This window comes from Pararhodobacter sp. SW119 (assembly GCF_017811755.1).
GTDB lineage: Bacteria > Pseudomonadota > Alphaproteobacteria > Rhodobacterales > Rhodobacteraceae > Pararhodobacter.
This window is the reverse complement of the sequence record NZ_JADDJF010000023.1, coordinates 1-52,652: the sequence shown is the minus strand read 5'-3', so window position 1 is coordinate 52,652 and position 52,652 is coordinate 1. Positions and strand designations below refer to the sequence as shown.

At 68.1% G+C, this 52,652-nt stretch carries 44 protein-coding genes, 1 tRNA gene and 1 pseudogene; 22 read left to right on the top strand and 24 right to left on the bottom strand.

The genetic code is table 11. From position 1 onward, the window contains the following. Nucleotides 1–314, bottom strand: a pseudogene (locus IM708_RS13485) (hypothetical protein); the annotation flags it as partial. A 231-nt stretch (nucleotides 315–545) separates the two neighbouring features. Here IM708_RS13485 and IM708_RS13480 point away from each other — a divergent pair. Then, nucleotides 546–1,463: a DMT family transporter gene (locus IM708_RS13480; protein WP_209427093.1), complete on the top strand. Its 918-nt coding sequence runs from the start codon at nucleotides 546–548 to the stop codon at nucleotides 1,461–1,463. 134 nt (nucleotides 1,464–1,597) lie between these two features. Here IM708_RS13480 and IM708_RS13475 read toward each other — a convergent pair whose 3' ends face one another. The 13 genes from IM708_RS13475 to IM708_RS13415 all read right to left on the bottom strand — a co-directional run bounded on the left by IM708_RS13475 (nucleotide 1,598) and on the right by IM708_RS13415 (nucleotide 18,631). After that, the gene (locus IM708_RS13475; protein ID WP_209427092.1) at nucleotides 1,598–3,022 is read right to left on the bottom strand and encodes a C69 family dipeptidase; all 1,425 of its coding nucleotides are present in this window, start codon (nucleotides 3,020–3,022) and stop codon (nucleotides 1,598–1,600) included. Then, a complete protein-coding gene (locus tag IM708_RS13470) occupies nucleotides 3,019–4,008 on the bottom strand; it encodes an ABC transporter ATP-binding protein (protein ID WP_209427091.1) in 990 nt (329 codons plus the stop codon). The genes IM708_RS13475 and IM708_RS13470 overlap by 4 nt, the downstream gene beginning before the upstream one ends. A gap of 169 nt (nucleotides 4,009–4,177) precedes the next feature. Continuing rightward, the gene (locus tag IM708_RS13465) at nucleotides 4,178–5,149 is read right to left on the bottom strand and encodes an ABC transporter ATP-binding protein (RefSeq protein ID WP_209427090.1); all 972 of its coding nucleotides are present in this window, start codon (nucleotides 5,147–5,149) and stop codon (nucleotides 4,178–4,180) included. Further along, entirely contained in the window at nucleotides 5,146–5,994 is an 849-nt protein-coding gene (locus IM708_RS13460) for an ABC transporter permease (RefSeq protein ID WP_209427089.1), read from the bottom strand. The genes IM708_RS13465 and IM708_RS13460 overlap by 4 nt, the downstream gene beginning before the upstream one ends. After that, nucleotides 5,991–6,935 (bottom strand): ABC transporter permease, encoded by a 945-nt coding sequence (locus IM708_RS13455; RefSeq protein WP_209427088.1) that lies wholly within the window; start codon nucleotides 6,933–6,935, stop codon nucleotides 5,991–5,993. The genes IM708_RS13460 and IM708_RS13455 overlap by 4 nt, the downstream gene beginning before the upstream one ends. A 51-nt stretch (nucleotides 6,936–6,986) precedes the next feature. Beyond that, the gene (locus IM708_RS13450) at nucleotides 6,987–8,564 is read right to left on the bottom strand and encodes an ABC transporter substrate-binding protein (RefSeq protein ID WP_209427087.1); all 1,578 of its coding nucleotides are present in this window, start codon (nucleotides 8,562–8,564) and stop codon (nucleotides 6,987–6,989) included. A gap of 159 nt (nucleotides 8,565–8,723) precedes the next feature. Further along, on the bottom strand, nucleotides 8,724–9,548 hold the full coding sequence (locus tag IM708_RS13445; RefSeq protein WP_209427086.1) for a helix-turn-helix transcriptional regulator: 825 nt from the start codon (nucleotides 9,546–9,548) through the stop codon (nucleotides 8,724–8,726). A gap of 459 nt (nucleotides 9,549–10,007) precedes the next feature. Next, nucleotides 10,008–12,017 carry a CocE/NonD family hydrolase gene (locus IM708_RS13440; RefSeq protein ID WP_209427085.1) on the bottom strand — a complete coding sequence of 670 codons (2,010 nt, stop codon included), beginning with the start codon at nucleotides 12,015–12,017 and terminating at the stop codon, nucleotides 10,008–10,010. A 202-nt stretch (nucleotides 12,018–12,219) separates the two neighbouring features. Then, nucleotides 12,220–13,374 carry a molecular chaperone DnaJ gene (dnaJ, locus tag IM708_RS13435; protein ID WP_209427084.1) on the bottom strand — a complete coding sequence of 385 codons (1,155 nt, stop codon included), beginning with the start codon at nucleotides 13,372–13,374 and terminating at the stop codon, nucleotides 12,220–12,222. Between the two features lie 81 nt (nucleotides 13,375–13,455). Continuing rightward, nucleotides 13,456–15,375 carry a molecular chaperone DnaK gene (gene dnaK / locus IM708_RS13430; RefSeq protein ID WP_209427083.1) on the bottom strand — a complete coding sequence of 640 codons (1,920 nt, stop codon included), beginning with the start codon at nucleotides 15,373–15,375 and terminating at the stop codon, nucleotides 13,456–13,458. A 180-nt stretch (nucleotides 15,376–15,555) separates the two neighbouring features. Further along, the gene (locus tag IM708_RS13425) at nucleotides 15,556–16,482 is read right to left on the bottom strand and encodes an AEC family transporter (protein WP_209427082.1); all 927 of its coding nucleotides are present in this window, start codon (nucleotides 16,480–16,482) and stop codon (nucleotides 15,556–15,558) included. A gap of 56 nt (nucleotides 16,483–16,538) precedes the next feature. After that, complete coding sequence (locus IM708_RS13420) at nucleotides 16,539–17,912, bottom strand: TolC family protein (RefSeq protein ID WP_209427081.1); 1,374 nt, start codon at nucleotides 17,910–17,912, stop codon at nucleotides 16,539–16,541. A gap of 65 nt (nucleotides 17,913–17,977) precedes the next feature. Next, nucleotides 17,978–18,631, bottom strand: coding sequence for an rRNA adenine N-6-methyltransferase family protein (locus IM708_RS13415; RefSeq protein ID WP_209427097.1), 654 nt, complete (start codon nucleotides 18,629–18,631; stop codon nucleotides 17,978–17,980). A gap of 274 nt (nucleotides 18,632–18,905) precedes the next feature. Between IM708_RS13415 and mscL the strand changes: the two genes are divergently transcribed. Continuing rightward, the gene (mscL, locus tag IM708_RS13410) at nucleotides 18,906–19,304 is read left to right on the top strand and encodes a large-conductance mechanosensitive channel protein MscL (RefSeq protein ID WP_209427080.1); all 399 of its coding nucleotides are present in this window, start codon (nucleotides 18,906–18,908) and stop codon (nucleotides 19,302–19,304) included. Nucleotides 19,305–19,514: 210 nt separating this feature from the next. Here mscL and IM708_RS13405 read toward each other — a convergent pair whose 3' ends face one another. Then, nucleotides 19,515–19,721 carry a cold-shock protein gene (locus tag IM708_RS13405; protein ID WP_209427079.1) on the bottom strand — a complete coding sequence of 69 codons (207 nt, stop codon included), beginning with the start codon at nucleotides 19,719–19,721 and terminating at the stop codon, nucleotides 19,515–19,517. 217 nt (nucleotides 19,722–19,938) lie between these two features. On the opposite strand from IM708_RS13405, the gene IM708_RS13400 reads away from it, so the two are divergent. From IM708_RS13400 to IM708_RS13345, 12 genes are all read left to right on the top strand, one after another. Next, on the top strand, nucleotides 19,939–20,559 hold the full coding sequence (locus IM708_RS13400) for a DsbA family protein (protein WP_209427078.1): 621 nt from the start codon (nucleotides 19,939–19,941) through the stop codon (nucleotides 20,557–20,559). A gap of 86 nt (nucleotides 20,560–20,645) precedes the next feature. Further along, a complete protein-coding gene (locus IM708_RS13395) occupies nucleotides 20,646–21,368 on the top strand; it encodes a transglycosylase SLT domain-containing protein (RefSeq protein WP_245243183.1) in 723 nt (240 codons plus the stop codon). Continuing rightward, nucleotides 21,368–23,446, top strand: a complete 2,079-nt coding sequence (gene flhA / locus IM708_RS13390; protein WP_209427077.1) for a flagellar biosynthesis protein FlhA — start codon at nucleotides 21,368–21,370, stop codon at nucleotides 23,444–23,446. Before IM708_RS13395 ends, flhA begins: the two co-directional genes overlap by 1 nt. Beyond that, nucleotides 23,443–24,240, top strand: a complete 798-nt coding sequence (locus IM708_RS13385; RefSeq protein WP_209427076.1) for a flagellar biosynthetic protein FliR — start codon at nucleotides 23,443–23,445, stop codon at nucleotides 24,238–24,240. The genes flhA and IM708_RS13385 overlap by 4 nt, the downstream gene beginning before the upstream one ends. Continuing rightward, nucleotides 24,237–25,343, top strand: coding sequence for a flagellar type III secretion system protein FlhB (locus IM708_RS13380; RefSeq protein ID WP_209427075.1), 1,107 nt, complete (start codon nucleotides 24,237–24,239; stop codon nucleotides 25,341–25,343). Before IM708_RS13385 ends, IM708_RS13380 begins: the two co-directional genes overlap by 4 nt. Beyond that, nucleotides 25,340–25,753 (top strand): hypothetical protein, encoded by a 414-nt coding sequence (locus tag IM708_RS13375; protein WP_209427074.1) that lies wholly within the window; start codon nucleotides 25,340–25,342, stop codon nucleotides 25,751–25,753. Before IM708_RS13380 ends, IM708_RS13375 begins: the two co-directional genes overlap by 4 nt. A gap of 205 nt (nucleotides 25,754–25,958) precedes the next feature. Beyond that, nucleotides 25,959–26,525 carry a 50S ribosomal protein L21 gene (gene rplU, locus IM708_RS13370; protein WP_209427073.1) on the top strand — a complete coding sequence of 189 codons (567 nt, stop codon included), beginning with the start codon at nucleotides 25,959–25,961 and terminating at the stop codon, nucleotides 26,523–26,525. 6 nt (nucleotides 26,526–26,531) lie between these two features. Beyond that, entirely contained in the window at nucleotides 26,532–26,813 is a 282-nt protein-coding gene (rpmA, locus tag IM708_RS13365; protein WP_209427072.1) for a 50S ribosomal protein L27, read from the top strand. A gap of 166 nt (nucleotides 26,814–26,979) precedes the next feature. Next, nucleotides 26,980–27,537 (top strand): GNAT family N-acetyltransferase, encoded by a 558-nt coding sequence (locus tag IM708_RS13360; protein ID WP_209427071.1) that lies wholly within the window; start codon nucleotides 26,980–26,982, stop codon nucleotides 27,535–27,537. 189 nt (nucleotides 27,538–27,726) lie between these two features. Next, nucleotides 27,727–28,758: a GTPase ObgE gene (gene obgE / locus IM708_RS13355; RefSeq protein ID WP_209427070.1), complete on the top strand. Its 1,032-nt coding sequence runs from the start codon at nucleotides 27,727–27,729 to the stop codon at nucleotides 28,756–28,758. A gap of 14 nt (nucleotides 28,759–28,772) precedes the next feature. Beyond that, nucleotides 28,773–29,882, top strand: a complete 1,110-nt coding sequence (gene proB, locus IM708_RS13350) for a glutamate 5-kinase (RefSeq protein WP_209427095.1) — start codon at nucleotides 28,773–28,775, stop codon at nucleotides 29,880–29,882. An 85-nt stretch (nucleotides 29,883–29,967) separates the two neighbouring features. After that, nucleotides 29,968–31,242 carry a glutamate-5-semialdehyde dehydrogenase gene (locus tag IM708_RS13345; RefSeq protein ID WP_209427069.1) on the top strand — a complete coding sequence of 425 codons (1,275 nt, stop codon included), beginning with the start codon at nucleotides 29,968–29,970 and terminating at the stop codon, nucleotides 31,240–31,242. On the opposite strand, the gene IM708_RS13340 is transcribed toward IM708_RS13345, so the two are convergent. Then, on the bottom strand, nucleotides 31,232–31,828 hold the full coding sequence (locus IM708_RS13340) for a histidine phosphotransferase family protein (protein ID WP_209427068.1): 597 nt from the start codon (nucleotides 31,826–31,828) through the stop codon (nucleotides 31,232–31,234). The two genes, IM708_RS13345 and IM708_RS13340, sit on opposite strands and share 11 nt — an antisense overlap. A 29-nt stretch (nucleotides 31,829–31,857) precedes the next feature. Here IM708_RS13340 and IM708_RS13335 point away from each other — a divergent pair, with 29 nt between their 5' ends. From IM708_RS13335 to IM708_RS13320, 4 genes are all read left to right on the top strand, one after another. Next, the gene (locus tag IM708_RS13335) at nucleotides 31,858–32,037 is read left to right on the top strand and encodes a DUF3553 domain-containing protein (RefSeq protein ID WP_209427067.1); all 180 of its coding nucleotides are present in this window, start codon (nucleotides 31,858–31,860) and stop codon (nucleotides 32,035–32,037) included. Nucleotides 32,038–32,213: 176 nt separating this feature from the next. After that, nucleotides 32,214–33,023: a GNAT family N-acyltransferase gene (locus IM708_RS13330; protein WP_209427066.1), complete on the top strand. Its 810-nt coding sequence runs from the start codon at nucleotides 32,214–32,216 to the stop codon at nucleotides 33,021–33,023. A gap of 64 nt (nucleotides 33,024–33,087) precedes the next feature. Continuing rightward, the gene (locus tag IM708_RS13325; RefSeq protein WP_209427094.1) at nucleotides 33,088–33,855 is read left to right on the top strand and encodes a lysophospholipid acyltransferase family protein; all 768 of its coding nucleotides are present in this window, start codon (nucleotides 33,088–33,090) and stop codon (nucleotides 33,853–33,855) included. Between the two features lie 230 nt (nucleotides 33,856–34,085). Beyond that, a complete protein-coding gene (locus tag IM708_RS13320; protein WP_209427065.1) occupies nucleotides 34,086–34,835 on the top strand; it encodes a hypothetical protein in 750 nt (249 codons plus the stop codon). Nucleotides 34,836–35,127: 292 nt separating this feature from the next. On the opposite strand, the gene gltB is transcribed toward IM708_RS13320, so the two are convergent. The 3 genes from gltB to IM708_RS13305 form a co-directional block, all read right to left on the bottom strand. After that, entirely contained in the window at nucleotides 35,128–39,666 is a 4,539-nt protein-coding gene (gene gltB, locus IM708_RS13315; RefSeq protein WP_209427064.1) for a glutamate synthase large subunit, read from the bottom strand. Nucleotides 39,667–39,668: 2 nt separating this feature from the next. Then, nucleotides 39,669–40,094, bottom strand: a complete 426-nt coding sequence (locus tag IM708_RS13310) for a GFA family protein (RefSeq protein WP_209427063.1) — start codon at nucleotides 40,092–40,094, stop codon at nucleotides 39,669–39,671. 216 nt (nucleotides 40,095–40,310) lie between these two features. Then, nucleotides 40,311–41,747: an NAD(P)-dependent oxidoreductase gene (locus IM708_RS13305; protein WP_209427062.1), complete on the bottom strand. Its 1,437-nt coding sequence runs from the start codon at nucleotides 41,745–41,747 to the stop codon at nucleotides 40,311–40,313. 215 nt (nucleotides 41,748–41,962) lie between these two features. On the opposite strand from IM708_RS13305, the gene IM708_RS13300 reads away from it, so the two are divergent. Next, entirely contained in the window at nucleotides 41,963–42,772 is an 810-nt protein-coding gene (locus IM708_RS13300; protein ID WP_209427061.1) for an undecaprenyl-diphosphate phosphatase, read from the top strand. Here IM708_RS13300 and IM708_RS13295 read toward each other — a convergent pair. Further along, entirely contained in the window at nucleotides 42,763–43,752 is a 990-nt protein-coding gene (locus IM708_RS13295; protein ID WP_209427060.1) for a complex I NDUFA9 subunit family protein, read from the bottom strand. The genes IM708_RS13300 and IM708_RS13295 overlap by 10 nt on opposite strands. Nucleotides 43,753–43,944: 192 nt before the next feature. On the opposite strand from IM708_RS13295, the gene IM708_RS13290 reads away from it, so the two are divergent. Further along, nucleotides 43,945–44,031: transfer RNA gene (locus IM708_RS13290), tRNA-Leu, on the top strand. A 320-nt stretch (nucleotides 44,032–44,351) separates the two neighbouring features. Here the strand turns inward: IM708_RS13290 and IM708_RS13285 are convergent. After that, nucleotides 44,352–46,064 (bottom strand): hypothetical protein, encoded by a 1,713-nt coding sequence (locus IM708_RS13285; RefSeq protein WP_209427059.1) that lies wholly within the window; start codon nucleotides 46,062–46,064, stop codon nucleotides 44,352–44,354. A 65-nt stretch (nucleotides 46,065–46,129) separates the two neighbouring features. Continuing rightward, a complete protein-coding gene (locus tag IM708_RS13280; protein ID WP_209427058.1) occupies nucleotides 46,130–46,537 on the bottom strand; it encodes a hypothetical protein in 408 nt (135 codons plus the stop codon). Nucleotides 46,538–46,618: 81 nt separating this feature from the next. Here IM708_RS13280 and IM708_RS13275 point away from each other — a divergent pair, with 81 nt between their 5' ends. Then, nucleotides 46,619–47,671 (top strand): helix-turn-helix domain-containing protein, encoded by a 1,053-nt coding sequence (locus IM708_RS13275; protein WP_209427057.1) that lies wholly within the window; start codon nucleotides 46,619–46,621, stop codon nucleotides 47,669–47,671. A gap of 443 nt (nucleotides 47,672–48,114) precedes the next feature. Here IM708_RS13275 and IM708_RS13270 read toward each other — a convergent pair whose 3' ends face one another. After that, the gene (locus tag IM708_RS13270; protein WP_209427056.1) at nucleotides 48,115–50,139 is read right to left on the bottom strand and encodes a winged helix-turn-helix domain-containing protein; all 2,025 of its coding nucleotides are present in this window, start codon (nucleotides 50,137–50,139) and stop codon (nucleotides 48,115–48,117) included. A 207-nt stretch (nucleotides 50,140–50,346) separates the two neighbouring features. Next, nucleotides 50,347–51,252, bottom strand: coding sequence for a class I SAM-dependent methyltransferase (locus tag IM708_RS13265; RefSeq protein ID WP_209427055.1), 906 nt, complete (start codon nucleotides 51,250–51,252; stop codon nucleotides 50,347–50,349). Between the two features lie 675 nt (nucleotides 51,253–51,927). On the opposite strand from IM708_RS13265, the gene IM708_RS13260 reads away from it, so the two are divergent. Then, nucleotides 51,928–52,377: a hypothetical protein gene (locus IM708_RS13260; protein ID WP_209427054.1), complete on the top strand. Its 450-nt coding sequence runs from the start codon at nucleotides 51,928–51,930 to the stop codon at nucleotides 52,375–52,377. Nucleotides 52,378–52,652 lie beyond the last annotated feature (275 nt).

The window sequence follows — 52,652 nt, the reverse complement described above, 5'->3', positions numbered from 1 at the left end:
ACGACGCCGATGCTCAGCTCGCGTGAGCGGTAGCTCCCGTCCACCGCCTTGGCATAGGCGGGAAGACTGACACAGTCGACACCGTCCGGCATCGCGAACGCGCCCGCCTCGTGCATCCCGGCGATGAGGAGGATGTCGGGGTCCTGACCGCACTCCTTCAGCGCGCTCGCCAGCAGCATGTTGCGCCGCAAGTGCCCGAAACCGAGCGTGTCATGGGAGTAAAGCACGACGCGGGGCCTACGCGCCGCAGTGTCCCGTCCACCGACCGGTCCGCCGATTGCCGGAGACGCGCGCCCGAGTTCGAACTTGCCCATGCAACCCTCTTTCATCGCGTGCGTCCGCCGCACACCGCGCCGGCCCGGATCGGCACCGGTATTCAGAAAACGGGAGAGCACGCGTTATATTCCACCCGAAGTTAACAAGAACTCACTGCAGACTTGGGACCATCCCCTGCGACGCCACAGGACGCTACAGGGCCACCGAAAGCCTTGCTCAATTGGATGTGGGACGATACTTCGCAGATGCAGTATCCCTTGAGGCCTGTCATGCGACCTCTTCACGGCATCATTCTGAAGATTGCGTCGGTGCTTGTGTTCATCACGATGGCGTCGTTGATCAAGGCGACCGATGGGCGTGTACCCCCAGGCGAGGTCGTGTTCTTCCGATCGGTCTTTGCCGTGCCGATCATCGTCGCCTGGCTGGCCTGGCGCCATGAGTTGGCAACGGGGTTTCGCGCCAAGGCACCGATGGCGCATGTCTGGCGCGGTTTCGTCGGGACTTCGGCGATGGGACTGGGATTTGCCGGTCTGCTGTTCCTGCCTTTGCCCGAGGTCACCGCGATCGGTTACGCCGCACCGATACTGACCGTGATCTTCGCCGCGATGTTTCTGGGCGAGGAGGTCCGAATCTTTCGGATCTCGGCGGTGGTTCTGGGCGTGATCGGCGTGCTGATCGTCCTGTCGCCCCGGCTTTCGGTGGGCGCGGACTTGTCCGAAGCAGAGGCGCTGGGAGCGATGCTGGTTCTCGGCGCAGCGGTCTTTGCGGCACTCGCGCAGATTTTCGTTCGCAGGCTGGTTCAGACCGAATCGACCAGCGCCATTGTTTTCTGGTTTTCGATCACCGCCTCCGGGCTCAGCCTGCTGACGCTGCCTTACGGTTGGGTCGTGCCAGGGCCGGGGGATGTAGTGCTTCTGGTCCTTGCCGGGTTGCTGGGGGGTGTGGGCCAGGTTCTGCTGACGTCTTCCTATCGCCACGCCGACGCTTCGGTGATTGCGCCGTTCGAGTATGTTTCGATCCTGTTTGCGCTGGCCATAGGCTACTGGATATTTGACGAGGTTCCGACCCTTACCATGCTGGGTGGCGCAGCCCTAGTCGTTCTGGCGGGTGTCTTGATCATCTGGCGCGAACGGCAACTGGGGCTTGAACGGGGGCGTCAGCGCAAGGCGATGACGCCGCAGGGATGATGGCTTGGGCGTGCGCGATGCTGCGCGACAAGCCGACGCGGGATCAGGTGCCGGATCACTTCGATCGGCGCCGCGCCGGATGAAGTGTCCAGCCTATGACGTGTGCGCCCAACCGCGCTTAACCAGTGGTGCGCTTACCAGATCTGTTGGGGTCGCCGCGGTGTCCGCGCAAGGTTCAGCCCGTCCGCCATTCGGATCCGTGCCTCGGCGGCGGAGGCGAGCGTTTCGGCCTCGGACAGGACTGCCAGAAGCCGGGTGGAAGCGTGGTCGGTGAGAAGCCGTGCCGCCAGGCGCGCCTCGCCGGCGTCGAGCAGGACCTCGGCGCTGCGCAGCAGGTCGGGGAGATCTTGGGCGAGGCGTGCTTCGGTCGCGCGGCAATGGGTCCAGACCTCTGCCAGGATCGGTCCGGCGGATTGAAACGCGAGATGCATGAGCCGCTTTCCCGCTTGAAAGGCCGAGCGCGTGACCTCGGCACCCTGAGAAATGTGGCTAACCGAGTCGGGGTTGCGTCTGGCGCGCCGGTCGTCGAGGAAGCGCGCGCTTTCGCCCGAGGTCAGGTAGCGGTGGGGACCGTATTCGGGCGGCACGTCGGACATGCCGATGAAGACGGGCACCAGCGGCGCCGTCACCGGGCCGACCGGGGCGTGCCACATGACGCGCAGGGCGTCGTGGCGCGGGTGGGTCAGGGGAACGACCTGGCCGTAGCCGGCGGTATCGCCGGTCAGCTTTTCGGTGGCGATGGACCAGACGACATCGGCAAGACCGATCTTCTCGGGCCGGGCCGCGCGCGCCTGCATCTCGGTCTCCACCCATTGCACGCCTTCCCAGCGGCCCTTGGCGTCGCCGTAGACACGGTTGACGTCGAAGGGGTGCGCGGGGTCGTGCCAGCCCTTGTCCTGCGCGAAGCGGATGAAGTGGTCGGGAAAGCGGAACGTGTCGCTCGGCGCGGAGGGGATTTCGCCGATCCATCCGGGGCGCGCGGCGCGGATGGCGTCGGGGCCCAGGCGTTCGGCGACCCAGAGCTTCTGCGCGCCGGCGAATTCGATCACCACCCAGGCTTCGTCCGGGTCGGCGATGATGTGGGAATTGCCGCCATAGCAGGAATAGCCGTGCTCGGCGATCAGGGCGGCGATGATATCGACCCCTTCGCGGGCGGTGCGGGCGCGTTCCAGCACGATGCGGGCGAGGTCGGAATAGTTGGGGCCCGACTGGTCGGGCGGGGTCATCGCGATCAGCTCGGCGCGGGAGGAGGACCAGATGTCGCGCACCGCGACGCCGTGTTCGTTGAGCCCACCGTTGGTGATCGGCGCGGGCACGCCGAGGTAGTGGCTGTAGCTGACGCGCAGGTGGCGGAAGGTCTCAGCGACCTGCGGGATCTCGGACCGGACGCCTGGCAGGTTGGACTTTGGCGAGACGCCGACCTTGATGGTGCTGCCCGGCGCGTGGGTTTGGCGCGGGACCAGTTCCAGCCAGTGACTGGAGGGTTCGTCGCCGTAGCCCGCCAGCCAGGCATGGCCGTCGGCGGTGTGGTCGCGGCCGATGTAGATGCCGTAGCTCATGCGGGGGCGGGCTCCTGGGTCAGGGGGTAGTGGCAGGCGACCTGGCCGCCAGTGGTCGCGGGTTCCAGCCGCGGGATGCGGGTGGCGCAGTCGGGGCGGGCGACGGGGCAGCGGGGGTGGAATTCGCAGCCCGGGGGCCGGGCGTTCAGCGCCGGCGTCTCGCCCTTCAGGACGATGCGTTCGCGCCGGGCGGTGGGGTCGGGTTCGGGGTTCGCGGCCATCAGGGCGCGGGTGTAGGGATGCGCGGGGGCGGTGAGCAGGCGCTCGACAGGGCCGACCTCGACGATGCGGCCGAGGTACATCACGGCGATGCGGTCGGCGATGTGGCGCAGGATGTTGAGGTTGTGGGTGATGATCAGCGTGGTCAGGCCGTGGTCGGCCTTGATGCGGTTCATCAGGTTCAGGATCTCGCCCTGAACCGAGACGTCGAGGCCGGCGGTGGGCTCGTCGGCCAGCACCAGCGTGGGGGTCAGGGCGAGGGCGCGGGCGACGCCGACGCGGCGGGCCTGGCCGCCCGAGAGCTGGTGCGGGTAGCGGTTGAGGAAGTCGGGGCCGAGGCCGGCGTCTTCGAGTAGCTGCACGGCCTTGGCCTGACGGTCCTTCAGGGGCAGGCCATGGATGGCGAAGGGTTCCAGCACCAGGTCGCGCACGGTCTTGCGCGGGGAGAGCGAGCCGACCGGGTCCTGGAACATCATCGCGACGCGGCGGCGGATGGCGTGCCAGTCGGGGCTTTCGTGCAGGGGCGTGCCGTCGAAGGTGACCTGGCCACCGGCGAGCGGAACGAGGCCGTTGATGGCGCGGGCGAGCGTGGTCTTGCCCGAGCCGGATTCGCCGACGATGGCCAGCGTCTCGCCCGCCGTGACCTCGAGCGAGACGCCGTCGAGGGCGCGGACGCGGCGTTTTTCGGGCGGGGTCAGCAGGGCCTTGAGGCCGCCGACGGCGGGGAATTCGACGACGACGTCGCGGAGCGAAAGGAGCGGGGTCATGGCCGGTTTTCCGGCTGGCGGGACGCGGGCGAAAGGCCCGGAATCGACCCGGAAAGCCGGGTTTTCCGGCCCAAGGGCGCGCGGTCCGCTAGCGGACCGGAGGGCAACCTTTTGTTTTGAAATATTAAAAATCGTGATCGCAACCGAATTTTAACCTTTGCTGGACGCATCACGAGCCCTCCGGCCCGGAATGGTGGCAGGCGGCCCAGTGGCCGGGTCGCTGGGGCGCGCGCGGGGGTGGCGTGGCGCAGATTTCGGTGGCGCGCTCGCAGCGGTCCTGGAAGATGCAGCCGGCGGGCGGGTCGGTCAGGTCGGGCAGGCTGCCGGGGATCGAGGGCAGGTCGGCCACGCGCACCTTCAGCCTGCCCGGGTCGCATTCGATCAGCTTGATCGTGTAGGGGTGCCCGGGGCGGAGGAAGACGTCCTCGACCGGCCCCTCCTCGACCGCGACGCCGGCGTACATGACCACGACGCGGTCGCAGAGTTCAGCGATGACGCCGAGGTGGTGCGAGATGAAGAGGATGGCGCAGCCGATCTCGCGCTGGATCTCTTTCAGCAGTTCTATGATCTGCACTTCAAGCGTGGCGTCGAGCGCCGTGGTCGGCTCGTCCGCGATCAGCACGCGGGGGCGCATCAGCGCGGCCATGGCGATGGCGACGCGCTGGCGCATGCCGCCGGACAACTCGTGCGGGTAGGCGGAGAGCTTGCCGACCGGGTCGGGGATGCCGACGCGGCCCAGCATGTTGGCGGAGCGGCGGTCCTTCTCAGTGCGGTTGCCGGGCTGGCGATACTGGATGTCGCGCATCTGCCGGCCGATGCTGAGGACCGGGTTGAGCGACGTCATCGGGTCCTGGAAGATGACCGACATCTCCTGCCCGCGCATCTGGCGCAGGCGGCGGGTGGAGGCGTGGGTGACATCCTCGCCCTCCAGCGTGATGCGGCCGGCGGGGAGGGTGGCGTTTTCGGGCAGGAGTTGCAGGAGCGCGTTGATGAGGGTGGATTTCCCGCAGCCGGATTCGCCCACGACGCCGACGATTTTCCCCTCGGGCACGGTGATCGACACGTCGCGCAGGGCCTGCAGCGCGCCTTCGCGGGTGGCGTAGTGGACCGTCAGGTCGTCGATCTGCAGGGCGGCGGTCATCGGGTCTTCCTCAGCCTGGGGTCGAGCTGGTCGCGCAAAGCCTCGCCCAGGAAGGTGAAGCCGACGGTGGCGAGGATCAGGGGCAGCCCGCCCGAGAGGAGAATCCAGGGGGTGGTGCGGATGTAGTCGAACCCGTCCTTCAGCGTTGCGCCCCAGCTTGGCGTGCCGGGCGGGACGCCGATGCCGAGAAAGCTCATGCCGGCTTCGATGGTGATGACGACGGGCAGGTTCATGGCGGCGAGGATGAAGAAGGGACCCAGCACGTTGGGCAGGATGTGGTGAAAGACGATGCGCGCGAAGGAGGCGCCCATCGCGCGCTCGGCCAGGATGAATTCGGAGTTCTTGAGGGACAGCGTCTGCGTGCGCACGACCCGGCCGTATTCGGCGAACGAGGTGATGACGACGACGATGATGACGGTGCCGAGGCCGCGCGGCATCAGCGCGGCGAGTGCGAGCGCGAGGATGATCGTCGGATAGGCGCGGAGCGTGTCGAAGAAGAAGAGAAGCGCGTTGTCCAGCCAGCGCGGCCCGAAACCCGCCAGCATCCCGAGGATCAGGCCGATCAGGCCGGAGATGGTGACGGCGGTGAGGGCGACGTAAAGCGCGATCCGCCCGCCCTGCAGCAGGCGCGAGAAGGTGTCGCGGCCGAGGTTGTCGGTGCCCATCCAGTAGGTCGTCGATGGGGTCGCAAAGCGGTCCACGAGGTTCATCGCCGTGGGATCATGCGGGGCGATGACATCGGCGAAGATTGCCGAGACGACGAGCAGCGTGACGATCGCCAGTGCGAAGACGGCCAGCGGATCGGCCAGCAGCCGGCCGAGAAGCGTGTGGCGAAAGGCGTTCATGCCTTGGACCTGTGCCGCGGGTCGAGGGCGGCGTTGATCAGGTCGGCGATCAGCGCGCAGGTGACGAAGAAGCCGATGGCGACCAGCATCGAGCCCATGACGACGGGATAGTTGCGCCCCGAGACGCTGTCGTAGATGAGCGAGCCGAGGCCGGGGCGCGAAAACACGATCTCGGCGAAGACGGCGCTGGAGAGCATGCCGCCGATGCCGACGCCGAGGACCTGCACGGCGGGCAGGATCGCCACGCGCAGGGCGTAGTTGTAGATGACCGTCCGGCGCGGCAGGCCGAAGGCGCGGGCGGTGCGGATGTAGTTTTCGCCCAACGCCTCGAGCATCGAGGCGCGGACGATGCGCGCGACGTAGCCGACCCAGGCGAGGCCGATGGCGAAGGAGGGCAGGGCGAGGTGATAAAGGCGGCTCATGATGTCGCCGGGCTCGCCCGCGCCGATGGTCGGGAACCAGCGCAGCCAGACCGAGAAGACCAGCAGCGAATAGAGCGCGACGACAAAGGAGGGGGCGGCGATGAACGCGACCGACAGAACGCCCGAGATGCGGTCGAGCCAGCTGCCCCGGTTGTCGGCCGAAAAGGCGCCGAGCAGGATGCCCAGCGTCGCCGACCAGAAGATCGCGCCGAAGACCAGCGCCATGGTGTGCGGCAGCGCGTTGAGCACGGCCTCGGCCACCGGGCGGTTGCGGTTGAAGTCGGTGCCCATGTCGCCCGTCAGGATGCGGCCCCAGAACTGGGCGATCTGGACGTAGACGGGGTTGTCGAGGCCCATGCGCTCGCGGAAGTCGGCGCGGATCTCGGCCGTGGCGCGGGGGCCGAGCAGCACGGTTGTTGGGTCGCCCGGAAGCGTGATCATCACCGTATAGAGCGCCGAGATCGCGAAGAAGACGATCGCGAGCGCGAGGACGATGCGCTGGAAGGTATAGCGGAGCATGCGGGGTCAGGGCCGGCCCCGGCGCGGAATCAGTCGCGCCGGGGCCCTGTCTCAGGCGCGGCGGAAGAACTGCACCAGCGGCAGCCCGTCAGGCCGTGTCGCCGGGACGATGCTGTCGGCATAGAGGTTCGCGGTCACGCCATGCGTGATAAACCGGTAGGCGCCGGATTCCTCCATCAGGTCCTGCATCCGGCGGTACATCTCGTCGCGGCGGTCGGGGTCGGTCTCGCTCAGTGCCTCCTCGTGCAGGCGATCGAACTCCTCGTTCGAGAACTGTTCCCAGTTCCAGTCGCCAATCTGGTCGGTGACGAACCAGGCGGTCGCGTAATAGGGGTCCGGCGTCATCGAGAATTGCTTGATGGTCAGCTCCAGATCCTGCCAGCGGTCGCCGTCGGCGGCGACACCGAGGCTCCAGAACGAGCCGCCCTCGTGGACGGTGATGTTCAGCTCGATCCCGGCCTGCGCCATCATCGCCTGCATCACCTGCGCCGCGGTGGTGTGGGTGACGTTGTTGAGCACGTCGATGTTGATCTGCAGCGTGTCGACGCCGGCCTCGTCCAGCAGTTCGCGGGCGCGGGCGAAATCGGCCTGCGGCGGGATCATCGTTTCGGGCCGGTGGCCGATCAGGCCGGGCGCGATGATCCCGGTCGCGGGTTCGGCCACGTCGAAATAGGCTGCCTGCAGGATCGAGGGGACGTCGATGGCGTGCATGATCGCCCGGCGCACGCGCTCGTCCTCGAACTTCGGGTGCTCCATGTTGAGCCCGACCCAAGTGTAGAAGAGGGCCGGATGCACCGACAGCTGCATCCCCTCCGGCGGGCTGTCCTGCAGCCGCGCGACCGAGGCCGGGCCGATCGCGGTGAAATCGACATCGCCGGCTTCGCGGGCGATCTCGGCGGCGGCCTCATCGACGATTACGATCAGGTCCACGCGCTCGAAGTCGGCGGGCTCGCCCGAGAAGTCTGGGTTGCGCTCCAGCACCCAGCGCTCGCCCAGGCGGTGCTCGACGACGCGGTAGGGGCCGCAGACGGCGGGCGGGATGGCGGTGGTGATCTTGCCGCCGGCGGCTTCGACCGCCTCCTTGCAGATGATCGTGCCGGCCAGGTAGGGCAGCGCGATGGTCCACATCGGCGCGAACGGACGCTCCATATGGATGATGCCGGTGTGGGTGCCGGTCACCTCGACATGGGTGAAGGTGCCGAGGTCGGGCTTGATGCGGGAGTTGTTCTCCTCGACCATATGGCGGTCGAGCGAGAATTTCACGTCCTCGGCGGTAATCTCGCCAAAACCGTCGGACCACATCTGGCCTTCCTTCAGGCGAAATTCGATCGTCGTCGGGCTGGTCTGCTCGATCGACTCGGCCAGGTCCAGCTGCCAGTCCCATTCGTCGCCGGGGACGTACTGGATCAGCTTGCGGTAGATGCAGCCGTAGAGCAGTTCCTCCAGAAAGCCCGAGGCGTCGAGCGGGTCGTAGTCGTCGGGTTCCAGATAGGCGCGGACGTTCAGCCGGCCATCCTGCGCCCAGGCGACGACAGGCAGCAGGCTGAGGGTGCCCAGCGCGGCGGTCCCGGCCAGGAACTGGCGGCGCGTCGCAGCGGGAAAGAGGTGGCGGGGTATGGCGTGGGTCATCGGTAGCTCCCGGTTGGCGTGAGGGGTCAACAGCCGTGGTGCGGGGTTGGGCCCCGTCGTGGGTCTATCCTGCGGATGGGGGTGGGGATCGGGCAAGGGTGTTCTTGGGATCAGGGGCAGGCTTCTGACGCTGTGGGGGCGTCAGGTCGCGTCAGGGGGTCAGGCGGGCAGTTCGATGGCGGTCATCATGTGCATCCCGGCACCGCCGACCGCCAGCATGCGGGCGACGTGGCGCGGCAGGTCGGGGCTGTCGGGGTCGAAGACGCCGGTGGCGCGCATGGCGCGATGGGTGCTGGTGCGCGCGCCCAAGTATTCCAGGAAGACCTGCGCGGCGAAGGGCGCACGGGCGCTGCGTCCCTGCACGCCCAGCGTCATGCCGGTCAGGAACTGCGGCTCCTCGGTGGCGGCGGGAAAGAGGATCGTCTGCGACAGCGAGCGCAGCGCGCGGGCGTTGTGGTCGACGATGAATATGCGCCCGCCCAGCATCACCGCGACGCCGACATAGCGGACGAAATGCGACCGGCCCAGCGGCGTCTCGGTCGGCTGGATACGCTCGCACAAACAGGTGTAGTAGACGCCCTTGTAGGCGCTGATCCGCAAGAGCGACCGGCGGATCATGCCGGGCCGGCTGGGGGTGTAGTAGTAGTAGTGGTAGTAGCCGCAATAGGGCCGCAGGCTGTCGACCGAGGTGGTGAACATCCGGTCGATATGGCTTGCCGCCGGACCCAGCGCGCGGATCAGGTGACGCGCGCGCGGACGCAGCGAGACGATCTCGGAGAACCGGCCGGGGGGCAGCGCCAGCTCCTCCTCCTCGACGCCGAAATAGTCGCAGATCCGGCGCAGGTTGCGGGCCGAGGGGCGGGCGCTGCCGTTGAGGTATTTGGTGAACTGCTGGCGGTTGATGCCCATCGCCCGGCAGGCCTCGGAAATCGAGGGGGCGTAGCTGCACATCAGCTTGAGGTTGCGCACCAGCGTGTCCGGCATGGGCGCGATGCTGACGCACTAACGGCCGCGTTGCAAGTCAAATCGCGTCAGGTCGCGTCCGCTCCACCGCGCGGATCGGTGCCGGGGCCGGCGCCGGCAGGGTGCTGGAAAGTGTATGGCAAGCGGCTGGCAAGCGTATGGCAAGCGTATGGCAGTTCCGAACGGTGCGGCAGGGATTTGGAAAGGACTGCGCCCGCCGGCGTCGTGCTTTGACGGAGGCGGGCAAGGGGGCGCTGCCCCCCTCTTGGCTAGGCCAATTCACCCCCCGGGATATTTTCGGACAGATGAAGTCGGAGGGGGTGGGAGTGACCCGCACTTGGCGGCGTGGCCTTTTTTCGCCGCGCGCGCAGCGCGCGGCGCCCGGCCCAACGCGAGGAAGGTTGTGCGGAACGCGCACAGCCTGACGAGGGGCGGGAGAACCTCCGTCACCCCCGTGCCGTTGCCCCCGCCCTTTCCCCCTCAGACGCCGTCGCGCGGGATGCTCAGGTCCCAGTCGCGTCGGCAGACCAGCGCCTCGCCCGCGTAGGCCTCGAGGCGGGCGCGGATGTGGAAGCTGTCGGCGTCGCAGGTCATCTCGTGGCGGGTTTCCGTGCGGATGCGCCAGTCGCCGCGGCCGAGGTGGAAGCTCCAATGCGCCGTGTTGCGCGCGCTGAGCGGGTCGTCGGGATGGATCTCCCAGGTCTCGGTGATGGTCTTGGCGGTCTCCATGCCGGTGCTTTCGTGGCGGGTGTGGCCTCCGTCGGTGATCAGGCGCAGGCGGTGGGTGCCGTCGTCCAGCACCTCCTCGATCCGCTCGAAGCTTTCGGGGCGGAGTTGCGCGGCACTGCCGTCGCGGGTCTGTTCGGGGGGGCCGAAGCTGGGGGCGGGCGCGTCGAGGTCCGGGCGCAGCGGCAGGTCGAGGTGGCTGCCGGCAGGGTCGACCTGCAGGCTGAGCGGCGCCGCCGAGGGCCAGAGCATCGGCCAGTAGGCGGTCGAGAGCGCCAGTCGCAGGCGGTGGCCGGCGGGCAGGCGGTAGGCGATGTCGTTGAGCTGGACGTCGACCTCGACCGGCGCGCCGGGGATCAGGGGGTCCACGCGGTCGTGGCCGGCGCGGTGGGTCAGGTTCAGCGCGCCGAGCGTGATCAGCGCCACGGTCCCGTCGGGGCGCAGGTCGCAGAGGCGCGCCACGACGAAGCCGGTGGCCTGGTCGGGGGTCAGCCGCAGGCGCAGGCGGGCGGCGCCGACGATGTCCCAGGCCGCGTCGAGCGGGGCGGTGTCGAGCGTCAGGCACTGCGCGTCGTCAGGGGCCTGGTCGCCGGCGAGTTCGTCGAGGCTGCGCATGCCGGGGCAGAAGCGCTGGCCGGTCAGCCCCACGGTCTGCGGGTTGGCGACAGTCAGGGGCGTGTCGCCCGCCGCGTCGCCGAGGCCGGTTTCCGACAGGTGCAACCGGTGGGTGCCGATCCGGCGCGAGGGCCAGGCGGGCTCGGCGATCCATTGCCCCTTGCGCGCCAGCATCCGGCGGGCGGGGGGCTCGGAGTCCAGCATGTACATGCGGTAGCCCTGCGCGGCCGGAACATCCGCGCCCTTCAGGTAGCGGTCGAACCAGGCCTTCACCTCGGCCAGGAAACCGATGGCGGGGTCGGGCCAGGCGACGTTGGGGTATTTGTGCGCCCAGGGGCCGACCAGCCCCGCGACCGGCGACGAAAGCCCCGCCAGCACGCGCGGCACGGCGTTGGAATAGGCGTCGGCCCAGCCGCCGACGGCGAGGATCGCGGCCTTGACTGCACTGAGATCCTCGCAGACCGAGGCGCGGCGCCAGTAGGCGTCGCGGCGCTGGTGGGTGAGCCAGGTCTCGATCAGCAGCGGCTGCGCCTCGAGCCGTTCGCGCCAGATCTGCTGCCAGTCGTCGCCCACGATCGCGGGGTCGGGCGGGCGCGAGGAATAGGCCAGCATCTGCTGCGACCAGAGCATGTTTTCCGTCAGCAGGCACCCGCCCATGTAGTGGATGTCGTCGGCGTAGCGGTCGTCGGTGAAGCAGATCGTCACCGCCGCCTTCAGCGCCGGGGGGGCCAGTTGCGCGATCTGCAGCCCGTTGAACCCGCCCCAGGAGATGCCGATCATGCCGACCGCGCCGGTGCACCAGGGCTGCGCGGCGAGCCATTCGATCACCTGCACGCCGTCGTCGAGCTCCAGATCGGAATATTCGTCCGCCATGAACCCGTCCGAATCGCCGTTGCCGCGGATGTCGACGCGCACGCCGGCGTAGCCGTTGCGCGCGAGCCAGGCATGGGTCAGTTCATCGCGCGCGAGCGTGCCGTCGCGGCGGCGATAGGGCAGGTATTCGAGGATGGCTGGGACCGGGCGCGTGGCGGCGTCAGGCGGCAGCCAGATGCGGGCGGCAAGGCGCGTGCCGTCGCGCATCTCGATCCAGACCGGGTCGTGGATCTGCGGTGCGTCCTGGGTTGTCTGCGGACTGGCGGTGTCGGTCATCGCGCGCTCCCTCGTGCTGCGGGCGCAGTGAGCGCGGATCGGGGGGCGCGTGCAAGTGCGCGATGCGCGGGACCGCGACGCGAGCCGGCGCGGCGCGGGCGTCAGGACGCTCCAGCAAGCTGGTAGGCGGGCGTCGGCGCGGAAGGATCGGCGCCGGGGCGGGTTGGTTTGGCGGATTGCGGGGATCGACGACGGTGGGCGTTCAGCCGGTCATGCCGTCCCAGAAACTCTTCACCTTGGAGAAAAAGCTCGACCCCTCGGGGTTGTTATTCTCCGAGAGCGATTCGAACTCGCGCATGAGTTCCTTCTGCTTCGCGGTCAGGTTCACCGGCGTCTCGACCACCAGTTCCAGCCGCATGTCGCCCTGCCCGCCACCGCGCAGCGCCGGCATCCCCTTGCCGCGCAGGCGCATCTGCTTGCCGGTCTGGCTGCCGGCGGGCACCTTCACGCGACTGCGGCCACCGTCGATCGTGGGAACCTCCACCTCGCCCCCCAGGGCGGCGGCGGCGAAACTGATCGGCACGCGGCAGTGCAGGTCCTGCCCGTCGCGCTGGAAGAGCGCATGCTCGCGCACTTCGATGAAGATATAGAGGTCGCCCGGCGGTCCGCCGCGCAGCCCGGCCTCGCCTTCGCCCGAGAGGCGGATGCGGGTGCCGGTCTCGACCCCCGCGGGGATGTTGACGGAGAGCGTGCGTTCCTTTTCAACCCGGCCGGCGCCGCGGCAGGACTTGCAGGGATTCTTGACGATCTGACCCAGCCCGCCGCAGGTCGGGCAGGTGCGTTCGATGGTGAAGAAGCCCTGTTGCGCGCGCACCTTGCCCATGCCGCCGCAGGTCGGGCAGCTGACCGGTTCGGCGCCGCCCTCGGCGCCGGTGCCGTTGCATTCGTCGCAGGCGGCCAGGGTCGGGACCCGGACGGATTTCTGGATGCCGGTGAATGCTTCTTCCAGCGTCACGCGCAGATTGTAGCGCAGGTCCGACCCGCGGCTGGCGCGCTGGCGTCCGCCGCCGCGCCCGCCGCCCATGAAGTCGCCAAAAAGGTCCTCGAACACGTCCGAGAAGGCCGAGGAGAAATCCGCGCCGGGGTGCATGCCGCCGCCGCGTGCGCCGCGCGGGCCGCCGCCCATGCCCCCTTCGAAGGCGGCGTGGCCGAAGCGGTCGTAGGCGGCTTTCTTTTCGGGGTCCTTCAGCGCCTCGTAGGCCTCGTTGACTTCCTTGAAGGCCGCCTCGGCGCCGGGGTTGTCTGCGTTGCGGTCGGGATGCAGTTCCTTGGCCTTGCTGCGATAGGCTTTCTTGATCTCATCGGCCGATGCGCTGCGTGTCACCCCCAGCACATCGTAGAAATCTTTCTTTGCCATTCCGGACCTCGGTCTATGCGATCTATGCGAAGGGCCCCGGACCGGCTTTCTGCCGGTCGGGGCCCAGTAGGTGGCGGCGCCTTACTTGCGCTTGTCGTCGCCGTCGAGGTCTTCGAACTCTGCGTCGACCACATCATCGTCGGCCGAACGCGGGGCGTCTTCCGGCGACGCCTCCTCGGTTTCGGCGGCTTCGGCCTGGGCCTTGTAGATCGCCTCGCCCAGCTTCATCGACGCGTCGCGGACGTTGTTGATGCCAGACTTGATCTTGTCGGCATCCTCGCCCTCCAGGCTTTCCCTGAGCGCCGAGATCGCCAGTTCGATCGCCTCGGCGGTGGTCGGGTCGACCTTTTCGCGATACTCCGCCAAGGACTTCTCGGTGGAGTGGATCAGGCTTTCGGCCTGGTTCCTCGCCTCGACCAGATCGCGGCGCTTCTTGTCGGCCTCGGCGTTGGCCTCGGCGTCGCGCACCATCTTCTGGATCTCGTCGTCGGTCAGACCGCCCGAGGCCTGGATGGTGATCCGCTGCTCCTTCGCCGTCGCCTTGTCCTTGGCGGAAACGCTGACGATGCCGTTTGCGTCGATGTCGAAGGTCACCTCGATCTGGGGCATCCCCCGCGGCGCCGGCGGGATCCCTTCGAGGTTGAACTGACCGAGCAGCTTGTTGTCGCCGGCCATTTCACGCTCGCCTTGGAAGACCCGGATCGTCACGGCGCCCTGGTTGTCCTCGGCGGTCGAGAAGACCTGGGACTTCTTCGTCGGGATCGTGGTGTTGCGGTCGATGAGCCGGGTGAAGACGCCACCCAGGGTTTCGATGCCGAGGCTCAGCGGGGTGACGTCCAGCAGCACGACATCCTTCACGTCGCCCTGCAGCACGCCGGCCTGGATCGCCGCGCCCATGGCGACGACCTCGTCGGGGTTGACGCCCTTGTGCGGCTCCTTGCCGAAGAACTTGGTCACTTCCTCGTGGACCTTCGGCATGCGCGTCATGCCGCCGACCAGCACCACCTCGTCGATGTCGCCCTTGGAAAGGCCGGCATCCTTCAGCGCCTGCTGGCAGGGCTTGATCGAGCGCTTGATCAGGTCTTCGACCAGGCTTTCCAGCTTGGAGCGGGTCAGCTTCATCACCATGTGCAGCGGCTGCCCGGTCTGCTTGTCCATCGAGATGAAGGGCTGGTTGATCTCGGTCTGCTGGGCCGAGGAAAGTTCGATCTTGGCCTTTTCGGCGGCTTCCTTGAGCCGCTGCAGCGCCATCTTGTCGAGGCTGAGATCGACGCCGTGCTCCTTCTTGAACTCGTCGGCGAGGTAGTTGACGATCCGCATGTCGAAGTCCTCGCCGCCGAGGAAGGTGTCCCCGTTGGTGGACTTCACCTCGAAGAGGCCGTCGTCGATTTCCAGGATGGTGATGTCGAAGGTGCCGCCGCCAAGGTCATAGACCGCGATGGTGCGGGCTTCCTTCTTGTCCAGACCGTAGGCCAGCGCGGCCGCGGTCGGCTCGTTGATGATGCGCAGCACCTCGAGGCCGGCGATCTTGCCGGCGTCCTTGGTGGCCTGACGCTGGGCGTCGTTGAAGTAGGCGGGCACGGTGATGACGGCCTGCGTGACCTTCTCGCCCAGGTAACTCTCGGCGGTCTCCTTCATCTTCTGAAGGATGTAGGCCGAGATCTGGGCGGGGCTGTACTTCTCGCCGCGCACCTCGACCCAGGCGTCGCCATTGCCGCCGTCGACGATGTTGTAGGGGACAAGCTTCTTGTCCTTCTCGACCTCGGCATCGCCGAGCCGGCGGCCGACAAGCCGCTTGACGGCGAAGACCGTGTTGGTCGGGTTGGTGACGGCCTGACGCTTGGCCGGCTGGCCGACCAGCCGCTCGCTTTCGGTGAAGCCGACGATCGAGGGCGTGGTGCGCGCCCCTTCGGCATTCTCGATCACCCGTGCTTGGGAGCCGTCCATGATGGCCACACAACTGTTCGTGGTACCCAGGTCGATTCCGATGACTTTGGCCATGTGCTTACCTCTTCTTTCGGCGATGTCTTGAGGCGACGGTCCCATCAGGCTCCGTTGCCCCGATCCCTTTGACCCGGTGGATGCCCGCGCGGCATCACCCGGCTTCGTCGGCTATATAGGAAGGCGTTTTTGGGCCTGCAAGCGGTGGGTCCACCGCATTTTGCGTTCTGCGTCCTTCGATCAGTTGGCGAAAAGCGCGATTATCGCGGGCAGCGTGGCCACGCTGATCGCCGTCGAGATGAGGATCGCGGCCGAGACACGGGCGATCGCGATATTGAAATGCTGGGCCAGGATGTAGACGTTTCCGGCAACCGGCAGCGCCGCCGCGGCGATCAGCACGCCGGCCTTGAACGGCTCGACCTTGAACAGCAGGAGCGCCGCCACGCCGACCGCCGCCGGGTGCAGGATCAGCTTGGCGAAGCTGAGCCAGCCGGCAACGGTCAGCCGTTCGGCGCGATTGTTGGCAAGCGACGCGCCGATCGCAAAGAGCGCGCCGGGGGTCGCCGCCGCCCCCAGAAGCACGAGGAACGCGTCCACCGGTTGCCAGAGCGCGAGGCCCGTCGCCGACCAGGCGAGGCCGAGCACCATCGCCACGATCATCGGGTTCCGCAACAGGCCCAGGCCGATGATCCGCGGCAGGTCGGGCGACAGGCGCCCCTCGCGCGTGAGCGTCACGATGACGGTGAGAAGCGTCGAGAACACCACAAGATCGATGGCGAGAACCAGGATGATCGTGCCCGCCGCGGCCTCGCCCAGCAGCAGGACCAGCATCGGCACGCCCAGAAAGCCGGTGTTGCCGATGACCGCGACCTGCGCTTCCATCGCCGCCTCGGCGACCGGCCGGCGCCGGGCGAAGGCCACCGCCATCGCGATCGCATAGACCAGCGCACAGCCCCAGAGATAGGCGAGCGCAACGCGCAGGTCGAAAAGCTCGCTCGCCGGCATCGACGCGGAAAAGCCGAACAGCATCGCCGAGAGGGCGAAGTAGAAGACGAACTTGGTGAGCCAGGCGGTGGCCTCGGCCGGGAAGAAGCCTGCCCGCCCGGCGCTGTAGCCCAGGGCGATGACCGCGAAGAACGGCAGGGTCTGAATGAAGACCGCTAGCATGGTTTCGGGTCAGCACGCGAGCCGCTGTCCGGCGAACGGCGCACGCGATGCCCCGGTCAGTTGCCGTAGCGGTTCAGGATCGCGTCCAGCCGCTGGCCCTGCACCGACGGCGTGCGCGCGCGTGACGCGCCGCCGAACGCGCTGGAATAAGCCTCGACGTCATAGGTCGGAATGCCGAGGTTCAGGGTCTGGACGGTCAACTGGCCGGTGGATTCCAGCAGGGAATAGCTGGCGAGTTGCAGCGCCGCCGCGGCCTCGATCCGGGCGAATTGGGCGTCGAGCAGTTCCTGTTCGGCGTTGAGGACGTCCAGCGTGGTGCGCGCGCCAAGCTCGGCCTCGGCGCGGACGGCGTCGAAGGCGGCGCGCGCGGCTTCGATCTGCTGGTCGCTCGCGCTCAGCCGGGCGCGCGCCACCGCCAGCCGCGACCAGTTCGACGCGACCGCCTGCTGCGTCTCGGCCACCGTCTGATGGAGCGACGCGCGCTGGCCTTCGGTGCGCGCGATCGCCTGCCGTTCGCCCGAGGCCAGGCGACCGCCCTGATAAAGCGGCACGTTCCAGCGGACACCGGCGTTCAGGTCCGAGTTGGTCCTTCGGCCGGGCAGGCCCGGTTGCGGCGCGTGCGTGACATCGGCCGAGATCTCGCCGCTGACCGTCCCGTAGCGTTGGGTGCGGGCGATCTCTCCGCCCAGCTCGGCGGCGCGGACCTGGTGCTGCGCCTGGGTGATCGCGGGATACCGGACGCGCGCCGTCGCCACCGCGGTGTCGAGCGAGGCGGGCAGTTGCGGAAGCCGCGGCATCGCCGAAAGCGCGCCGGGATAGCGCCCGACGGCAAGTCGGAATTCCTCGCGCGCGACGGCCAGGTCGCCTTCGGCCGCGGATAGCGCCGAGCGCGCCGCGGCGAGTCGCGCCTCGGCGATGGCGACGTCGGTGCGGGTTGAATCGCCCAGTTCGAACCGCTCGCGCGCGGCGCGCAGTTCCTGTTCGATCAGCCGCACGTTGCTTTGCCGCAAGCCGATGACCTGTGCCGCCGTCTGTATGTCGACATAGGCTGCGACAGCGCGGAACAGGACGGCCTGCTCGATCCCGATCAGGGCGGCGCGCAGGGCGAGAACCTGTTCGCGGGTCGCCGCGACCCCCAGCCGGCCGCGCCCGAAGTCGATCAGCGTCATCTCGGCGACCAGCCGCGCCTGGGCGCTGTTGCGGGTGGCGGAGGTGACGAAGTTCAGCACCGGCAGCAGCGCCGCGCGGGCCTGGACGACATCCTCGTCCGTGGCGCGGAGCAGGGCGCGGTTCTGGTCCAGCAGGTTCGAGTTGCGGTAGGCCGCGACCAGCGTGTCGGCCAGCGTCTCGGCGCGCGCCGGAAGCGCCGCCGATGTCGCCAGCAAGGTCAGGGCGGTCAGCGCCGTGAGGATACGTCGTTTCATGCTCATGCCTGCACCTTCGTTCACCGCGCCTTTTTGCGGCGCTTCATGCGACGGGCCGGCACGCCGGCCCGTCAAAGCGCGAAGCTTTGCTCGCGCGCGAAACCTTCCAGAACCGGGGCCGAACTGTTGAACGCATCCCGCCAGCGCAGCACACCCTTGCGCTTGATGCCCAGCCGCGCCGTCCCCAATGCGCCATCCATGAACAACGCCGCCGCGCGCCCGCCTTCCTTGATCTGGTCTTCAATCTCGGCGGGGAAGCGCTCGATCCCGCCCTGGATGATCACCGCGTCGTAGGGGGCGTGGCGCGGCGCGCCACCCGGTGCCGGGGCGTTCACGACGATCACGTTGCCGATCTCGCTCGCGGCGAGGGCCGTTTCGGCCTCGGCCGCAAGGTCGGCGTCGGGTTCGAGCGCGATCACGGCTTCCGCCAGTTGCGCGATGACCGCGCTTGAATAGCCAAGCCCCGGCGCCACGTCGAGGACGAGGTCGGTGGGGCCGATCGCCAGCGCGTCGAGCATCTTCGAAAGCGTTCGCGGATCGAGGATCACCCGGTCCGGCGAAAGCGTCAGGTTCTCGCCCAGATAGGCGATCTCGGACAGGGCGTCGGGGACGAAACGCTCGCGCGGGACGTGAAGCATGGCCTGGATCAACGGAAGCTTGGTCACGTCCGAGGGACGCACTTGCGTGTCGACCATCATTCTACGAAGGGCGGCGAAATCGGGCATAACGGAGCCTGTCACTAGCGCATTCACGACCTCATGCCACAAGCCGTCGAGCCTGGCAACTGCGGCGCTGCGCGTCATGGCGGGTTGTGACCTTGACACGCCACCCGATCCGCAGGTCAGCGCGCGGCATCGGGTACTGGGCCTTTGCCGGGTGCCTCAAGCCGGCGGTGACGGCGACCGGCAGTATCTGAAAGGGCTTGGAGGCAGGCGCGGCTTGGCGCAGACTATCCGCGGGGCGGCGCAGACACGCCCCGGGGACAATCAGGAGGGGCGGATGCTCAAGGAGTTTCGCGATTTCATCGCTCGCGGCAATGTCATGGACATGGCCGTCGGGATCATCATCGGCGCGGCGTTCACCGCGATCGTCACCTCGATGGTCGACGATCTTGTCAATCCGCTGATCGGTCTGTTCGTCGGGGGGGTCGATTTCAGCGCGGTCAGCTTCGGGCTGGGGGAGGCCCAGTTCATGGTCGGCAACTTCATCAACGCGGTGATCAAGTTCCTGATCATCGCCTGGGTCGTGTTCCTGCTGGTGAAGGCGGTCAATGCGATCCGCGATCGGGCGCTGCGCCGCGAGGCCGAGGGCAAGCCCGAGCCCGAGGCCGCGCCGCCGCCGCCGCAGGAGACGCTGCTGGCCGAGATCCGCGATCTGCTCAAGACGCGCCAGGTCTGACCCCGGGGCCGCCCGACGCGGGCGGCGCAGGGTCTTGCGAGGCACCGCAGAACGGGGGTGCACAAAATTGTGCGCCCCATTCAACACGCTGAGAAGATTGCGTAAAAGTTGCCCCGCTAACCGCAGCGAAACCTTTGGGCGGTGTCGCCCGGGCGAAACGAAAAAAGGCGGCCCCGGGGGGCCGCCTTTCACATCCGGTCGCCGAGTGGCTCAGGCGAGGGCGAGATTGATCGCCGACTCGCGGCCGTCGCGGCTCGTTTCCAGATCGAAGTTGACGGCCTGGCCGTCTTCCAGTCCGCGCAGGCCCGCACGCTCAAGCGCGGTGATGTGCACGAACACGTCCTTGGAACCGCCATCGGGCTGGATGAAACCATAGCCCTTGGTGGCGTTGAACCATTTTACTTTTCCACTGGCCATGTTGGCCTCCTGTAGTCTGATCGCTGCCCGCAGAACGCGACAGCCTGGCTCAGTCAGTTCAAGATCGGTCGCCAGCAGTCAGAAGACAGGTCAGCAAGTCGATAGAGATAACGTCGCGACGAGGGTTATGGCAGAAATCGCACCCTCGCGCAACTGTCCGCTTGGCGGCGGGCGGGGGTCTTGTGCTACCCTGACGCCGGAGTGAACGGAGCGCGCCATGCCCAGCATCGACTTCTGGTTCTCGATCGGCAGCACCTACAGCTACCTGACCGTCATGCGCCTGCCGGAGGTCGCGCGCCGGACCGGGCAGGCCTTCATCTGGCGCCCGTTCGACGTGCGCCGGATCATGGTCGCGCAGAACAACATCCCCTTCCGCGACAAGCCGGTAAAGGCCGCCTTCATGTGGCGCGACATCGCCCGCCGCGCCGCCGCGCAGGGCCTTTCTCCGCTGCTGCCCGCCCCCTATCCGCTGGCGCAACTGACGCTGGCCAATCAGGTCGCGCTTCTGGCCGCGCGCGAGGGCTGGTGCGAAGCCTATGTGATCCAGACCTACCGCCGCTGGTTCGAGGGGGGCGACCCCGCGGGCGAGGATCCCAACCTTTCCGACAGCCTGCACGCCATCGGCCAGGACCCGGCGCGGGTGCTGGCCGCGGCGACCGCGCCCGCGATCGCCGACGCGCTGGTGGCCGAAACCGAGGCGGCGCGCGACATCGGCGTCTTCGGCGCGCCCAGCTTCGTCGTCGGGGCGGAGGTCTTCTGGGGCGACGACCGGCTGGAGGACGCGCTCGACTGGGCCCGCCACGGCGCGCTGTCGCCGCGCGGCCCGCGCGCGCACTGAGTGTTGTCGCCGCGCGGGCCGGGCGCGCACTAACCCTTTGTCAACCGCTTTCATCGCAGGGTGGCCGCGCACCACACGGGCCCGCGATGAAGAACTCTCGCCCCATGCTCATGCTCGGACTGATCCTGGCGCTGACCGCGCCGGGGGCGCAGGCGCGTCCGGAACTGTGCGAGGACGCCGCGCGCCGCGCCGCGCTGGAAACCGGCGTGCCGGTCGATGTGCTGCACGCGATCAGCCTGGCCGAGACGGCGCGCGCCCATCAGGGACGCATGCGCCCCTGGCCCTGGGCGGCCAATATCGACGGGCAGGGCTTCTGGTTCGACGGGCCGGAAGCGGCGCAGGCCTTCGCGCGCGACCAGCTGGCGCGCGGGCGGCGCAGCTTTGATCTGGGCTGCTTCCAGATCAACTGGCGCTGGCACGGCGAGAATTTCGCCGCGCCGCGCGACCTGCTGGACCCGCTGCGCGCCGCCCGGTATGCCGCCCGCTTTCTTGGCGCGCTCTACGATGAACTGGGCAACTGGGAGGCGGCGGCGGGCGCCTACCATTCGCGCACCCCGCACCTGGCCGAGAGGTACCGCGCCCGCTTCGCCCGGTTCCGCGCCGGGCTGGGGGCGACACAGTTCGCGCTGTCCGACCCCGCCGGGAACGGGCCGCAGCTGCACGGGCCGCAACTGGTCGCGGAGCCGCGCGTCAACACCTTTCCCTTCCTGCAACTGACCGCCGAGGCGCCCGCCGGCGCCGCGCTGGCCTCGCTGGTTCCGGGGACCAGCGGTGCCAGACCCTTCCTCTCGCTCGACGGAACGCATTGATGACGCTCTCGATCGCCCAGGTCTTCCGGCCCACGGTTCTGCTTGCGCTGGCGCTGATGGCGGTCATCGTCATGATGATCCTGCCGGTCCCGGCCTGGCTGCTGGATATCGGGCTGGCGGCGTCCTTCGCGCTGGCGATCCTGATGTTCACGGTGACGCTGTTCATCGAGCGGCCGCTGGATTTCTCGATCTTTCCCACCGTGCTGCTGGCGTCGCTGATGCTGCGGCTGTCGCTGAACGTGTCGTCGACGAAGCTGATCATCGGCGAGGGGCACACCGGCACCCATGCCGCCGGGGCGGTGATCGAGGGGTTCGCGGGCTTCGTCATGGGCGGCAGCGTGTTCCTGGGCGTCGTCGTCTTCTGCGTGCTCTTGATCGTCAACTTCATCGTCATCACCAAGGGCGCGGGCCGCATGGCCGAGGTCGGCGCGCGCTTCGCGCTGGACGGGATGCCCGGCAAGCAGCTGGCCATCGACAGCGACATGTCCGCCGGCGCCATCGACCACGCCGAGGCCAAGGCCCGGCGCGAACGCGAGCAGCAGGAAACCAACTTCTTCGGCTCGCTGGACGGCGCGTCGAAATTCGTCAAGGGCGATGCCGTCGCCGGGCTGCTGATCACGCTGCTGAACCTGGTCATGGGGCTGATCATGGGCACCATCGTCCACGGCATGCCGCTGGGCCAGGCGTTCGAGACCTATGCGATCCTGACCGTCGGCGACGGGCTGGTGAACCAGATCCCGGCGGTGGTGATCTCGGTCGCGGCGGCGCTGCTGCTGGCGCGTGGCGGTGCGATCGGCGCGACGGATACGGCGCTGATGGCGCAGATGGGCCGCTATCCCGCGGCGCTGATCACGGTGGGCCTGCTGATGGCGATGTTCGCGCTGGTGCCGGGCATGCCGTTCGTCCCCTTCGTCGTCGGCGCGGGGGTGCTGCTGGGCGCGGGCTGGTACGCGCAGCGGCTGCGCCAGAAGGCCGCGGCCGAGTTGCCCGGCGACCCCGTCGAGGCGCCGAAGCCGATGACCATGGGCGACGTGCTGGACCTGGACGACATCCATGTGAAGTTCGCGCCCGATCTGGTGCCGATGGTGCTGGACCCGGCGACCGGGCTGGATGCGCGGATCACCAACATGCGCAACCATGTCGTGCGCAGCTACGGGCTGATCCTGCCCGAGATCCGCCTGACCGACGAGCCGGCGCTGGCGCCGGGCGAATACTGCGTGCTGATCCAGGGGGTCGAGCAGGCGCGCGACCGCCTCTACCCCGACCGGATGCTGGCGCTGATGCACGACGACCAGCCCGACCCGCCCGACGGGATCGAGGTGCGCGAGCCGGTCTACGGCGCGCCCGCCCGCTGGGTCCCCGCCGCCGACGAGGAGCGCGCGGCGATCCAGGGCCTGACGGTGGTCAGCCCGCCCGAGGTGCTGGCGACGCATCTGCTGGAGATCATCAAGGCCAGTTTCGCCCGGCTGCTGACGCTGCGCGGCCTGCGCCGGATGCTGGACGAGTTGTGCAACCTCTCGGACCCCAAGCGGGCCGAGGCCAACCGCCGCCTGATCGACGAGCTGGTGCCGGACAAGGTGCCCGTCGATCTGCTGCTGTCGGTGCTGCGCCTACTGCTGGACGAACGGGTGTCGGTGCGCAACCTGCCGCTGATCCTGGAAGCCATCGCCGAGTTGCGCGTGCAGAACCTGGCGCCCGAGGTGGTCTGTGAACATGTCCGCCAGCGGCTGGGCTTTCAGCTGGTAGCACCCCTCAAACGCCCCGACGGGACCATCCCGCTGGTCCAGCTGGGCCAGGACTGGGAGGAGCTTTTCGCCGGCTACCAGATGGAGGGCGAGCGCGGGATCGGCGACATCGCCCTGCCGCCCAACGAATTCGGCCGGCTGGCCGGCGCGCTGGCCGAGAAGTTCAACGCCCTGGCCGAGGCCGGCACGCAAGCCGCGCTGGTCACCTCGTCCCGCCGGCGGCGGTTCCTGCGCACCGTCATGGCGGCGCGGGGCCTGGCCAACCCGGTGCTGAGCTTCGAGGAGATCGGCATGGAGGCGCGTCCGGCGCTGGTCGGCCAGATCACGGCATGACGGCGCTGGCGTTCTTCGACGCGCTGGCGGCGCTGGCCGAGGAGGCGCGCGCGGCCTTCTTCGCCGGGTTTCTGGTCTTCGCGCGGATCGGCGCGATCATCGCGCTGCTGCCGGCCTTCGGCGAACAGGTCGTGCCGCGCCGGGTCCGGTTGTTCGTGGCCCTTGCGCTGACGGCCGTGGTCGCCCCCGCGGCACTGCCGCTGATCGACGTCCGGCCGCAGACGATGGGCGAGGTCGGCTTCTACATCGGCTCCGAAGCCGCCGTCGGTCTGGCGCTGGGCGCGGGTATGCGCCTGCTGGTCATGGTCCTGCAGATCGCCGGCACGATGGCGGCGCAATCCACGTCGCTGGCGCAGTTCTTCGGCGGCGCGGGCGTCGATCCGCAGCCGGCAATCTCGCAGGTGCTGGTGATGGCGGGGCTGGCGCTTCTGGTGATGGCGGGCCTGCCCGAGCGTGCGGCGCAGTTCCTGATCCTGTCCTACCAGTTGCTGCCGGCCGGTCAGTGGCCCGACGCGGCCGTGCTGGCCGAATGGGGCGTCGGGCGCGTCGCGCATGCCTTCGCGCTGGCCTTCGTGCTGGCCGCGCCCTTCGTCATCGGCTCGGCCATCTACAACCTTGCGCTGGGCGCGATCAACCGGGCGATGCCGCAGCTGATGGTCGCCTTCATCGGCGCGCCCGCGCTCACCTGGGGTGGGCTCGTGCTGCTGATGCTGGCCGCGCCGGTCATGATCACCGTGTGGTTCGGCGCCTTCCAGACCTATCTGAGCGACCCGGCGACGGTGCCCAGACCATGAGCCAGGGCGACGACGAATCCGACAAGCCGTACGAGGCGACACCGCGCAAGCTGGAGGAAGCCCGCAAGCGCGGCGAGATCCCGAAGATGGCCGACCTGACCGCCACCGCCGCGGTCGGCGGCTTCCTGCTGCTCGCGCTGCTGCCCGGCGGGTGGATGCCGCTGAAGCTGGGGGAGTTGGGGCGCGGGCTTTTCGATTACGCCGACGGTTTCTCGCGCTTGCTGCTGGGCGGCGGGCAGGGGGCGTTCGATCTGCTGATGGGGCAGATCGCGATCGCGCTGCTGCCGGCGTTCCTGCTGCCGGTCGCGGCGGTGCTGGGCGTTCTGCTCGCCTTCCGCGGGCTGGTCTTCGCGCCCGAGAAGCTGAAGCCGAAGGCCTCGCGCCTGTCCATCGTGCAGAACGCCAAGCAGAAGTTCGGCCTGTCGGGGCTGTTCGAATTCGCCAAGAGCACCGTCAAGCTGGTGATCTATGCGGCGGTCCTGTGGATGTTTCTTGCTGCGCGCCTGCCGCGGCTGATGGCCACGATGCAGCAAAGCCCCGGCCAGGTCGTGGCCGAGATGATGCGCCTGGTCGTGGAGTTTCTGGTCATCGTCGTCCTCATCATGGCGCTGATCGGGGCGATCGACTTCTTCTGGCAGCGCTACGACCACCTGCGCCGCCAGCGCATGAGCCACCAGGAGCTGCGCGAGGAATACAAGCAGTCCGAAGGCGACCCGCACATGAAGCAGGCGCGGCGCCAGCGGGCGCAGGAAATCGCCACCAACAAGATGCTGATCGAGGTGCCCAAGGCGGACGTCATCATCGTCAACCCGACGCATTTCGCCGTTGCCCTGAAATGGGATCGCAGCAGCCCCGGCGCGCCGGTCTGCGTTGCCAAGGGGGTAGATCAGGTGGCATTGAAGATCCGCGAACTGGCGCAGGACGCCGGTGTGCCCATCCATTCCGACCCGCCGACGGCACGCGCCCTGCACAGCGGCGTCGAGATCGGCCAGGAGATCGCGCCGGAGCATTACGCGCCGGTCGCCGCCGCCATCCGCTTTGCCGAGGCGATGCGGCTCAAGGCGCGCGGACGCGGCTTCGGCCCGCGGGATGACCGCAGATGAGCCGACGCGCCTCGGACCCCGCCACGCGCGCGCGGCTGGAACGTCTGCGCACCGTCGCGCGGATGAAGGCGGATGCCGAGATCGCGAAGCTCGCGATCGTCGCGCAGGGGCGCGCGCGGCTCTTGCAGTCGCTCGACGCCCTGGCGCGCGCCGAGGAGCCGCTGGACCCCGATCCGCAGGCCGGGGGCAGCGATCCGGCGATGGTGCAGGCCCGGCTGGCGCACAGCCGCTGGCTGGACGGCCAGCGGCGGATGCTGAACGAACGGCTTGCGCTGGTGCAGGCGGATTTCCTGACCCTGCGCCCGCAGGCGCAACGGGCCTTCGGCCGCGCCGAGGTTCTGGACCGGCTGCAGGAGGGGCTGCAGGCGGAGGCCCGGCAGAAGGCCGCCCGCCGCGATTCGGAGCCGTGATCGGCGGCTTTGCGGGGCGCGAAGTGCTTGACTTTGACGCCGCGATGGCCGATAGACCGGCCCGCAAAGCCCCGCGTCCGCGCGGGGTTCGCGCATTTTCAACATTCTCCGCAAGCGCGGAGACGCAGTCCGCAGGCGGCTTCGGCCCCGAACGCCCGAAAATCCGGGGGCCACAGGACGCGGCAGAGATGGAAGGATGGAGCCGATGTTTGCGGTTCTGAAAACCGGCGGAAAACAGTACCGCGTGCAGCCCGGCGACGTGCTGCGCGTCGAACGGCTGGCCGCCGAGGCGGGCGAGACCGTCCAGTTCAACGAGATTCTCATGGTCGGCGGCGACAGCCCCGTCGTCGGCGTGCCGCTGGTCGATGGCGCCGGCGTGCAGGCCACGGTGATCGACCAGATCAAGGCCGACAAGGTCATCCACTACGTCAAGCGCCGCCGCAAGCACAGCTCGCAGCGCACCAAGGGCCACCGCCAGAAGCTGACGCTGGTGCGGATCACCGAGATCCTGGCCTCGGGCGCCGACAAGTCGGACGTGAAGGCGGCGATCGGCTCGGGCAAGGTGAAGGCCGACGCGCCGGGCACCGAGGCCGCGGCGGAGGCGCCGAAGGCGAAGAAGGCTGCCCCGAAGAAGGCCGCACCGGAAAAGGCGGACGCGAAGAAGGCTGACGCCAAGAAGGCCGCGCCCAAGAAGGCCAAGGCCGACGACGCCGCCGAGGCGAAACCGAAGAAAAGCGCCGCGAAGAAGCCCGCGGCCGATACGCAGGAGTAATCCCCCATGGCACACAAGAAAGCAGGCGGTTCGTCCCGCAACGGTCGCGATTCGGCCGGTCGGCGCCTGGGCGTGAAGATCTTTGGCGGCCAGACCGTCAACGCCGGCAACATCATCGTGCGCCAGCGCGGCACCAAGCACTTTCCCGGTGAAGGTGTCGGCATGGGCAAGGACCACACGCTCTTCGCGCTGGTCGAGGGTCGCGTGAGCTTTGCCAAGGGTCTGAAGGGGCGCAGCTTCGTCTCGATCGAGCCTGTTTTCGAAGCCGCTTCCGAACCGGCCGAGTAAGGCGAAATCTTTACAATTGAGCGCTAGGGCGGGGGTTGCTGGTGGCGACCCCCGAACCTTGTGTTGTTACCGAGCGCGGCCACGGCGCGAATTGGGGTGGCGCGAATTGGGGTCAGGTCTTTCCGCTGCCGCCGGCTGGTGGTATTCTGTCAGGAGCATTGGTGCCATGAATTTGAAGTTCACTGCCCCCGACGATGCCGCCCGCAGCGTGCCCACGCTGACCAGCGAGCGGCTGACCCTGCGGCCGCTGGGGCTGCAGGACCGGGGTTTGCTGGCGCTCTACGTCCGCGACCGCCGCGTGGCCGAGGGCGCGCGCTCCATCCCGCACCCCGCCCCCGAAGGCACGGCGCTGTCCTTCATCGAACGCGCGCAGGCGCCGACGCGGGACCGCGATGTCTGGGCGATGGACGGCTCGCCCATGGGTTCGGCGCCGCTGGTCGGGATCATCTCGCTCAAGCCGCTCTGCCGCGGGCAAAGCCAGATCGGCTACTGGGTGGCGCCGGCGTTCTGGAACACCGGCCTGGCCTCGGAAGCGGTGCGCGCGATCATCGCCGCCAACCCGCACAAGAACCGCACGCTCTTTGCCGAGGTCTTTCAGGACAATCCGGTTTCGGCGCGTATCCTGACCAACGCCGGCTTCGAATACATCGGCGAGGCCGAGGCGTTCTCGGTCGCGCGCAATGCCGCCGTCCCGACCTGGACCTACCTGCGCCGGATGGACTGACCGGCGGGGCCTTCGCCAAAGGTTTCGTTGCGGTTAACGGCTGGCTTTTCTGAATTGAAAACAATACCTTGCCAAGGTGCTCAAATTTGAGCACCCATTGGCGGGACCGGGGGTTTTCCGCGCGCGGCCCTTGATCTGCGGCGCGCGCGGGGCTATCGCCTGATCCAGCTTGCGCGAAAGGCCGCCGCGATGAAATTCCTCGACCTTGCCAAGGTCCAGATCCGCTCGGGTGCGGGCGGGGCGGGCTGCGCCAGCTTCCGGCGCGAGAAGTTCATCGAATTCGGTGGACCCGACGGCGGCGATGGCGGCCGCGGCGGCGACGTCTGGGTCGAATGCGTCCCGGCGCTGAACACGCTGATCGACTTCCGCTACCAGCAGCACTTCTTTGCCCAGAACGGCCGCCCCGGCATGGGCCGCCAGCGCACCGGCAAGGATGGCGAGGACATCGTCCTCAAGGTCCCTGCCGGCACCGAGATCTTGGAGGAAGACCAGGAAACGGTGGTGGCGGACCTGACCGAGGTCGGCCAGCGCATCCTGCTGGCCAAGGGCGGCAACGGCGGCTGGGGCAACGCACGCTTCAAGACCTCGACCAACCAGGCGCCGCGCCGCGCCAACCCGGGGCAGGAGGGGGTCGAGCGCACGCTCTGGCTGCGGCTGAAGCTGATCGCGGATGCGGGGCTCGCCGGGTTGCCGAACGCGGGCAAGTCGACCTTCCTCGCGGCGGTGTCGAACGCCCGCCCGAAGATCGCGGATTACCCTTTCACCACCCTCCACCCCAACCTCGGCGTTGTCGGCGTCGATGGCCGCGAATTCGTCATGGCCGACATCCCCGGCCTGATCGAGGGCGCGTCCGAGGGGCGCGGCCTGGGCGATCAGTTCCTCGGCCATGTCGAGCGCTGCGCGGTCCTGCTGCACCTGGTCGACGGCACGTCCGAGGATGTCGCCGGCGATTTCGCAATCATCGACCGCGAACTGGAACTCTATTCGGCCAAGGTCCACGCCAAGCCGCGCATTGTCGGGCTCAACAAGATCGATGCGCTGACACCCGAGGAGATCGAGACGCGCAAGGCCGCGCTGGAGGACGCCAGCGGGCAGCGCGTCCACACCCTGTCCGGCGTGGCCGGAACCGGGGTGCAATACGTCCTGCGTGCCCTCTGGTCCGAGATCGAAGCCTCGCGCCGGCCCGCGCAGCAGGAGGAGGAGGCGCCGTGGCAGCCCTGACCGCCGCCAGCGCCGTGGTCTTCCGGCTCAGCGCCGCCCGCCGGCTGGTGGTCAAGATCGGCTCCGCGCTGCTGGTCGACGCACAGACCGGCGCGCTGCGATCCGATTGGCTGGCCGGGCTTGCGCAGGACGTGGCCGCGGCGCGGGCGCGCGGCACCGAGGTGGTGCTGGTGTCCTCGGGCTCGATCGCGCTGGGGCGCCGAGTGCTGGGCCTGCCGCCCGCCGCGCTGTCGCTGGAGCAAAGCCAGGCCGCCGCCGCCGTCGGCCAGATCAGGCTGGCGCGCGCCTACGAGGAAGCGCTGGCGCCGCACGGGATCACCGCCGCGCAGGTCCTGGTCACGTTGGAGGATACGCAGGACCGCCGCCGCTACCTTAACAGCCGCGCCACGCTCGAGACACTGATCAACCTCGGCGCCGTGCCGATCGTTAACGAGAACGACACGGTCGCCACCGACGAGATCCGCTACGGCGACAACGACCGGCTGGCGGCGCAGATCGCCGTTACCACGGGCGCCGATCACCTGGTGCTGCTGTCTGATGTCGACGGCTTCTACAGCGCCAACCCGTTCACCGACCCGGCAGCGCGCCGGTTCGATGTGGTCGACCGCGTCACCCCACAGATCGAGGCGATGGCGGGCGAGGGCGTTTCGGGCCTGTCGAAGGGCGGCATGCGCACCAAGATCATGGCCGCGCGCACCGCGACGGCGGGGGGCTGCGCCATGGTCATCGGGCAGGGCAGCGTCGCCCGGCCGCTGGCGGCGATCGAGGCCGGCGCGCCCTGCACCTGGTTCGCGCCGCAGGGCGACCCGCAGACCGCGCGCAAGCGCTGGATCGCCGCGATGAAGCCGCGCGGCACGATCCGGGTCGACGCGGGCGCCGCGCAGGCGCTGGATTCGGGCAAGTCGCTTCTGCCGGCCGGCGTCACCGCGGTCGAAGGCCGCTTCGGGCGCGGCGAGGCGGTGGCGATCGCCGGACCCGACGGCGCGCTGCTGGGCACCGGTCTGGTCCGCTACACCGCCGAGGAGGCGCAGGCGATCCGGGGCCGGAAGTCGACCGAGATCGCGGCGCTTCTGGGCTATCCGGGGCGCGCGGCGCTGGTGCATCGCGACGACATGGCGATCTAGAAGGCAAGGGGGCGCTGCCCCCTCGCCCCGCTGGCGCGGGGCTCACCCCCGGGATACTTGGGGACAGATGAAGGGGAGAGGCGGAATGAACATCGCGGAGGGGACGACCGATGTCGCGACGCTGATGGCCGGGATCGGCGCGCGGGCGCGCGCGGCGGCGGCGGAACTGGCCTTCGCCCCGGCCGATCAGCGCCGCGCGGCGCTGGAGGCGGCGGCCGACGCGCTCGACGCCGACAGCGCGGCGGTGATCGCCGCCAATGCCCGCGACCTGGAGGCCGGGCGCGAAAAGGGCCTGTCGGCGGCTATGATGGACCGGCTGGCGCTCGACGCGGCGCGGGTGCGGGCGATCTGCGACGGGCTTCGGGCGGTGGCGGCGCAGGAGGATCCGGTCGGCGCGGTGATGGACGAGTGGACGCGGCCCTCGGGCCTGACGATCCGGCGGGTGCGCACGCCCCTGGGCGTCGTCGGCGTGATCTATGAAAGCCGCCCGAATGTCACCGCCGATGCCGGCGCGCTGTGCCTGAAGGCGGGCAACGCGGTGATCCTGCGCGGCGGGTCGGAAAGCTTCCATTCCTCGCGCGCGATCCACGCCGCCATGGTCGCCGGGCTGACGGCCGCGGGCTTGCCCGAGGCGGCGATCCAGCTGGTCCCGACCCGCGACCGGGCGGCGGTCTCAATGATGCTGCGCATGGTCGAGCATATCGACGTCATCGTGCCGCGCGGCGGCAAGGGGCTGGTCGGCCTGGTTCAGGCCGAGGCGCGGGTGCCGGTCTTCGCGCATCTGGAGGGCATCTGCCATATCTATCTGGACCGCGCCGCCGACCCCGAAAAGGCGCGCCGCGTGGTGCTGAACGCCAAGACCCGGCGCACCGGCATCTGCGGGGCGGCCGAATGCCTGCTGATCCACCGCGACCTGCTCGATGGCCTGGGCGCCGAGGTGATCGCCGATCTGGTCGCCGCCAGGGTGGAGGTGCGCGCCGGCGAGGGGCTTCGGCATCTGCCGGGCGTGGTGCCGGCATCACCCGACGATTTCGGGCGCGAATACCTCGACAGCATCATCGCCGCGGCGGTGGTCGATGATGTCGACGCCGCCATCGCCCATATCCGCCACTACGGCTCGCAGCATACCGACGCGATCCTGACCGAGGATGCGGCCACCGCCGCGCGGTTCTTCGAACGGGTGGACAGCGCCATCGTCATGCACAATGCCTCGACCCAGTTCGCCGACGGCGGCGAGTTCGGCATGGGCGCCGAGATCGGCATCGCCACGGGCAAGCTGCACGCGCGGGGCCCGGTGGGGGCGGTCCAGTTGACCAGCTTCAAGTACCTGGTCAGCGGCGACGGGACGGTCAGAAGCTGAGTTGCAGCAACTCGTCTTCAAGCTGCATCGTCAGCTGACGCCCGGTATCCGACAGCATCTGCGGCACCAGGGCGAAATGGACCTCGGCGGGCGAGGGGTTCGCCGGGGGCTCGCCCTGCGGCAATCCGTCCCACAGCGCCGGGTCGATTTTCAGCCGGCTCGCCTGGCCGGAAAGCTGCCATTCCACGCCCTCGTGGGCGATCGACAGGACGCCGCCCCAGGGCATCGCATTCTCGCAGCACTGGACCAGCAGCAGCAGCAGTTTCGCTTCCTGCCGCGACACTTCGATTGGCAGCGACCACGCAAAGCGCAGCTTGCCGCCCTTGCCGAGCCCCTCCAGGATCGATCCGATCTCGCGCCCGCTGATCCGCTGCTCCTCGCGCACCGTGCCGAAGGCGATGCGGAACATGCGGATCCGCGCCTGCGCATGGGCGACGCTGTCGGCGATCAGGTCCAGTTCGGGCGAGGCGGGCAGCGTCATGCGCAAAAGCTCGACACCGTTGCCGATCGCCCCCAGAGGGTTGATAAGATCGTGGCAGATGCGCGAGCCGAGCAACGCGGCAAGATCGTGCGGGTTTTGCGACATGGCCTCATGACGGGGCGGGGGGTACGGGTATGTCATCACTCTTACAACCTGGAATGTTGGTGCGTCACCCCGAAAGACCGGAGTGGGGACTGGGACAGGTACAATCCTTCATCGGCACGCACGTCACCGTGAATTTCGAGGAGATGGGCAAGCTGGTTCTGGATACCCGCCATGTGCGCCTTGAATGGGTTCCCGATGCCGGCCGATGATCTCGACATGGGCCCAGCATAACTCTACCTAGGGTTGCGTCAACAGGTTTTTTCTTCGCCGGGTCGCCCGCCGTGGCTTCGGGGGCACAAGGTGTCCGCGCCCGCCTCGCGCCGGATTGTCTTGAAACGCTCATCAAGGTGGCCTAGGCCAGAAGTCGGAGGACACGAAAGACCCGATGATCGAGGAAGCCACCCAACCGCAGCTTCAGCGCAGGGCACCCGGTTTCGATGTCCGCCTGGCGCGCTGCGACGACGACATACTCGGGGCGCAGCGCCTGCGCTACGCCGTCTTCGTCGAGGAGATGGGCGCGGGTGGCGACATGGTCGATCACCTCAACCGGTTCGAGCGGGACGAACTGGACCCGTTCTTCGACCACCTCCTGCTGATCGACCGGACCCGGGACCCCGCCACGCACGAGCATGTGATCGGCGTCTACCGGCTTCTGCCCTGCGACCGGGCGCGGGCGCTCGGCCGCTTTTATTGCGATTCCGAATACGACCTCGCCCCCCTGCGCCAGAGCGGCCGCAAGCTAGTGGAGCTTGGCCGCTCCTGCGTGCACCGCGATCATCGTCGCGGGGCGGCGATGCTGCATCTGTGGAACGGGCTGGCCGACTACGTGCTGTCGCGCGGGATCCAGATCATGTTCGGCGTCGCCTCCTTCCCCGGTATCGATGTGACGCAGCATGCGATGGCGCTCAGCTATCTGTCCGTGGCCCATCGTGCGCCCCCGGCGCTGCGCGTGCGCGCGCTGCCGCAGCATTTCCAGCCGATGGACCTGATCCCGCCCGAAGCGATCGACCGGCAGGCCGCGCTGGCCGCGATCCCGCCGCTCATCCGCGCCTATCTGCGGCTGGGCGGCTTCGTGGGCGAGGGGGCGTTCGTCGACCGCGCCTTCAACACCACCGATGTCTGCCTGATCATGGACACATCGGCCATGTCGGAAAAGCACCTTGATTTCTACGCCCGAAAGGCGCCCCGCGCCTGACCCGACCTGGACCTCGCCCGAGGGCGAGGCGCCGCGGGTCGCCATCGGCCCCCTGGGCTGGGCGATGATCGCCTGGCGGCTACCGCTGATGGCGGGCGTCGTCTTCGGCGGGCTGGTCCTGCTCCTGACCCTTCGGCTGATCGAGCGTTCGGTCTTCGGGCTGCGCCGGCCGTTCACGCCCTTCGTCACCCAGGCCGTCTGCCGCGCGGTCTTTCCGGTCATGGGCATCCGCCTCGTCCGTCACGGGACCCCCATGCGCCGGCGGGGCGCCATCGTCGCCAACCATTGCAGCTGGCTCGACATCTTCGCGCTCAACGCGCTGGCCCGCGTCTGCTTCGTGTCGAAGTCCGAGGTCGCGGGCTGGCCCGGCATCGGCTGGCTGGCGCGCGCCACGGGCACGGTCTTCATCACCCGCAACGCCCGCGACGCCCGCCAGCAGAAGGAGGTGTTCGAGGCCCGCCTGCGCGCCGGCCACCACCTCGCCTTCTTCCCCGAGGGGACCAGCACCGACGGCCGCCGCGTGCTGGACTTCAAGCCCACGCTCTTCGCCGCCTTCTTCACCCACGGGCTGGACGCGATCCTGTCGATCCAGCCGGTCAGCCTCGCCTACACCGCCCCGCCCGGTGAGGACCCGCGCTTCTACGGCTGGTGGGGCGCGATGGATTTTGGCGGCCACCTGCTGCGCGTGCTGGCGCAGGCGCCGCAGGGTCGGGTCGAGGTCACCTTCCACCCCCAGGTCCCGGTCGCCGAGACCGCCGACCGCAAGGCCCTCGCCCGCACCTGCGAGGCCGCCGTCCGCGCCGGGCTCCACGCGCATCTCCCGCCGGTCTGAGCGCCGACCCCGCGTCGATTCGCGCGCCGGGCGGCAACGCCGATCCGCCGCTCATGCGCCAGACGCCCGCTACAATTCGCACGGCTCGGTTGAACTCGCCGCAGCCCCCGTCAACCCGTGATCGCACCAGCGCGGAAATGATTGACAAATCGTGAATTTTTCCTTGACCCGGCAATGCGCCTCACGGAACGCTCACAGGCACGTGTAAAAAAAACAAAGTTGAGAGGGTCATGAAACATATTCGCACACTCGCCTTGGCCACCGCCGTTTCGGCGCTCGGGACCGGCGCCTTTGCATCGACATTTACTCTAAACTACACAGGTGGTACTGCTAGCGGTACGGTCCAAACCAACATGACCTCCGGCAATATCGGGGCGTTCGGTTTTAATATGACCTCCACCGATCCGGCAGCGCCCGACTATCTGAGCAGCTTCGTCGCGTGGTGCCTTGACCTTGGCGCTACCCTACAAAGTCCCGCAAGCTACTCGGTAAATAACACGAACCCATACGCAAACGGGCATACGCTCAGCAGTGATCAGAAGAACGCCGTTAGAGCGGTTTTCGCCGCCAACTACTCCACGGTTGAAAGCACTCTGACAAACAACGTCCAAGCGGGATTCCAGATCGCGCTCTGGGGAGCCGTGTATAACAACGCTGCGCTGCTGGACGGCAACATTGCTGGAATGTTCGCGAACGTCGGAACCAATACTAATCAGCTGAAAATAACGTCGGGTTCTGCTACAGCCATCTTAAACGCGGAAGCATATCTGACGAGTGCGCTTGCAAGGATAAATGATGGGCCAGTGTCATACAATCTCACCTTCCTTGAAAGTGCCGTGGATAGCGACGGAAATCGCCTTAGTCAGAATCTCGTCACCACGGCAATCCCACTGCCCGCAACGGGGCTGCTGATGCTCGGCATGATGGGTCTGGGTGGTATCGGTGTCGTGGCGCGCCGTCGCCGGGACAAGGCGGCCTGACCGCGCAGGCGCAAGATCGAATTTGGTGACGGCCCCGGCACTTGCCGGGGCCGTTTTCGTTTATCAGGCCTTGGGGATCGAGCGGGTTCCTGAAGGGCCGCGCATCAGCCAGACCGGCCAAGCGGAAACGTAAAGAATCCGTTTCGATTTACACGATTTACAAATTACTTCATGGGCTTATGGGTCAGTGCGCAATTTGCGCGCCCCGCCCAAATTTGCGCACCCTGCCTATCCGCCGGGCATCGGCTGCCCCAATGCCCGGCGGTTTCGTTTGTCCAAGCCCCCCGGCGCTCTACTCCGCGGGCATCGCGGCGGGCTCCACGACCAGCGGGTGGGACAGGTGGGTCAGCATCTCCTTCGGGCAGACCTGCAGGAAATGGTCCTTCTCGCTGTCCCAGCGGCGCAGGATCTCGGCGGCGCGGGTGCTGCCGGTCTCGGTGGCGTGGCGCTCGATCAGGCCTTTCAGCTGGGCCTCCCAGTGCGTGACCGTCACCTTGCAGGTGAGCAGCGAGTCCATGTTGATCAGCGGCGCCGACAGCCCCTCGGGGTCATAGAGATAGGCCATGCCGCCGGTCATCCCGGCGCCGAAATTGGCGCCGATCGACCCCAGGATCACGGCGACGCCCCCGGTCATGTACTCGCAGCCGTTCGACCCGCAGCCCTCGACCACGACCTCGGCACCGGAATTGCGCACCGCGAAGCGCTCGCCCGTCCGCCCCGCGGCGAACAGTTGCCCCGCGGTCGCGCCGTAGAGCACCGTGTTGCCGATGATCGTGTTCTCATGCGCCACCAGCGGCGAGGTCATGCGCGGCCGCACCACGATCGTGCCGCCCGACAGCCCCTTGCCGACATAGTCGTTGGCATCGCCGAACACCTCCAGCTTCAGCCCCCGCACGGCAAAGGCGCCCAGCGACTGCCCGGCATTGCCAGCCAGTTTCACCGTCAGATGGTCGGCCTGCAACTCGTTGCGCATCCCGAACCGGCGCACGATATGCGACGACGCCCGCGTGCCCACCGTGCGATGCGTGTTGCGCACGGCGTAGCTCAGCTGCATCTTCTCGCCATCCTCGAAGAACCGCGCGGCATCGCGGATGATCTCGGCATCCAGCGTGTCGGGCACGGCGTTGCGCGGCTTGTCGCGGTCGTAGCGGATGCGGTCGGCGCCATCGACGGTGATCAGCAGCGGGTTCAGGTCCAGATCGTCCAGATGCGCCGAGCCACGGCTGACCTGCGTCAGCAGATCCGCCCGCCCGATCACCTGGTCGAGCGACCGCGCGCCAAGCTGGGCCAGGATCTCGCGCACCTCCTGCGCGTAGAAGGTGATCAGGTTCACGACCTTGTCGGCGGACCCGGTGAACTTGGCGCGCAGCGCCTCGTCCTGCGTGCAGACGCCGACGGGGCAGGTGTTCGACTGGCACTGGCGCACCATGATGCAGCCCATGGCGATCAGCGCGGCGGTGCCGATGCCGTATTCCTCGGCCCCCATCATGGCCGCCATGACGATGTCGCGGCCCGTCCGCAGGCCGCCATCGGTGCGCAGCGTCACCCGCTCGCGCAGGTTGTTCATCGCCAGCACCTGATGCGCCTCGGTCAGGCCCATCTCCCACGGCAGGCCGGCGTACTTGATCGAGGTGCCGGGCGACGCGCCGGTGCCGCCATTGTGCCCCGAGATCAGGATCACGTCGGCCTTGGCCTTGGCCACCCCCGCCGCGATCGTGCCGACGCCCGAGGACGCCACCAGCTTCACCGTCACCTTGGCGCGCGGGTTGATCTGCTTGAGGTCGTAGATCAGCTGCGCCAGATCCTCGATCGAGTAAATGTCGTGATGCGGCGGCGGGCTGATCAGTGCCACGCCCGGCGTCGCGTGGCGCAGCTTGGCGATCAGCTTGGTGACCTTCATCCCCGGGATCTGCCCGCCCTCGCCGGGCTTGGCGCCCTGGGCGACCTTGATCTCTAGCTCCTCGCAGGCGTTCAGGTATTCGGCGGTCACGCCGAACCGGCCCGAGGCCACCTGCTTGATCTTGGCCGACGGATTGTCGCCATTGGCCAGCGGGTGGTGATGCGCCGGGTCCTCGCCGCCCTCGCCGGAATCGGATTTCGCGCCGATCCGGTTCATGGCGATGTTCAGCGTCATGTGCGCCTCGGGCGACAGCGCGCCCAGCGACATGCCCGGCGTCACGAACCGCTTGCGGATCGCGGTGATCGACTCCACCTCCTCGATCGGGATCGACCGGCCCAGCGGCTTGAAGTCCAGAAGGTCGCGGATATGGATCGGCGGGTTGGCCTGCAGCGCGGTCGAATACTTGCGCCACAGGTCATAGCTCGCCCGGTCGCAGGCCGATTGCAGCAGGTGCATGGTCTGCGCCTCCCAGGCGTGCTTCTCGCCCGAGCGCCGCGCCTTGTAGAACCCGCCCACCGGCAGCACGCCGGCGTCGCCCCGCCATCCGGTGGCGTGAATCTCCTCGGCCTTGCGCTGCAGCCCGGCCAGCCCGATGCCCGAGATGCGGCTCTGCATGCCGGGGAAATACTCGGCGACCATGGCGCGGCTCAGGCCCACGGCCTCGAAGTTCAGCCCGCCCCGGTAGGAGGAGATCACCGAGATCCCCATCTTCGACATGATCTTCAGCAGCCCCGCGTCGATCGCGTCGCGGTAGCGGCGCATCGCGTCGGTCAGGTTGCCGTCGATCAGCCCGCGCCGCAGCCGGTCGGCGATGGTGTCCTGCGCAAGGTACGCGTTGACCGTCGTAGCACCGCAGCCGATCAGCACGGCGAAGTAATGCGGGTCGATGCATTCGGCCACCCGCAGGTTGAGCGAGCAGAAGGTCCTGAGGCCCCGCCGCGTCAGCCAGGAATGCACCGCGCTGGTGGTCAGGATCATCGGCATCGCCACCCGGTCGCGGCCCTGGCCCTCGTCGGTCAGCACGATATGCCCGGCGCCCGAACGCACCGCGTCCTCGGCCTCGTGGCGGATGCGTTCCAGCCCGGCGCGCAGCGCGTCGTCGCCCGCCCCGCGCGGAAAGGTGCAGTCGATCCGCACCAGCGCGTCGCCGAATTCCTCGGCCATCACGCGGAATTCCTCGTTGGCGATGAACGGGCTTTCCAGCACCAGGATCTCGGTCTGGGTGGAGCTTTCGTCGAGCACGTTCTTGAGGTTGCCGAACCGCGTCTTCAGGCTCATCACCCGCGCCTCGCGCAGGCTGTCGATCGGCGGGTTGGTGACCTGGCTGAAGTTCTGGCGGAAGTAATGGCTCAGCGGCCGGTAGACCTTGCTCAGCACCGCGGCCGGCGTGTCGTCGCCCATCGAGGCGATCATCTCCTTGCCGTCCTCGGCCATCGGCACCAGCACCTGCTCGATCTCCTCCAGCGAGTAGCCAGCGGCGATCTGGCGGCGGCGCAGGTCCTCGCCTTCGTGCAGCGCAGCCTCGGGCAAGTCGCGCAGCAGGCTGTTCAGGTCGACGATCTTCTCGATCCATTCGCCGAAGGGTTGCGCGGCGGCCAGCCGGTCCTTGATCTCGGCATCGTGAAACAGCTTGCCGTCCTTCATGTCGACGGCGATCATCTGCCCCGGCCCCAGCGCGCCCTTCTCGCGTACCGTGTTCTCCTCGACCGTGACCATCCCGGCCTCGGACCCGGCGATCAGCAGCCCGTCGCCGGTGACCACATAGCGCATCGGGCGCAGCCCGTTGCGGTCCAGCCCCCCGCAGACCCAGCGCCCGTCGGTCATGGCCAGCGCCGCCGGCCCGTCCCAGGGCTCCATCACCGCGTTGCAATAGGCGTACATGTCGATCCAGGGCTGCGGCAGTTCCACCGCCTGCTTCGACCAGGCCTCGGGGATCAGCATGGTCTTGGCCATCGGCGCGCTGCGCCCGGCGCGCACCAGCATCTCGAAGACCGCATCCAGCGCGCCCGAATCCGACGCCCCCTCGGGGACGATCGGCTTGATGTCTTCGGCCATCTCGCCGAACGTGTTCGACGCCATGCGGATCTCGTGGCTGCGCATCCAGTTCAGGTTGCCCTTCAGCGTGTTGATCTCGCCGTTATGGGCCAGCATGCGAAAGGGCTGCGCCAGCCACCATTGCGGGAAGGTGTTGGTGCTGTAGCGCTGGTGATAGATGGCGAAGGCCGACTCAAAGCGTTCGTCCTTCAGGTCGGGATAGAACTCGGCCACCTGCTCGGCCAGCATCATGCCCTTGTAGATCACCGACCGGCAGGACAATGAGCACAGGTAAAGCCCCTGGATCTGCGCCGCGGCGGCGGCCTTCTCGATCCGGCGGCGAATGACGTAAAGCTCGCGCTCGAAGGCTTCCTCGTCCATCGCCTTGCCGTCGCGGATCAGGATCTGCTCGATCTCGGGGCGGGTGGCGTTGGCCTTCTCGCCCAGCACCGTCGTCTCGACCGGCACGTGCCGCCAGCCGTAGATCGCGTGCCCCATGCGCAGCACTTCGGATTCCACGATGGTCCGGCACCGCTCCTGCGCGCCGAAATCGGTGCGCGGCAGAAACACCTGGCCCACGGCGACATGCGCCTTCGCGTCCGGCTCGTGCCCGGTGCGGCGGATCTGGTCGTGAAAGAACGCGACGGGGATCTGCACATGGATGCCGGCGCCGTCGCCGGTCTTGCCGTCGGCATCGACCGCGCCGCGGTGCCAGACCGCCTTCAGCGCCTCGATCCCGGCAATGACCACCTCGCGCCGGGGCTTGCCGTCCAGCGCCACCACCAGCCCGACCCCGCAGGAGGAATGCTCGTCCTCGACGCGGTAAAGCCCCTCGGCCGCGATGCGCGCGCGGTGGGCTTCCTCGGTCCGCACCCAGTCCTTGTCAAACCCGTCCATGCTCATGCTCCCGCGCCATACTTCTTCATCGTCTCTTCTCCGGTCAGCCGCTCGTGCGCGCCGGCCAGAAGGTAGGCCCCGGCGGTCCCGTCCGCGAAGACCTCGTTTTCCAGGCTCAGCCCCTCGAGCGTGTCGAGCGTGCCGGCCGCCATCGCCGTCCAGCCCGCCATCTTCCCCGCCGTCACCCGGTAGAACAGCGTCGAGCCGCAGTCGCGGCAGAAGCCGCGCTCCGCCCAGGAAGACGAGGTATAGACCGCCGGTTCCCCGGCTACGAATCTGATCGCCTCGCCCGGTGCGTCAAGCGACACCAGCAGGCTGCCGGTATGCCGTCGGCATTGTTCGCAGGAACAGCCGCCAAGGCCCGTCTTTTCGGTTGTGATCGTGTAGCGCACCGCGCCGCAAAGGCATCCGCCCGTCCGTTCCGTCATCGCGCGCCCTCCCGCGTCGCATGCGCCCGATGGGTCAGCGATGCTGACCCATGCGTTGCGCCAAATTCCGTCAAGCGTCCGCTGCTGCCATACGCTTGCCATACGCTTGCCATACGCCTGCCAGCCACATTCCGGCACCCTCTGTCCCGGTCGGCAGCCTCGCTTACCGCGCGCCGCCGGGGTCGAAATGGGGCAGGGGACCGGCCCATGCCGCCGCTACTCCGCCGCCACCGCCGGCGCATCCGCCAGTTCCGCCAGGATCGCATCCGCCGCCTCGCGCCCGTCGCGGATCGCCCAGACCACCAGGCTCGCGCCGCGCACGATATCGCCCACCGCATAGACCCCCGGCATGGCGGTCGAATGGGTGGCGAAATCGGTGCGCACGGTGCCCCAGCGCGTCACCGGCAGCTGCTTCTCACCCCAGAGCGTCGGCAGATCCTCGGGCTCGAACCCCAGCGCCTTGATGACCAGGTCCGCGGGTTCGGTGACGATATCGCCCTCGATCGGTTCCGGCGCGCGGCGGCCGGTCAGGTCGGGCGTGCCCAGACGCATCTTCTGCACCCGCACGCCGCGCACGGCGTCCGCGCCCTCGAACCCGTCGGGGGTGGACAGCCAGACGAACTCGACGCCCTCCTCCTCGGCATTCGCCACCTCGCGCTGGCTGCCGGGCATGTTCTCGCGGTCGCGACGATAGAGGCATTTGACGCTCGTCGCGCCCTGCCGCACCGCCGTGCGCACGCAATCCATCGCCGTGTCGCCGCCGCCGATGACGACCACGCGCTTGCCGTCGGCGTTCAACTCGCCGGTGTCGAATTCGGGCACCTCGTCGCCGAACCCGTGCCGGTTCGACGCCGTCAGGTAATCGATTGCCCGCACGATCCCCGGCAGGTCCGCGCCCGGCCCGCCCAGTTCGCGGCTCTTGTAGACGCCGGTGGCGATGATCACCGCGTCGTGCTGGCCGCGGATGGCGGCAAAGCTGATATCCTCGCCGACGTTGCAGTTCAGCACGAAATCTACGCCGCCGTCCTGCAGCTGCTCGATGCGCTGCATGACCACCGGCTTCTCCAGCTTGAAGCCGGGGATGCCATAGGTCATCAGCCCGCCGGCGCGGTCGTAGCGGTCGTAGACCGTGACCTGCACGCCGGCGCGGCGCAGCCGTTCCGCCGCGGCCAGCCCGCCGGGCCCCGCGCCGATGATGCCCACCGACTGGTCCAGTTCCTCGGCCGGGCGGATGGCACGCACCCAGCCTTCCTCGAACGCGGTGTCGGTCAGGTACTTCTCGATCGCGCCGATGGTCACCGTGCCATGGCCCGACATCTCGATCACGCAATTGCCCTCGCACAGCCGGTCCTGCGGGCAGATCCGGCCGCAGATCTCGGGGAAGGTATTGGTGGACTGGCTCAACTCATACGCTTCCTGCAGCCGCCCCTGCGCGGTCAGCATCAGCCAGTCGGGGATGTTGTTGTGCAAGGGGCAATGCGTCTGGCAATAGGGCACGCCGCACTGGCTGCACCGCCCGGCCTGCTCCGCCGCCTTCTCGCGCGCATACTCGCGATAGATCTCGCCAAAATCCTGCGCCCGCTCCGCCGCCCGCCGCTTCTCCGGCGTCTCCTTGCCCACGGTCACGAACTTCAACATACGCTGCCCAACCATCCCCAACCCTTTCCACCGCCGAACCCCCCGCCCATACCACCCTCCAAACAGCAATAAAAGTCAGTATAGGTTACCTATATGCCTGAAATTCGCGCCTTGGCGGCGAAAATTCGGCGCAGGACATAGTAAAAGGGTCACGTACAATTACCTAATTCTTGGGTTTCGCTTTCCGATCAGGCCGCTATGGTGCGCCGGATCCCCTTACAGGCATTCTCATGACCCTCTTCAACCTCCTGATTCTGGCTGTCGTACAGGGAATCACCGAGTTTCTGCCGATCTCGTCCTCGGCTCATCTCGTACTTCTGCACGAACTCGGCGGTCCCTCGGCCGAGGCTCTTGCGCTGGACGTCGCCGTCCACCTGGGCTCGATCCTCGCCGTGGTGCTCTATTTCCGGCAGGATGTCGCCCAAGCCCTCAAGGGCATTGCCCCCGCCCTTCGCGGCCGGCTGGAAAGTTACGAGGCTCGCCTCGCCTTCGGTCTGGCCGTCGCAACCCTGCCAGCGCTCCTTCTCGGGGCGCTCCTGTCGATCACCGGCTGGATCGAGCATCTGCGAAACGTCACAATCATCGGCTGGATGATGATCGTTTTCGGCGTTCTGCTGTACATTGCACACCGCTACGCGCCCGAAGTTCGCCGCGCCGAGGAATGGAGCGTGCGCGACGCGGTCCTCATGGGACTATGGCAGGCGGTCGCGCTGGTGCCGGGGGTCTCGCGCTCCGGCATCACCATGACGGCTGGTCGCATTCTGGGCTTCGACCGGCATTCGGCGGCAAAGATCGCGCTGCTGATGTCGATCCCGATCACACTGGCCACTGGCGCGCATATCGCCATGCAACTGCGCAACGCCGAACTCGACACCACCACGTTGCTTGCCAACTCTCTGATCGGCGGAGCCTTTGCATTCATCGCCGCCTATGTTGCACTCGCGACGATGATGAAGCTTCTGCGCTTCGTCAGCTTCACGCCATACGTGGTCTATCGCGTGATCCTGGGCGTGGTCCTGCTGGCGATCGCCTACTCCTGACGGCGCAGGTTCCCGGCAGAGTCGCGGATGTCCTCGTATTGACCGATCGGCCGGTACGGCCACAAATAGCCGGGCAGGATCAGTTCCATCGGAACGGGTGCGATGCCCAGTTCTGCAAAACCTTTCGCATCCTCGCTCACCACGTTGTCGCGGCGAAGCTGCTTGAGTTGGTCGCGCGTCAACTGGTTGTTCGTGAAGAGACCCACGCTGACGGTTTGCAGCAGATCGAAGGCCCAGGCCGCAAATCGCGCGGCAAACCACGGCAGGGTCACGATCACGCGCTTGCGCCGGATCTGCCCCAGAAGGATCTCCATCAGTTCCCGGAAGCTGCGCACGTCGGGGCCGCCCAGTTCATAGATGCCCGGCTCGGCACCGCCCTGGGCGGCCAATGACGCCGCCTTTGCGACGTCGTCGACATAGACCGGCTGGAAGCGCGTTTTGCCCCCCGCGATCGGCAGGAAGGGTGAGAAACGCGCCATCCTGGCGAAGCGGTTGAAGAACTGATCCTCGGGCCCGAAGATAATCGATGGACGCAGGATGACCGCACCGGGAAACCCCTTGCGCACCGCCTCTTCGCCCGCCGCCTTGGTGCGCGCATAAGCGCTTTCGGATGCCGCATCCGCCCCGATCGCCGAGATCTGGACGAAATGTAGGGCGCCGGCCTCGGCGGCCATCCGCGCGACCCGTTGTGCGCCCTCCACCTGTACCGATGCAAAGCGGTTCTTACCGGTTTCGTTCAGGATACCGACGCAGTTCACCACCGCATCCGCCCCTTCGACCGCCGCGCGGACCGACGCGTCATCACGGATGTTGCAGAGCATCGGTTCGACCTGCCCGACAACGCCATAGGTTCGCACGAACATCGCCTCGTTCGGGCGCCGCGTGGCAACCCTGACGCGCCAGCCCGCTTTCGCCATGCGCCGAGCGATGTAGCGCCCAACAAATCCCGAACCGCCCAGAATCGTGATCAAACCGGTCATGCCGCCCTCCGTGCCGTCTGTCTCCCATACCTGCCGCCCCTCGGTCAGACAAGTCCGTTCACCCTGGACCGCTCATGCAGGAAAGCGGTGTTCGATCCGAGGAGAGCGCACGCAGCGCACGATTCTTCTCTCGACGATCTTTCCCCAGTTGACACCTCTTGGAGCCCCGGGTAACCAGCCTGCACGCAACCTGCCCAGGTGGCGGAACTGGTAGACGCGCTAGCTTCAGGTGCTAGTGCCCTCACGGGCGTGGAGGTTCGAGTCCTCTCCTGGGCACCAATATGCTTAAATATACCTCTAAAATCAATGGCTTGCCGGGCGTGCCTTGAAGGCCCCCGCCCATTCCCCCACCATCTTGATTGCGCTTGCCTGAGACATCGTGAGCAGTTTCCTTGCCCACGCCGCAACCCCGGCCGCTATAAGGCAGACCCCCCGCTGCGAGATGGCTCGCTTTGCGCGTGCAGCGAAGCGTTCGGCGATCCGCCGCCGTTTGATCGCATGAAATTGGCTCTACATGACACGTCGATCTCGCCTTCCGAGACGAAGGCGGCCGGTCAGCGGCAGCGGCGCACCCGAGGGCGCCGCTGCCACGCTTAGCATCACCAGGCGCGGTGCAGGGTTTCAAGGTCGGTGCCAGCGTTGTGCCAAGCCGCTTGGAACCTCGCGGCCGCGCCCTCGGCCGCCTCATGCTTGCCTTGCGCCTTCAGGCTGGCAGTCAGCCCATGAAGCGCCCAGCCATTTTCGGGATACTCATCCAGATCGGCCTGGAAGACGGCCGCCGCCTCCGCCGGCTGATCGGCCACCAGGTGCGCCCGGCCCAGATTCAGGCGTGCCGAATTGAACCAGTAGGGTGGCTCCATGTAGGGCAGCGCGTCTTGCAGCTCGACTGCCTGTCGGAAATGATCGACGGCGGTCTGGGGATCGCCTTCGGCCAGCGCGATCTCGCCCGCAAGCGTTCTGTCCGCAACTCGCAGGATCGTGTGCGCGGGAAAGAAGGCCTCGGGCATATCCATCGCCGCCGCTTCGTCCGATGCGGCGAAGTCGGCAAGTGCCCCGGCCTTGTCGCGGGCCGCATCAAGATCACCCCGCGCGGCATGCGCCATCCCGCGGGCGAAGCCGTGCAGCTGCGTGACAAAGGCCAGGTCGGCCGGCGGATCCGTTGCCATGACCGCGTCCCAGTCCGCGAAGCGCACCTCGACCAGCACCGGCGCGACGAGGAAGTTTTGCAGGAACGGCACCTCGGCTGCCAAACCCGTCGGCGCGGCGGCGAGCAACGCCTCGGCCGCGCTGCGCGCGCGGTCGTGATGCCCCTCGACCGAGGCGGTCCAGGCCAGGAAGTGGTAGTTGTGCGGATGATAGAGAACCGGCACCAACCCCTCTACATCGTAGGCCGAAAGGTAGGTCTCGTCGGCGGCGACCGCCGCCTCGTTGGCGCGCGAGGCGTCGTGCCAGCGCCCGATCCGCGCATAGATATGCGATGGCATGTGGATCATGTGCCCGATCTGGATGTCCAGATCGCGCAGGGTGTCGGCCGCGGCCTCGGCGGCTTCGGGCGTGGGCGAGTTCTCCATCACGTGGATGTAGAGATGCGCCGCGCCGGCGTGGCGGGGATCGCGCGCCAGCACCCGCTCCAGCGCCGACACCAGCCGCTCGGTCTCTGGCCGCGGACTGCCGTCAGCGGCCCAGTAGTCCCAGGGCACGAGGTTCATCAGCGCCTCGGCATAAAGCGTCCAGGCGTCAAGGTCGCTCGGATGCTCCTCGGCATTGCGCCCCATCGCCTCGGCATAGGCGCGGTCCAGGTCGCTGCGGTCCTCCGGCGACTCAGCGGCGTAGCGCTCGGCCAGCGCCGCGATATAGGCCTGCTCGCGCTCGGTGGCGTTTTCGGCCAGTTCCTGGGCGCGGGTGGCGGCGGCGAAGGCCGGCTCGGCCGCCGCCGGGTCCATCGGCGCATTGATATGCGGCCCGAGGGCGAGCGCGACGCCCCAGTGGCACATGGCGCAGTCGGGGTCGTGGCGCACGGCTTCCTCGAAGGAACGCACGGCTTCGAAATGGTTGAAACCGTAGGTAAAGATCAGCCCCTGGTCGAAGTACGCCTGCGCCTCGGGTGAAACGGTGCTGATCGCGAAGCGATGATCGCCGAGACCTTCGAAGAGCGGCACCGCGGCATCTTCAGGAATGGTGAGAGCATGGGCGTGATCGTTGCCATGTGCATGGTCATTGTCGGCCATGGCGCCGCCAGTGAGACCAGCAAGGGCAAGGGCGGTCACGGCGGCCGATGCGTAGAGACGGTTGAGCATTTTCTGATGTGTCATGGGTACCTCCTGTTGCTTGTTGACGAAAGCGTCGGGTGCGGCGGCATCGTTGCGAAATCGCCCCGTCAGCCAGGCTTGCGGGCCGAGACGCGCCAGGAGCCGGACGGCATGACGATGCCGCCGCCCTGCTGGCAGGGGGCGAGGGCCGCGCGCAGGGCAGCCTCGACCTCATCGCGCCGTTCCTCGGCCAGGCCGCTCATCAGGATCTTGCGATAGCGTTCGAATGTCGTGGCCAGCGTGTCGTTCCAGAAGGCGACGAATTCGCTTTGCAGGTTTTCGGCGCGTGAAATGTGCTCCTCCTTTTCGCGTCGGGTGCGTGCGGCATCACCGCGCGCGTCGCACGACCTTGCTGCATGGCGGATTTGCCGCGAAAGGCGTTCTGCTGTATCCTGCCACGCAACGTCGCGCTGCGCGGGCCCGGGCCGAACCCAACTGGCCGAAACCATCGTGCGCAACCCGACAGCCGCGCGCATTTGAAATGGTAGCGATGCGCCAAGCGCCCTGCCAGAGCCGTTCTTCGCACGAACGGTCCATTCTAATCACCGGAGGCTGCGATGCCGGCCACCAGCGACACGAAGCGCGTGAGCATCCTCGCCGTGCCGACCATGTCGACCGGAACCCCGATCAACGGCCTTTACGAGACGCTGGCGCTGGGCGAGTCTATCTTGGGTGAAAAGCGACCCGAGGCGCCGGACCTGTTCCAGGTCGAGATCGTGGGCCTGGAGCGCGGCATCTTCGCCGGCGCCTGCGGCCTGCCCTTGCAGGTGCACCGCGGCGTGGCGGAGGTGGCACGCACCGATATCGTCATCATACCCTCGATGTTCTTCTCCGAAGAAGGGTGGGTCAAGGGCCAGCAGCCCGAGATCGTCGACTGGCTGCAACGCCAGCATGCCGAGGGTGCCGATCTATGTACCGCCTGTGCCGGCGCGCTGCTTCTGGCCGAGACGGGCCTTCTGGACGGGCGCGAGACCACGACGCACTGGGCCTTCGCCGAGACGTTCCGCCGCAACTTCCCGCAGGTGCGCCTGCGGCTGGAGGAGTTGCTGATCGTCGGCGGGCCGCGCGGCGAATTCGTCATGAGCGGCGCGGCCAGTTCGTGGCAGGATCTGATCCTCTACGTGATCGCGCGCCATGTCAGCCCGCGCGCGGCGCAGACGCTGGGCAAATTCCTGCTCTATCAGTGGAACACGCCCAGCCAGGTGCCGTTCATGCCGTTCACGCCGCAGACCGATCACGGCGACGGCGTCATCCGGGCAGTGCAGGAGGCGCTGGACGCCGACGTTAGGCTCGGCCTGACAGTCGACGAACTTGCCGATCGGACCGGGCTGGCGCGGGCGACCTTCAACCGGCGGTTTGCGCGCGCGACCGGCCACGCGCCGATCGATTATCTGCAACGGCTGCGGGTCGAGAAGGCCAAGGCGCTGCTGGAAGAGACCACCCAACCGATCGAGGAGATCGGCTGGCAGGTTGGCTACGAGGAGCCGGCGGCGTTCCGGCGCCTGTTTCGCAAGGTCACGCGTCTGACGCCAGGCGAGTACCGGCGCAAGTTCCGACTGATCCGGGTCGATCGGACACCGCGCGCCGGCGAAGCCGCCGCATCGGCATGAGCCGCCCCGCCGCCCTTGGCCCGTCGCCCGGACTGTCCACGCCGACCGCCGCAGCGGACGGCCGTTCGACAGGAGACGGTCGGGAGCGGCGCGCCTTTCCCGGTCGGGCCCCTCAGCCGGCCGCGGGGCGCTGGCGCGCGGCCGGCGCGGCGACGAGCGAAAGCAGCAGCCAGCGCCGAATTGCAGCACCTTCCGCCCCCACGGCAGCGTGCCTGTGACGTGATCGGGCGGACACGTTCTCGATCCGTCACCGGTACTGGCGCACCAACACGATCCGCGCGCGCGCCTGCGCGCACTCGCATCCGAGCTTCGCCGGTTGGCCTCCCGGCAGCTCCACGTGCTGCTTGGGCGAGAGGAACAGGTAGTGAAACGTCGGAACAGACTGAACTGAAATGTTGAAACGTCCCGACCGGGAACGACATCGGCCGCCCAATTCCCGGCGCTCAGGCGACCCCGGCGCGCGCCAGCCCTTCCATATAGCGGCCGAGTTGCGCCCGCGACTTGAGGTAGAAAAGCCGCCCGCGCGCCATCTCCAGCGAGAAGTCGGGTTTCGCGCGCATCAGGCCGGTGCGGGCGCGCTCGATCCGCCGCCTGTCGCCGGTATGGCCAAGCGCGGCGAGCAGGTTCGCATGCGCCGAGTAATGCGCGTTGGGGACCTGGACCGCCCGGCCGGCGGCGCGCGCCGCGGCCTCGAACTCGGCCCCGAAGAGATGCGCCAGCGACCGGTAGGAATGAAACGCCCAGCGGAACGGATCGTGCGGGCTCAGCTGGATGGCGCGTTCGAAATGCCGGATCGAGTCGTCGATCCGCCCCTCGTAGGCCAGCGAATCGCCCAGCCCGCAATGCGACACCGCCAGGTAGGGGTTGAGGTCGAGCGAATGCTCCAGCGCGTCGATGGCCAGATCGTATTCCTGCCGCGCCAGGCGCACCCGGCCAAGCGCGAAATGGCCCTGCGCGTCGCGGTCGTCCAGCGCCAGCCCGCGCAGCGCCAGGTCCAGCGCGTCGTCCAGGCGTGCCGCGCTCACCGCGCCCTCGAAATAGACCATGCTCAGCGTGATCGCGTAAGCGAGGCGCGTGTAGGGTTCGGCGAAGTCGGGCTCGGCGCGGATCGCCATGCGCAGGAATTCCTGTGCCCGCCGGTTGCTCTCGGCGGTGAACTTGTAGAACTCGGCCATGCCCAGGTGATAAAGTTCCCAGGCGCCCCGGTTCGCGCGCGGCAGGGCGCGCGCCTTCTGCTGTTCCGACACGCCCAGTTCGGTCGCCAGCCGCGCGGCGAGGGTGCCGCAGATCTCGTCCTGGAATTCGAAGACCTGCGCGATATCGATCTCGAACGTATCCGACCAGAGGCGTCGCATCGCGTGTACCTCGACCGCCTCGGCGCCGATCCGCACCCGTTCGCCGGCCTTGCGCAGGCTGCCGGTGACGACATGCGTGGCGCCCAGCTGCCCCGCAATCGCATCGAGCGGCTCCAGCGTATCGCGGAAGGCGAAGGCCGGGTTGCGGGCGACGACGCCGATCCAGCGATGCCGGCTCAGCGCGTTCAGGATGTCCTCGGTGATGCCGTCGGCAAAGACCCGTCCGCTGGCATCGCCCGACAGGTTCTCGAACGGCAGCACGCCGATCAGCGGGCGGGCCGAGGCCTGCGGCGGCTCCGGGCGTGCCGGCGCGGCCTCTGCCGCGACCGGCGTGACCGCGCGCAGGAAGCGAAAGCCGCGGCCGTGGACGGTGCCGATCGTGTGCTGCGCGCGGCCGCTGTCACCCAGGGCCTGACGCAGCGCCTTGACCTGGCTGCTCAGCGCCGTGTCCGAAACGATCCGCCCGTCCCAGAGGCTGGCGAAGATCTCGTCGCGCGCAACCACCCGGTCGCGGTTCTGCACCAGCAGAAGCAGCAGATCGAAGGTCAGCGGCTCCAGCGGGACGGGTTCGCCCTCGCGCCGCAGCTCGCGCCTCAGCGGATCGACCGTGAAATCGCCGAAGCGCAGGCAGGCGGTGGCCGGCGCGACCTCGATCCGGCGGGCGCGGAACGCCTCGATCGGAAGGGGCATGGGCGCCGCCTCCACCGGCCCCCGCGGGTCGAAGGCGACGCCCGGCATCGGGCTTATCGCCGCGCGCGCGGTGGCCGAGATCAGTACCTCGCCCGGCTCGGCGCACCGCGCCAGGGCCTGCGCCACCGCCGCGCCCTCGTCGCGGGCGTCCGGATCGACGGGCATGTCGATGCCGCCACGGATGCCGCCATGCCCGGTCGCAACCGGCAGCACCGCCAGCAGGTCGAACGCGCAGCGGATCGCCCCGGTGCCGGTGGCGAAGGCGATCTGCGCGCCGCCGTCGGCCCAACGCGTCCCGCCCGCGCCATGCCGGCGCGCAATCCCCTCGATCAGGTGCCGGTCCGATCCCTCATCCGGGACAGGCCTTTCCAGCATCCTGCGGGGAATCTCGAAACAGGCAAATGTTGTCATCGTCTGCGGCATCGCTCCCCCTTCAACGGTGGCGTGCGAGGCCCTGCCGAGCCGGCCGGATCGCGAAGGCCCCGGCGCATGACGCCGGCCCGCGTTCCGTCCTGGCTGGCCAGCGACACCATCATCATCAAGGAAAACGCCGCGAAATGCAAATTTCGCTCGGGTGCGCCGTACCACGCGCCGCCCGGCGGCAGCGCGGCCGCAGGGGTCGCGCGCCCCTCAGCCGGCGGGATTGCGGGCCGAGATCATCCAGGATGAGCTTGGCATCACGATCCCCTCATCCTCGCGCCGCTCGCGCTCGATCGCCTCGGCCAGCGCCGCTTCGATCTGCGGGCGCTTGCGTTCGGCTTCCTCGCCGGCTTCGCGGAACACCTCGCCCGCCGGGCCGATGGCCAGTTGGAAGTCGATCGCGTCCTTGACGTTGCGCCCGACCAGGACCGGCGCGTCAATCCGCTCGAATTCGATATCCTCGTAGCCGGCGATCTCCATCATCTGCCGCACCGTCGCCTCGTCGGCCATGGAAAACGGCCCCGGCCCGCAGGTGCGCGCATCCTCGCCCGGCGCCGGCAGGAACCGCAATACGACATCCTTGGCCATCGACAGCCACGGATTGTCCTTGGGGTCGCGCCAGACGATATGCACCATCCGCCCGCCGGGACGCAGCGCGCGGCGCATGTTCCGCAGCCCCGCGACGGGATTGGCGAAGAACATCGTGCCGAAGCGCGCGAAGGCAAAGTCGAACGCGTTCTGCGGCAGCGAAACCTCGGCATCGCCGCGCACGAAGTTCACGTTTTCAAGGTCGGTCTCGGCCAGTTCCTCGCGCGCGATATCGAGGAACATGTCGCAGCAATCGATCCCCACGACCGATCCTTTCGGCCCGACGATACGGGCCAGCTTCATCGCCGTGTCGCCCCAGCCGCAGCCGACATCGACGACGCGGTCGCCCTCGTACACCGGCAGCTTGGGAAAGACCGCCTCGCTGTGATGGGTCAGCCCGCCCACCAGGATGTGCCGGAAGCGGTTGAACTTCGGTCCCAGCACCTCGTTCCAGAACTGGACGAACTCCGAATCCCCGCCGATCGGGGGCAGGTCGGTCTGCGTGCGTTCGGTCTGCGTATGTGCCATCGCGTCGCTCCTTGCATAGGATGTTTCGGATGGCGGGATTATGACTTTACGCGCGACACGACGCTTGAGCGGGATGTGGGGAAATCGTGGGGAGTCTTGGGCCCCTCGCCCCAATCGGATCGCTGCCGTCGATGGCGATGGCTCGCCCTATCCGCGCCGGGGCGTGCAGAAAGACGCCCCTGCGATCACCCACTGCAACCGATTACACCATATGTTGTATGCGGTTGGCCTCGTGTGCCACAAGGCACCTCAATAAATCCCGACCCCGAAAATCGTCGAAATTTTTCATGTTTCGGGTGTTTTGCGTTTCTGTTTTTCATCTTCAGGCCAAAACTGACGTTTCCGAAACGGATTCACCCGCCGAGCGGCAGGTTGCTCAACCTTGAGCACCCTCGCCCCATTCCACCGCCCCTTCCCGCCCACCGACCCCTCCTGCGGCACTACCGCCGGCTGGTACCGGCTGGCCGCCACCCCCAGGAAAAGACCACATCCGCCCCACGCCATCGCCAAGCTTTGCCGCGGGCATCGCGCCAGTATCGTCCCATGACCGCTGCCCCGCCAAAGGCGCCCCGACGCGCCCCCGGCCCCGGTCCAACGCCGCCCGTTCGGACGCAGGACTTCGCCGGGCCGTTCCCAGGGACAGTCAGCTAAGACCAACGAAAAGGAGCATCAGCCATGAAGACACCCACCCTTCCCCTCGTTACCGCCGCCGCGATCGGACTCGCGTCGACCGGCGCATCGGCCGCCGATCCCGGAGAGCACTTCATCATCCACCAACTCGACCATCCCCCCGAAGGCGCCGCCGCGATGGTCCGCTCCCACGCCGAGGCCGAGGACGACTGGCTCTTCCTCGCCGAATTCGGCCTCGCCGGCGGCAGCGTCATCGCCCTGAAGATCTGCTATCCCGCCATCGGCCCCGACGTCGTCGCCGCCGGAATGCACACGATGGCGATGATGCCCTGCGGCCACCTGGCCTTCTACGAGGAGGACGGCCAGTCGACGCTGTCGATGCTGGACATGTCCTTCATGACCACGCTCGACCCGCATCCCCGCCTCGAAAACGCCGCCGCCACCGCCCGCCCCGCCTTCGCCGAGATGCTGAGCGAGGTCCTCGGCGTGGACTGACCATCCGACCCGCCGGCACCGAAACCGCCACCGGCCCCGCGCTTGCCGGCAGCGCAGATTTAGAGTCTTCTAGTTGGCGGATGCCGCCCATGCGAACGAGGCTTGCTCAGATGCAGCGAACGGCAGAAAGGGCCGCTCCTTGCACGTGCGCCTACGAATCCGCTTCGGTCGGCATGAACGACGGGCGTGCGGAAGCTGCGCTGCGGCATGCTGTCGAAGCCGAAGAGCAGGTTTGGGCCGGTCGTCACGGTCTGAGAGGCCGATTTGAAACTTGT

Bases quoted from the DNA above. Each gene is read 5' to 3' on its own strand.
- IM708_RS13480 (WP_209427093.1), top strand. From the start codon at position 546: ATGCGACCTCTTCACGGCATCATTCTGAAGATTGCGTCGGTGCTTGTG.
- IM708_RS13475 (WP_209427092.1), bottom strand. From the start codon at position 3,022: ATGAGCTACGGCATCTACATCGGCCGCGACCACACCGCCGACGGCCAT.
- IM708_RS13470 (WP_209427091.1), bottom strand. From the start codon at position 4,008: ATGACCCCGCTCCTTTCGCTCCGCGACGTCGTCGTCGAATTCCCCGCC.
- IM708_RS13465 (WP_209427090.1), bottom strand. From the start codon at position 5,149: ATGACCGCCGCCCTGCAGATCGACGACCTGACGGTCCACTACGCCACC.
- IM708_RS13460 (WP_209427089.1), bottom strand. From the start codon at position 5,994: ATGAACGCCTTTCGCCACACGCTTCTCGGCCGGCTGCTGGCCGATCCG.
- IM708_RS13455 (WP_209427088.1), bottom strand. From the start codon at position 6,935: ATGCTCCGCTATACCTTCCAGCGCATCGTCCTCGCGCTCGCGATCGTC.
- IM708_RS13450 (WP_209427087.1), bottom strand. From the start codon at position 8,564: ATGACCCACGCCATACCCCGCCACCTCTTTCCCGCTGCGACGCGCCGC.
- IM708_RS13445 (WP_209427086.1), bottom strand. From the start codon at position 9,548: ATGCCGGACACGCTGGTGCGCAACCTCAAGCTGATGTGCAGCTACGCC.
- IM708_RS13440 (WP_209427085.1), bottom strand. From the start codon at position 12,017: ATGACCGACACCGCCAGTCCGCAGACAACCCAGGACGCACCGCAGATC.
- dnaJ (WP_209427084.1), bottom strand. From the start codon at position 13,374: ATGGCAAAGAAAGATTTCTACGATGTGCTGGGGGTGACACGCAGCGCA.
- dnaK (WP_209427083.1), bottom strand. From the start codon at position 15,375: ATGGCCAAAGTCATCGGAATCGACCTGGGTACCACGAACAGTTGTGTG.
- IM708_RS13425 (WP_209427082.1), bottom strand. From the start codon at position 16,482: ATGCTAGCGGTCTTCATTCAGACCCTGCCGTTCTTCGCGGTCATCGCC.
- IM708_RS13420 (WP_209427081.1), bottom strand. From the start codon at position 17,912: ATGAGCATGAAACGACGTATCCTCACGGCGCTGACCGCCCTGACCTTG.
- IM708_RS13415 (WP_209427097.1), bottom strand. From the start codon at position 18,631: ATGCCCGATTTCGCCGCCCTTCGTAGAATGATGGTCGACACGCAAGTG.
- mscL (WP_209427080.1), top strand. From the start codon at position 18,906: ATGCTCAAGGAGTTTCGCGATTTCATCGCTCGCGGCAATGTCATGGAC.
- IM708_RS13405 (WP_209427079.1), bottom strand. From the start codon at position 19,721: ATGGCCAGTGGAAAAGTAAAATGGTTCAACGCCACCAAGGGCTATGGT.
- IM708_RS13400 (WP_209427078.1), top strand. From the start codon at position 19,939: ATGCCCAGCATCGACTTCTGGTTCTCGATCGGCAGCACCTACAGCTAC.
- IM708_RS13395 (WP_245243183.1), top strand. From the start codon at position 20,646: ATGAAGAACTCTCGCCCCATGCTCATGCTCGGACTGATCCTGGCGCTG.
- flhA (WP_209427077.1), top strand. From the start codon at position 21,368: ATGACGCTCTCGATCGCCCAGGTCTTCCGGCCCACGGTTCTGCTTGCG.
- IM708_RS13385 (WP_209427076.1), top strand. From the start codon at position 23,443: ATGACGGCGCTGGCGTTCTTCGACGCGCTGGCGGCGCTGGCCGAGGAG.
- IM708_RS13380 (WP_209427075.1), top strand. From the start codon at position 24,237: ATGAGCCAGGGCGACGACGAATCCGACAAGCCGTACGAGGCGACACCG.
- IM708_RS13375 (WP_209427074.1), top strand. From the start codon at position 25,340: ATGAGCCGACGCGCCTCGGACCCCGCCACGCGCGCGCGGCTGGAACGT.
- rplU (WP_209427073.1), top strand. From the start codon at position 25,959: ATGTTTGCGGTTCTGAAAACCGGCGGAAAACAGTACCGCGTGCAGCCC.
- rpmA (WP_209427072.1), top strand. From the start codon at position 26,532: ATGGCACACAAGAAAGCAGGCGGTTCGTCCCGCAACGGTCGCGATTCG.
- IM708_RS13360 (WP_209427071.1), top strand. From the start codon at position 26,980: ATGAATTTGAAGTTCACTGCCCCCGACGATGCCGCCCGCAGCGTGCCC.
- obgE (WP_209427070.1), top strand. From the start codon at position 27,727: ATGAAATTCCTCGACCTTGCCAAGGTCCAGATCCGCTCGGGTGCGGGC.
- IM708_RS13345 (WP_209427069.1), top strand. From the start codon at position 29,968: ATGAACATCGCGGAGGGGACGACCGATGTCGCGACGCTGATGGCCGGG.
- IM708_RS13340 (WP_209427068.1), bottom strand. From the start codon at position 31,828: ATGTCGCAAAACCCGCACGATCTTGCCGCGTTGCTCGGCTCGCGCATC.
- IM708_RS13335 (WP_209427067.1), top strand. From the start codon at position 31,858: ATGTCATCACTCTTACAACCTGGAATGTTGGTGCGTCACCCCGAAAGA.
- IM708_RS13330 (WP_209427066.1), top strand. From the start codon at position 32,214: ATGATCGAGGAAGCCACCCAACCGCAGCTTCAGCGCAGGGCACCCGGT.
- IM708_RS13325 (WP_209427094.1), top strand. From the start codon at position 33,088: ATGATCGCCTGGCGGCTACCGCTGATGGCGGGCGTCGTCTTCGGCGGG.
- IM708_RS13320 (WP_209427065.1), top strand. From the start codon at position 34,086: ATGAAACATATTCGCACACTCGCCTTGGCCACCGCCGTTTCGGCGCTC.
- gltB (WP_209427064.1), bottom strand. From the start codon at position 39,666: ATGGACGGGTTTGACAAGGACTGGGTGCGGACCGAGGAAGCCCACCGC.
- IM708_RS13310 (WP_209427063.1), bottom strand. From the start codon at position 40,094: ATGACGGAACGGACGGGCGGATGCCTTTGCGGCGCGGTGCGCTACACG.
- IM708_RS13305 (WP_209427062.1), bottom strand. From the start codon at position 41,747: ATGGTTGGGCAGCGTATGTTGAAGTTCGTGACCGTGGGCAAGGAGACG.
- IM708_RS13300 (WP_209427061.1), top strand. From the start codon at position 41,963: ATGACCCTCTTCAACCTCCTGATTCTGGCTGTCGTACAGGGAATCACC.
- IM708_RS13295 (WP_209427060.1), bottom strand. From the start codon at position 43,752: ATGACCGGTTTGATCACGATTCTGGGCGGTTCGGGATTTGTTGGGCGC.
- IM708_RS13285 (WP_209427059.1), bottom strand. From the start codon at position 46,064: ATGACACATCAGAAAATGCTCAACCGTCTCTACGCATCGGCCGCCGTG.
- IM708_RS13280 (WP_209427058.1), bottom strand. From the start codon at position 46,537: ATGCGCGCGGCTGTCGGGTTGCGCACGATGGTTTCGGCCAGTTGGGTT.
- IM708_RS13275 (WP_209427057.1), top strand. From the start codon at position 46,619: ATGCCGGCCACCAGCGACACGAAGCGCGTGAGCATCCTCGCCGTGCCG.
- IM708_RS13270 (WP_209427056.1), bottom strand. From the start codon at position 50,139: ATGCCGCAGACGATGACAACATTTGCCTGTTTCGAGATTCCCCGCAGG.
- IM708_RS13265 (WP_209427055.1), bottom strand. From the start codon at position 51,252: ATGGCACATACGCAGACCGAACGCACGCAGACCGACCTGCCCCCGATC.
- IM708_RS13260 (WP_209427054.1), top strand. From the start codon at position 51,928: ATGAAGACACCCACCCTTCCCCTCGTTACCGCCGCCGCGATCGGACTC.